This window comes from Chromobacterium subtsugae, assembly GCF_001676875.1.
Taxonomy (GTDB): domain Bacteria; phylum Pseudomonadota; class Gammaproteobacteria; order Burkholderiales; family Chromobacteriaceae; genus Chromobacterium; species Chromobacterium subtsugae.
The window spans coordinates 1-57,671 of record NZ_JYKA01000009.1; the positions used below are offsets into that span (position 1 = coordinate 1).

Genomic DNA, 57,671 nt, shown 5'->3' on the forward strand with positions numbered 1-57,671 from the left:
ATTGGGCGTCTCCGCCGCTTCGGCCAGCGACGAACTGCGCAGCGCCGCTACCCTGGCGGAAATCGCCGCCCTGCTGAGCGGCTACGCCGGCCAAACCGTCACAGCTCCGGCTCCGGCAATCGCGCCGGTTCAGGCTCAAGCGGTTCAAGCTCCAGCGGCTAGCCCGGCCGCCGCCGCCGCCCCGTCCGCCGACATCAGCCAGCTGCTGCTGGCCACCGTCGCCGACAAGACCGGCTACCCGGTGGACATGCTGTCGCTGGACATGCGCCTGGAAGCCGACCTCGGCGTCGACTCCATCAAGCGCGTCGAAATCCTCTCCAGCGTCCGCGACGCGCTGGGCGTCGCCTCCGCTTCGGCCAGCGACGAACTGCGCAGCGCCGCCACCCTGGCGGAAATCGCCGCCCTGCTGAGCGGCTACGCCGGCCAGGCTGCCGCCGCGCCGGCTGTCGCTCCCGCAGCCGCGCCGATTCAAGCCCAAGCGGTTCAGCCTCCGGTGGCTGCCCCGGCTGCGACTGCCGCGCCGTCGGCCGACATCAGCCAGTTGCTGCTGGCCACTGTCGCCGACAAGACCGGCTACCCGGTGGACATGCTGTCGCTGGACATGCGGCTGGAAGCCGACCTAGGCGTCGACTCCATCAAGCGCGTGGAAATCCTCTCCAGCGTCCGCGACGCGCTGGGCGTCTCCGCCGCCTCGGCCAGCGACGAGCTGCGCAGCGCCGCCACCCTGGCGGAAATCGCCGCCCTGCTGGGCAACTACGCCAGCGAAGCCACTGCTCTCGCTCCGGCTCAAGCCCCGGCCGCCGCGACGCAGGCTCCGGCGTCCCCCTGGCAGGCGCTGCCGGTGGTCGCTGTCCCGCTGCCTCCGCCCCAACCGAGCCATGACAGCCCTGCTGGCAAAGTGGTGCTGGTGATCGGCGACGGCGGCGAGCTGGCGGCCGAAACCGTGGACCAGCTGGCGCGCGCCGGCTACCGCCCGGTCGCCCTGCACTGGAGCGGCTGGATGCGCGCCGGCGCGGCCGTGCGCCCCGCCAGCCAAGCGCCGGTGGTGGAAGCCGGCCCGCAACAGCTGGCCGACGCGCTGGAAGCGATTGAAACCGCCAACGGCGCGCCCAGCGCCATCGTGTTGCTGCAGGCGCAGGATCAAAGCCAGGCCAGCCGCCAACGCCTGGGCCAGGCCTTGCTCGCCGCCCGCCAAATGCTGCCCTGGCTGAACCAGCGCAGCGCGCTGCTGGCAGTCGCCCGCCTGGACGGCCGCCTGGGCACCGCGGGCGCCGCCCACGGCGACCCGGTGTCCGGCGGCCTCGCCGGCCTGGTCAAGACGCTGCGCCATGAAGTGCCGGGCGTGGCCGCCCGCTTCGTCGACCTGGCGCCGCAGCTGCCCCCGGCCCTGGCCGCGCAGCGCCTGCTGCAGGAATTGGCCGACGCCGACGGCGCGCCGGCGGAAACCGGCTGGGACGAACAAGGCCGCTGGACGCTGGACTGCGCCGCGCCCGGCGCCGAAGCCGCCTTCGCCGGCGCCGAGCTGGCGCCGCTGCGCGCCGGCGAGCTGGTGCTGGTCACCGGCGGCGCCCGCGGCGTCACCTCGCACTGCGTGCAGGCGCTGGCGCGCCAGGTGCCGGCCCATTTCGTGCTGATCGGCCGCACCGCGCTGCTGGAGAGCGACCCGGCCTGGGCGGCGGGCGTGGATGACAACGCCGCGCTGAAGAGCAAGGCGCTGCAGCATCTGCGCGCCTCCGGGCAAAACCCGACGCCGCGCCAGCTGGAAGACAGCTGCCGCGCGGTGCAGGCCGCCCGCGAAGTCCGCGCCACGCTGCAAACCCTGGCCGCCTCCGGCGCGCAGGCCACGTATCTGCCGCTGGATCTGGGCGACGTCGACGCCACCCGCGCCGCCATCCGCGAGCTGACCGCCCGCCACGGCCGCGTGGCCGCGCTGGTGCACGGCGCCGGCGCCCTGGCCGACCGCCGCATCGCCGACAAAACCGCCGCCGACATCGAAACCGTGTTCCGGCCCAAGCTGGACGGCTTCCTGACGCTGCTGGAGGCGCTGCGCGACGCGCCGCCCGCCCGCATCGCGCTGTTCTCGTCCACCGCCGGCTATTCCGGCAACTTCGGCCAGTCCGATTACGCGATGGCCAACGAGGCGCTCAGCAAGCTGGCCTTCCACCTGCCGCGCCAGACCGGCGGCCGCGTGGTGTCGCTGGCCTGGGGCCCGTGGGAGGGCGGCATGGTCACCCCGGCGCTGCGCCAGATGTTCGCCGAGCGCGGCGTCGGCCTGCTGCCCATCGCCGACGGCGCCGCGGTGTTCAGCGCCGCGCTGACCGGCAAACGCGCCGGCGGCTTCCAGTTCGTGGTGGGCGATGTGATGCCGGCCGACGACTCGACCACAGATCAACAGGCCGGCCACGGCCGCCGCGCCCCGGCCTACCCGGCTTGAGCGGACGCGAAAGGAGAGTATGAAAATGATGTTCCCACTGGATATCACCGGCATCGCCTGCCTGGTGCCGGACGCCGACACCCTGGATGGATTCTGGCAAAACCTGCTGGCCGGCAAGCGCTCGATCCGCGACGCCGACACTGAAGACTGGGGCGTGGACCCCACCCGCTTCCTCGGCCCCGGCCGCGGCGTGGCCGACCAAAGCTCCAGCATCGAACTGGCCAAGCCGCGCGGCCATGACTTCGACGCCAGCGGCTTCCTGCTGCCGGCCGCGCTGCTGGGCGCGCAAGACCGCTGCATCCAATGGCCGCTGCAGGTCGGCCGCAACGCGCTGCGCGACGCCGGCCTATGGGGCGGCGACCTCAGCCGCGTCGGCATGGTGCTGGGCAGCTATGCCTGGGCCGCCAGCGCCGCCAGCGACGCCATCACCCGCCCGCTGTACGACGAGGCGCTGGCCAGCGCCTTCGCCGAGGCCGCGCCCGGCCATCCGCTGCGCCTGACCGCCGGCCGCCTCCAGAGCGGCACCCATCCGGAATCGGCGCGGGTGTCCGGCGGCATCACCACCCTCACCGCCCGCGCGCTGGGTTTGGGCGGCCCGCGCTACGCGATAGACGCCGCCTGCGCCACCTCGCTGTACGCCATCCACCTGGCGGCGATGCACATCGCCTCCGGCGAGGCGGACGCGATGCTGGTGGTGGCCGCCAACGGCTTCGACACCCTGTTCGCCAACTTCGGCTTCGCCGCCACCCAGGCGCTGCCCGACCGCACCTCCAACCGCCCGTTCGACGCCGATTCCGACGGCGTGGCCCCGGCGGACGGCGCGATGGCGCTGGTGCTGCGCCGCCCGGACAGCCACCGCTCCACGGTGTACGGCACGCTGCGCGGCATGGGCCTGTCCAGCGACGGCCGCGGCCAAACCCTGACCGCGCCCAACCCCAAAGGCCAGAAACTGGCGTGCGACCGCGCCTACGAACAAACCGGCATTTCGCCGGACACCATCGCCTATGTCGAATGCCACGCCACCGGCACCAAGCTGGGCGACCGGGTGGAGCTGGAAACCGTGGCCCGGGTGTTCGGCGACAACCAGCCGGTGGGTTCGGTGAAGTCCAACGTCGGCCACCTGTTGACCGCCGCCGGCATCGCCGGCCTGGTCAAAACCCTGCTGGCGATGCGCCACGGCGTGATCCCGGCCACCGTCGGCATCGAAAAACCGCTGTCGCGCGACATCGCCGGCACGCCGGACATCATCACCCAGGCCACGCCCTGGCCGGCCGGGCACAAGCGGGCCGCGATCAACGCCTTCGGCTTCGGCGGCGTCAACGCCCACCTGATCGTGGACGGCCCCGGCCAGGCCGCGCCGGAAACCGCGCCTTCGCGCCGCCGCGGCGACGCCGCGCTGCTCACCGGCCTGGGCGCGGCGATAGGCGACTGCCCCGACCTCAACGCGGTGGCGCGGGCGCTGGCCGCCGGCCAGCCGCGCCTGCGGCCGCTGCCGGAAGGCCGCCACGCCGGCATGCCTTTCCCGGCGCCGCAGGGCGCCTACCTCGACCGCGTCGCCATCGACGCGCTCAAGCTGCGGGTGCCGCCCAACGACATCTCGCGCATGTACCCGCAACAGCTGCTGATGCTGTCGGTGGGCGACGCCGCGTTGCGCGACGCTGGCATCGCGCCGGGCAGCCGCACCGCCGTCATCATCGCCAGCGCCATGGACCACAGCGGCCACCGGCTGATGGCGCGCTGGGAATCCAGCTGGCGGCTGGAGGACAGCCTGGACGCCGCCGGCTTCGAACTGAGCGATGAAGAGCGCCGCAACCTGACCCAGGCGGTGCGCGAATCGCTGCACAACCCGGTGGACGCGGTGGTGATGCTCAGCTACGTCGGCAGCCTGCTGGCCAGCCGCATCGCCGCCACCTGGGACTTCTCCGGCCCGGCCTTCATGCTGACCGGCGACGAAACCGGCGCGCTGCGGGCGCTGGAGCTGGGCCAGCGCCTGTTGGCCGAAGGCGAGGCAGACGCGGTGCTGGTCGGCGCCATCGACCTGGCCGGCGCGATTGAAAACCTGATGGTGCGCCAGGCCTGCGGCGCCGACATCTCCGCCCCGGTGGGCGAAGGCGCGTGCGCGCTGGTGCTGGAGCCGGCCGACGCGGTGCGCGCGCAAGGCCGCGCCGCCTACGCCGAATGGCGCGGCGCCGGCTTCGGCGAATCGGCACAGGCCGCTGCCGCATCCATCCGCGCCGGCATCGGCCAGGACGCCGCCAGCGCCGGGCTGGTGGAAAGCGCCGGCCCTCTGCCCGCCGCCGACCTGCTCGGCGGCCGCCCGGCGCTGTCCAGCGCCGCCGCCGTGTTCGGCCACACCCGGATGACCGCCCCGCTGCTGAGCGTGCTGCACGCCGCGCTCAGCCTGAGCGGCCGCAGCCTGCCGGCCTGGGCCGGCTGGAACGGCGCGCAGATACCCGCCGGCCTGGAAGAGGCGCACGCCTATGTGCCGACCGACGCCCGCCCCTGGTTCCGCCCGGCCGACGGCCGCCGCGTCGCCGCCGTGCTAGCGCGCGACGACGACGGCAGCTCGGCGCAGGCGCTGCTGGCGGAAACGCCGGCCGGCATCGCCAACAAGGCGGTGGCGCCGGCCCTGCCGCTGCTGCTGCCACTGGCCGCCGCCGACCGCGATGCGCTGCTGGCCCAGCTGGCAGCCCACATCGCCGAGCTGGAAAAACCGGCCGCCGACGCCGCCGCGCTGTGCCGCGCCGCGGTGCTGGCCCACAACCCGCAGGCGCCGCTGGCGCTGGCGCTGGTGGCCGACGACGCCGCCGGCCTGCTGGAAGAGGCCCGCGCCGCGCTGGCGCAGCTGCCCAAGGCTCAGGCCGACTGGCAATCGCCGCGCGGCAGCCGCTTCAGCCCCGCGCCGCTGGGCCGCGACGGCAAGGTGGCTTTCGTGTATTCCGCGCTGAACACCGCCTTCACCGGCCTCGCCAGCCGCGTCGCCCAACTAGAGCCGCTGGCCGGCGAGCGCCTGTCCGCCGCCCACCGCGACGCCGCCGCCACCATCCGCAGCGAACAGCTGTACCCGCGCCGGCTGGCGCCGCTGGACGCCGAAGGCCGCATGCAGGCGGAAGAGGCGCTGCTGCAGGACAATCCGGCGCTGATCAATGCCGGCATCCTGTCCGGCTGGCAATACGCCACCTTGCTGACCGAGCGCGTCGGCCTGGAGCCGGCGCTGCAATTCGGCCACAGCCTGGGACAGGCCACGATGATGTTCGCCAGCGGAGCCTGGACGCCGGGCGACGCCTGGCTGGCGCGGCTGCAGGAGCTGGACGGCTCGCTCACCCGCCTGTCCGGCGACAAGCAGGCGGTGCGCGAAGCCTGGCAACTGGCCGACGGCCAGCCGGTGGACTGGGTCAACTACCTGGTGCTGGCGCCCGCCGCCGGCGTGGTGGAAGCCGCCAAACAGGAAACCCGCGCCTACGTCAGCCTGATCAACTCGCCGGACGAAGTGACGCTGGTGGGCGAGCGCGCCGCCTGCGACCGCATCCTGCAGCGCCTGGGCGCGGAAGCGGTGCCGGCGCCGGACAGCCTGGCCATGCACTGCGCGCCGGCCGAGCGCGAGCGCGCCGCCATCGCCGAGCGCTTCACCGCCCAGCTCTCCGCCCAGCCGCAAGGTTTGCTGTTCGCCGGCGGCGCGCCCGCCGCCTGGACCCCGGAAGCGGTGGCCGAACGCGTCGCCGGCGACCTGGTGTCGCCGCTGGACTTCCCGGCGCTGGTGGACCAGGCCTATGCGCAAGGCGCGCGGCTGTTCCTGGAACTGGGGCCCGGCGGCAACTGCAGCCGCTGGATAGGCAAGACGCTGCGCGGCCGCCCGCACGCAACCTTCGCGCTGGCCCGCCGCGACCAGGACGACGCCGCGATGCTGGCCAAGCTGCTGGCGCTGCTGGTGGCCCAGCGCGTGCCGCTGGACCTGGCCGCCGCGCTGCGCGTCCAGCCTGAAGAGAAAAAACCGGCCCTGCTCAAGGACCTGTGCTTCTGCCGCCCGCCCATCGCCGCCACGCTGGTCGAGGCGCTGCGCAAGCAAGGCCTGGACCAGGCGCTGGCCCGTCCTTCCAAAATCCTTACCCTCAAACCCGCAACGCAAGACGCCATGACCGCCACCACCCAAACCACGCAGCACACACTGGCTGAACAAGCCGAGCGCCACCGCGCCGAACTGGCCGCCAGCCACGCCTCGCTCGCCAGCCTGCTGGCCGGCAAGCCCGCCGCCGACCCGGCGGCCGCGCCCAAGCAGCCGCCGCTGTTCAACGAAGCCGACATCATGGAATTCGCCGAAGGCCGCGTCGCCAACGTGCTGGGGCCGAAATTCGCCGAAATCGACCGGCTGCCGCGCCGCGTGCGGGTGCCCGGCGCGCCGTTCATGGCGGTCAGCCGCGTCACCGCGCTGTCCGGCACTTACGGCAAGCTGGAAGACAGCCGCATCCGCACCGAATACGACATCCCGAAGCCGGCCTGGAACGCGGTGGACGGCCAGGTTTCCTACCTGTCGCTGGACGCCCAGGGCGTGCTGTTCCTGGTGGGCTGGCTGGGCATAGACTTTGAAAACCGCGGCAACCGCGCCTACCGCTGGCTGGACGCGCAGCTGACCTATCTGGACGTGATGCCGCAGGCCGGCCAGTGCGTGGAGTACGACATCCACATCACCCAGTCCTTCCGCAACGGCGACGCCACCCTGTTCAAGACCGACTTCCTGGCCAGCGTGGACGGCCGCCCGGCGCTGAAGATCGACCACTGCACCGCCGGCTTCTTCACCTACGAGGAACTGAGCAAGGGCGCCGGCATCACCGACCAGCACCGCACGCCGCGCAAGGTGGCGCAAACCGCCTTCATCCCGCCGCTGGCGCCGCCGCGCCGCTCGCTGGACGGCGCCGACCTGCTGGCCATCTCGCGCGGCGAGATCGCCCAGGTGCTGTCGCCGGCCCACGCCAGCGGCGGCCGCAACCCGTCGCTGCGCCTGCCGCCCGCCGCCATCCAGTTCATCGACCGCGTCACCAGCATCGAACCGGCCGGCGGCGCCCACGGCCTGGGCGGCTGCGAAGCCGAATTCCAGGTGAACCCGCAGCACTGGGCGATCCGCGCCCACTTCAAGGACGATCCGATTTTCCCCGGCCCGTGCATGATGGAAGGCGCGTTCCAGCTGCTGCAGGCCTACGCGCTGTCGCTGGGCCTGCAAACCGCCGTCACCGGCGCGCGCTTCCAGCCGCTGCCGCACCGCCCGTCGCTGGTGCGCTTCCGCGCTCAGGTGCTGCCGCAGAACCAGACCTTCACCTACCGCGCCGACATCGTCGAGATCGGCCTGACGCCGGAGCCCTACCTGATCGCCGACATCGACTTGGTCGACAACGGCCGCGTGATGGGCCGGGTGGAAGGCCTGGGCATCCGCCTGACCGGCCAGCCGGCGCTGCCGCAAGCCGCGGCCGCCGCGGCGCAAACCCAGGGAGCGGCGCTATGATCCAGGCCACCTCCTCCGCCCTCCGCGGCGCCGAGCAACTGGGCAGCGCCGCCTTCCGCCAACGCCACGGCCTGCGCCTGGCCTATATGGCCGGCGCCATGGCCAACGGCATCGCCGGCGAAGAGCTGGTGATCGCGCTGAGCCGCGCCGGCTGCCTGGCCAGCTTCGGCGCCGCCGGCCTCAGCCTGGAACGGGTCGACGCCGCCATCGCCCGACTGCGCGCCGAGCTGCCCGGCAAGCCGCTGTGCTTCAACCTGATCCACACTCCGGACGATCCCGCGCTGGAGCGCGCGCTGGTGGACCTGTACCTGAGCCGGGGCGTGGAAACCATCGAGGCCTCGGCCTTCATGGCGCTCAGCCCGGCCATCGTACTGTACCGCGCCAAGGGCGCCCGCCTGGATGGCGCCGGCGGCGCGGTGGCGCGCCAACGGGTGATCGCCAAGGTGTCGCGCCGCGAAGTGGCCGAGCCCTTCTTCCGTCCGGCGCCGGACGCCATCCTGGACGCGCTGCAGGCGGCCGGAGAGCTGACGGCGCAGGAAGCTGCGGCGGCGCGGCTGCTGCCGGTGGCCGACGACGTCACCGTGGAAGCCGACTCCGGCGGCCACACCGACCGCCAGTCGCTGGTTTGCGCGCTGCCGGCGCTATCGCTGCTGCGCCGCCGCGTGACCGAAGTCTTTCCCGCCGCGGCGCGGGTCGGCCTGGGCGCGGCCGGCGGCATCAGCACCCCGGCGGCCATCGCCGCCGCCTTCGCCATGGGCGCCGATTACGTCGTCACCGGCTCGGTCAACCAGGCCTGCGTCGAATCCGCCACCTCGCCGGCGGTGCGCAAGCTGCTGGCCGCCGCCGACCTGGCCGACGTGACCATGGCCCCGGCCGCCGACATGTTCGAGCTGGGCGTGCAGGTGCAGGTGCTCAAGCGCGGCACGCTGTTCGCCGTGCGCGGCGCGCAGCTGGCCGAGCTGTACCGCGCCCACCCGTCCTTGCAGGCCATACCGCGGGCCGAGCTGGCGCGGCTGGAGCAGCAGCTGTTCCGCCAGCCGCTGGCGGCGGTGGAGGCCGAAACGCTGGCTTTCTGGCAGCAGCGCAATCCAGCGCTGGCCGAGCAGGCCAGCCGCGACCCCAAGGTGCGGATGGGCCTGGTGTTCCGCTGGTATTTAGGCCAGTCCTCGCGCTGGGCGATACAGGGCGCGCCGGAGCGGACGCTGGACTACCAGGTGTGGTGCGGCCCGGCCATGGGCGCCTTCAACGCCTGGGCCGCCGGCACCCCGTTCGCCGACCCGGCCGCGCGCCGCGCCGCCGCGGTGGCCGACGCGCTGATGCAGGCCGCGGCGCAGCCGCTGCCGCAGCCTGCGACAGGCATGGAAGCCCCGCAAGCCCCGCCGCAGCAGGCTTTGCGGCCGGAACCGGCCCCGGCGGCCATGCCGCCGGCCTCGTTCGCCGCCGAGGACATCCAGGAGTGGCTGATGGAGCAGATCGCCTCCCAGCTGGACCTGTCGCCCGACGACATCGACCCGCGCCGCACCTTCGAAAGCTACACGCTGGACTCCACCCGCGCGCTGCTGATCCTCACCCGGCTGGAAAAGCGGCTGGCGCTGAAGCTGTCGCCGACGCTGATCTGGAACTACCCGACCATAGAGACACTGGCGGCGCAATTATGCAAAATGGCATCAGTAAAGAAAATTGACATGCAAACAGCACAAACTACATAAGGCCGCCGCCCCGGTCGGACTTCGCGCCGCGCCGGGGCGGCTTGAGCACAGATTCAGACCGAACCAGGAATCCGCATCATGATCACAACCCATCAGACCGCGTCATCGCTCCCGCCGGGCCTGCACGACACCGGCAACTGGCTGATCTTCCGCAAACCGCGCCCCAGGGCCGAAGTGCGGCTGCTCTGCTTCCACCACGCCGGCGGCGCGGCGCTGGCCTATCGCAGTTGGACCGATCGCATGCCGGATTTCATCGACGTCTGCCCGGTGCAGCTGCCGGGACGCGGCACGCGCTACGGCGAAGACGCCTATACCCGCGTGGAACGCCTGGTTCCGTCGCTATTGCGGGCGATCCGCCCGCTGCTGGACCGCCCGGTGGCGCTGTTCGGCCACAGCATGGGCGCGGCGCTGGCCTTCGCCACCGCCCAGGCGCTGGAGCGCAGCCAGGCGCAGGTGCTGCACCTGTTCGCCTCCGGCCGCCGGCCGCCGCTGCCGGAATACCGCACCCAGTTGCACCGGATGGGCGACGCCGACCTCACCGCCTACCTGCGCCAGCTGGGCGGCACCCCGGAAATCGTGTTCCAGGAGGAAGAGCTGAAGCACGCGGTGTTTTCGCTGCTGCGCGCCGACCTGGAAATGAACGACCACTTCCAGGCCTCGTCGCCGCTGTTGAACGTGCCCATCACCGCGCTGGGCGGCGACGACGACGACCACGTGCCAGTGGCCGCGCTGGAAGACTGGCGGCGCCTGACCCATTCCCGCTTCTGCCGCCAGCTGTTCAGCGGCGGGCACTTCTTCGTCCGCGACATGGAAACCGCCGTGATCCAGCACGTGGCCTCCACGCTGTCCGCCAGCGTGGCCTGCCCGCTGTGAGCGCGTTGCGGCAAGCGCTGGCCTCGCCCGGCGCGGCGATAGACGTGATCTCCATCCCGCTGGACGGCCCGCCCTGCCCGGACGCGCTGTCGCCGGACGAGCGCCTGCGCGCGGCGCGGTTCATCCGCCCGCGCGACGGCGCCCGCTACGCCGCCGCCCACAACGCGCTGCGCCAGCTGCTGGCCGCCGCGCTGGGCGCCGACCCGGCCGCGCTGGACTTCGCCGCGGAAAGCGCCGGCAAGCCCTGGCTGCCGGCTTATCCTGAGCTGGGCTTCAACCTCAGCCACTCCGGCGACGCCGCGCTGGTGGCGCTGGCGCGCGGCGCGCGGCTGGGCGTGGACCTGGAACAAGCCCAGCGCGACGGCCGCGAGCTGGACTGGCAAGGCATCGCCGAATCCTACTTCAGCGCGGGCGAAAGGCTGGCGCTGGGCGACGCCGACGACGGCGCGCGGCGCTTCCTGCGGATGTGGACCGCCAAGGAAGCGGTGCTCAAGGCGATGGGCAGCGGCCTGTCCGGCCTGGCCGACGTGGAAATCGCGCTGGACGAGGCCGGCCGGCCGCGGCTCGTGTCGGCTCATGGCGACAGCTGGCGGCTGCACGCGCTGGAAACCGAAGACGGCCACGCCGCCGCGCTGGCCCACGATGGCGCGCCGCGCCCGCTGCGCCTATGGCGCGCGCAAGATTTCACCTTATCCTTCCCCACCTGAGAGGACTCGACCCATGTCCAAGCTGCTTGAAGCGTTTCTGGCGTCCAACGCCTCCTATCCGGTGTTGTACAGCCAATTGACCGAACTGATAGGCGAAGCCGCCCACCTGCCGCCGCCGGCGCGCGAAGCCGGCAGCCCGCTGCGGCTGCTGTTCGCCGGCTACGCCGGCGGCGGCAACACCGGCTCCGACGTGCGGGTGGCGGAAATGATCCGCCAGGTGCGCGCCATCCTGGGCCGCGACCGGGTGCAAATCGGCCTGGTCGGCACCGGCGTGGACCTGCCGGAAGACCTGCAAGACGACGTCAAGCTGGAGCTGGTGCAGGACTACTTCCCGGAATTCCTGATCCGCACCATCCGCGAGTACGACGGCGTGATCGCCTGCGACGGCTCCATGTTCAAGTCCAATCTGTGCTGCATGCTGTCGGCGATGCTGGGCGGCGCGCTGGGCATGGCCGTCGCCAGCGGCCGGCTGGCGGTGGGCTACGGCGCCGAGGCCGGCAAGATGGAGCCGGAACTGTCGGCCTTCATTTCCAGCCTGGGCAGCGGCCCGCTGATCCTGTGCCGCAACGAAGAGTCCAAAGCCGTGCTGCAGCCGCTGGGCCTGCGCGCCACCGGCGGCGCCGACACCGCCTGGACCTACCGCGCCGAGCCGGCCGATTCGGTGCGCGAGCGGCTGGTGCGGCTGGGCCTGGCCGACTTCCCGCTGCTGGCGGTATGTCCGATGAACCCCTTCTGGTGGCCGGTGAAGCCCGACCTGGTGAAAGCCCAGGAAATGGCCGAAACCGGCGCGCACAGCGAACTGTTCTTCGGCAGCATCCTGTTCCACCCGGACAACGAATCCATCCGCAGCCGCTATGCCGCCTATCTGGACGCGCTGGCCCACGCCGCCAAACAATGGCAGCAGGACACGGGCGGCGGCGTGCTGATCATCGGCATGGACAAGGTGGACCGCGCCGCCTGCAACGACCTGGCCGCGCGCTTCGAACAAGCGCCGCCCATCGTCGCCAGCGGCGACATGCCGCCGCGCGCCATCGTCGGCCTGCTGCGCGCCGCCGACCTGCTGCTCAGCTCGCGCTTCCACGCCATCGTCACCAGCATGGAAGCCGGCGTGCCGGCGGTGGGCGTGAGCATGGACGAACGCATCGCCAACCTGCTGGGCAAGGACGAAATCGGCCGCCGCCTGCTGAAGGTGGACGCGCCGGACCTGGCGGACAAGCTGGTGGACTCGCTGCGCCACGCCGAGGCCAACCGACTGGACATCTCGCGCCAGACCCGCCAGTCGGTGGCCGGCCACCTGCGTGAAATGGCCGAGATGGGCCGCCGCTTCGCCCAGGAAGTGCGCCGCTTCCATCCCGACATCGACACTCCGGCCGACGGCGCGCACTGGACCGCCTTCCTGCCGGAAATCAGCCCCGAGCTGCAAAGCCTGATCGCCCAGCACAACTAAAGCGGCAAACCAGCGACACCTGTTCCAATTGACAGGGGGCGGCACCCAAGCGCGTCCAGACAATCAACATATTGCTACCGCGGCGCGCAAGCGCCCCCCGTCAACCCCACCCCATCGCCTTCCCACAGGCGATGGAGCCGTTTTCATCCGGAGATTTCCATGGCGCACCCCAGCCCCATACCCGCCATCCGCGCGCCGCGCCGCAGCCGTGCTGCGTTGCCGGCGCTGCTTGTCATCGCCGCCCTCGCCGCCTGCTCCACGCCCAATCCCAACGAAAGGGTGACCGGCGACGGCGGCAGCCGGCTGCTGAAACTCAGCTCCAAACAAGTCACCGTGGATCTGACCCCGGCCGAGCAGCAGACGCTGGCCCAGATCCAGGACAAGACCTACCAGCGCGTGCAGCCTCCCTCCGCCGTCAACGCCAGCAGCTCCGCGCTGCAGGCGATGGGCTTCAAGCCGGTGAAGGCCGACCAGGAAACCATGCTGGTGGAAGGCGAACTCAACCGCGTGATCGGCGTGCGCTGGCGCGAAGCCATCCGCGCCATCTTCAAGGCCAAGGGCATTCCGCTGCAGGCCAAGCCCGACCACGAAAGCGTCAGCGCGCTGGTGACGGTGCGCCCCGACCAGGATGGCGAAACGCTGGTGCGCGCCCGCTTCAAGGTCACCATCTGGGACACCAACGGCGACTCCAAAACCTCCACCGTGACCGACCCCAAGATGTACGACCACTTCTTCTCGCTGGTGCAGGACTCCCTGTCCGGCAAAACCTCCTGACCCGCCGGCGCGGCGAAGCCGGCTTGCAATCCGGTTTCGCCTCCGGTAGCCTCGCACCCTTCGGCCGCAGCCTGCCGCGCGCCGAAGGGCCGTCTTGGCCCGGCCCTCGGGCCCGGGCGCGCATATGCGAAAAAACAACGCCGCCCGTTTCCGGCCAAAGCGCCGCCCGCGCCGGGCCGCCAACCACAAGCTATGCCGCCGCCGGCCGCACACCACCACAAATTTCACTAGATATTGTAGAAATTCACATCTAATACACCAGATATGCTAACCTTGAAGCACTGAGAAAACAGTCTGAACACGGATGGCATGCGCCGCGCAAAGCCTGATTCCACAAGGGTTTGCCGACCATCCCCCCGTGGAATGACGCGCCGCCCGGCCCCATCACCGCGACGAAACCGACCATGAGCCTGGAAGCCTTTTTCAAACAATACCAGCACAGCTATTCGCAGCTGGACACGGCCGGCGTGACCCATCACTTCACCGTGCCGTTCACCGCCATCCACCATGGCGACCTGGCCTGCTGGCCCGACATGGCCGCGCTGGAAGCCACCACCGCCTCGCTGCTGGCGTGGTACCGCAGCCAGGGTTTCCTCAGCGCCAGCCACCGGCTGGAAAGCGTGCAGGCGATGGGCGCCAACGCCGCCAGCGCGGTAGTGGCCTGGACCGTGGAGCGCAGCGGCCAGTCCGCCTGGCATTACCACACCGGCTACCACCTGAAACGGGTGGACGGCCACTGGAAGATCTACGGCGTGGTGCAGTACGACACCGCGCCGGAACAGGAAACGCCAATGATGGCCTAGCCATCGCATCCTCAAGCCGTTTGGCGACAGACGGCTTCGGGATGGACCGCAGGGGCCGCGGCAAGGCGCCCCGCGCACGGCAACTGGCAGCGCCTTGGGAGGACAAGATGCAGACATTTGAAAACATCGGCATTACCGGCTTTTGCGAAGACAAATCCCACAATCCGGACAAGCAGTTCCTGCTGTTCAACCTGTACCTGCAGCTCAACCTGGCGCCGCCCAACGAATGGAAGGACTACTTCCAGGAATCGCGCCGCGTCCCGCGCGCCCAGCGCTGGCGCAAAGCCTGGATAGAAGGCGACACCCTGGTGGTGTACTGCCAGCCCGAAGAGCTGCAGCAGGAAATCGAAACCCTGAAGCACGACATCGCCGCCGCCAACCAGCAATACCGCCAGCTGCGGCAGCTGCGCGCGGCGCGCAACCGGCTGCAGGAGCAGCTGGAGCAGGAGGAAGCGCGCGAACGCGTGCTGATCCGCCAACTGGCCCAGCAACTGCGCTTCTAAGCCGGGAGAGCCCATGAGCACCACCGCCTATTACCTGCTGCGCAAAAGCGTGGCCGGCCGCCGCCCCGCCATGGTGAATGCCGGCGCCCACGCCGCCATCGTGCCGGCGCCGCAGCCGGAGCCCGCCGCGGCGCCGGGCGAGGTCCGCATCATCCAGCATTGTCAGCTGCAGCCGGCGCAAGCCGCGCAACAACGCAGAGAACACGTAGTAAAATCCGCATAGAACCGCCGCCGCGCCCCCGCGCGGCAACCGAAGACGATACAGGAGCACCCATGCTGAACTTTGAAGACACCCTCCCCTCCACGCCGTCCGCAGCCGCCAATGCCGCCAGCCACGGCAGCGGCCGCGTAAACGCGGTGGACAAGAAGGTGATCAATGGCACCACCGACGTCAACCAACTGGTGCCGTTCAAGCACAAATGGGCCTGGGAAAAATACCTGGCGCAGTGCGCCAACCACTGGATGCCGCAAGAAGTGAACATGCAGCGCGACATCGAACAGTGGAAAACCGGCCAGCTGACCGAAGACGAAATGCGCATCGTCAAGCGCAACCTGGGCTTCTTCGTCACCGCCGACTCCCTGGCCGCCAACAACATCGTGCTGGGCACCTACCGCCAGATCACCAGCCCGGAATGCCGCCAGTTCCTGCTGCGCCAGGCCTTCGACGAAGCCATCCACACCCACGCCTACCAGTACATCGTGGAAAGCCTGGGCCTGGACGAAGGCGAAGTGTTCAACGCCTACAACGAAATCAAATCCATCCGCGACAAGGATGAATTCCTGATTCCGTTCATCGACGTGCTGTGCGACCCGGCCTTCAAGACCGGCACCCTGGAAAACGACCAGAAGCTGCTCAAATCGCTGATCGTGTTCGCCTGCATCATGGAAGGCCTGTTCTTCTACGTCGGCTTCGTGCAAATCCTGGCGCTGGGCCGCCAGAACAAGATGACCGGCGCCGCCGAGCAGTACCAGTACATCCTGCGCGACGAGTCCATGCACTGCAACTTCGGCATCGACCTGATCAACACCATCAAGCTGGAACAACCGGAAATCTGGACCGAAAGCTTCAAGGCCGAAGTGACCGAGCTGTTCAAGCACGCGGTGGAGCTGGAATACGCGTACGCCGAAGACACCATGCCGCGCGGCGTGCTGGGCCTGAACGCCAGCATGTTCAAGGAATACCTGCGCTTCATCGCCAACCGCCGCATGCAGCAGATCGGCCTGGATCAGCTGTTCCCGGGCGTGAACAACCCCTTCCCGTGGATGAGCGAGATGATCGACTTGAAGAAGGAGAAGAACTTCTTCGAGACGCGGGTTACCGAGTATCAGACTGGCGGGGCGTTGAGCTGGGATTGATTTGACATAGATTATTGACAGGATTTTATACAAAAGGCACACTTTCGAGTGTGTCTTTTTTTCTGGAGTTAATCATGGGAATATTTAATAACATAAAAAATAATACTGGCAATACTAAACAAACAGCACCCATTAAACATCGTACCACAAAGAATTTTTTCCTTGGCTACCCCGAAGCAGAAGCCGAAGCGCATAATAACTCCCAAATCCCATTCACAACCCTCTATACCAACATAAATCTAATCGAGAATCTAGATGACTCCAGGTTTATACTTGTTGGAAAAAAAGGGACGGGGAAATCTGCCTTTGCAAAATACATTGAATCTAATAATATAGCGAATTTTTTCTGCAAAACATTAAGAAAAAATGATTTAGATATTGATGGAATTGTTTCAGCCTGCGGAAAAGACTTTGACTACGAAAGTGTATCAAGATGGGTGCTGAGTGTTCAAATGTTAAAATTAATAAGCAATAGTCAATCTCTAGACCATAAGGAACAAGAAAATATAAAAAAATTTCTAGAAATAAACTCAGGATATGTTGATTTTGACAAATACAGCATAAAAGCAATAAGCAATCAGAAAGATATTAAGATTGACATCTCTCCCTTAAAAAGCATATTAAAGATTATAGGTGGGGAACAAAAAAAGCTAGACCAAGAAAAGCCATCATTTTTACAAGTACTTCCCTCACTTGAGGAACTTTTAAGTAAAATTTTAACAGAAGAAAAATGTAGAGAATCTCAAAACTCGTATTTAATTATCTTGGATGACCTTGATCATGGTTTCAATGCAAAAAACTCAACACATATAGCAAATGGATATTCATTAATAACCGCGGCGCGAAATTTTAACAATGAGATATGCCGCGAAGGAAATGCCAAAACTATATTACTAATGCGAGATGATATCATAAGAAGAATAGAAAGCCATGAAGCTGGAAGCGCAAAGGCAATATCCTCATATGCATATAAAATAAAATGGCACGATAATAACTTAAAAGGCGAGGCAGAAAAATTCAACAAGCTAAATGAATTCATAGAAAAAAGATTAAAACACAATTTTGTAAAAAATAATATCCAAAAAATAATAAAACCAGCAGTTATCTAGAAGAGTTCTTAAGCATAAGCTTTCCGTTTAAGTACCTCTTGGACCGATCCTTTCACAAACCAAGAGACTTTCTACTTATGTTTTTAGATATTGGAGAGACACCGTTTGCATTACCAATGGACAAATACAGACTAGATAAAATATTGAAAAAGTACAAGTCTGAAATGATAAAAGAAATAAAAAATGAATTAATTGCCCACCTACCCAGAAGCGTGGTAGATGATGCCATAACAATTATCACCAGAAATAACAAAGAGATTGGAATAGAATACTCTGACTTTCAGAATTACATAAGAAAAGTAATCCCTCCCGAATCAGAATTAACTGTTGATATGGTAATTGAAAGACTCTATGACTCATCAATAATTGGGCAAATAAAAGATGGAAGAAACTTCTTTAAATACAGACAAGGGGAGAGAGAGGAAGAAGCCCATCTCCATGATTTCGAAATCGGCCAAAAAATCCTCGCTCATAACATAGCTCGGCTTTAAGTACTGCACCGCGCGACATCGCAAGCTGCTCAATCTTTTTGAAGCTCACGTTTAAGTAACTTTTAACCATCATCCCAGCGGACCTCCTTCGGAGGCTGTTGAACTCTGCTGTTGGACATTAAGCACGGTAGGTTGGGCTGAACTTGTGAAGCCCAACGTTTACCGCGCAACAGGGGTACCCAATTGGGATGGTAAGATCACATTTTTGGAATCCGCTTCGCGGATAATGTTTGATATGCCGGTTCCGCCCGGCAAACGGGCAAGGAGATTGCGCGGCCAATCCGCTTGCAACCCCAGGCCACCCCTACAGCGCTGCGAAACCCCATCTTTCAAACCAGACTCGGGGAGCTGCCGGAACTAGCGGTGTGCTACCGTCGCGCCGAGTCGAACAAGCGGCAGCTTAAAGCCTTGGGACTGGTTATAAAACTGGTCAGTGCTAAAAATAAGTGTATTCTCACTAAAATAAAATCCATAAAAGATGGAGCAGCATAAATGCAATTTCTGCCTGAAGAAAACTATTCAAAAGAAGAAGCCAAAGTCATTTCAAAATCAGATGACAAATTCCTTATTTGCAAAATGCTAACCAGCCTATCCAGCATCGATGACTTCGAGTGGACTCAAACCTTTCTACTGACACATATCGGCGATGAAGATTTAGATATAAATAGATGCGCTATTTATGGACTTGCAGGAGTAGCACGCAATTTTGGCAAGATTGATAAGATGAAATTTCAGCAAGCAATATTAGACATTCCAGCCAAACACGCGGAAGAACTTGCAGGCGTCATTCAAGATGCTCTTGATGACTTCACCATTTACACTCAGCACGGTAGGTTGGGCTGAACTTGTGAAGCCCAACGTTTACTGAAAAGTTGAAGCACCCATTAAGATGACCATTTAGAGAGATGTTACGAAATGCCGTGGGAAAAAATCTTACCAGCATTCTTCATCGCACCATTATTAATTTACGGCATATCACTCGAAAACAAGCGTCGTGAAAACATCGCTCGAGACATGGCAAAGGATTGGTTACAGAAAAATTACACTGGCTGCTATATCCGATCTATGCAATCCTCAAAAAACCGTTGGCCTGTCGTAATCATCATGAAGGTTTATACATCAAAAGATGAGGATTTTGAAATCAAGCTGAAAATTGGATCATTCTTTGGTGGAGTATTTAATGACAAAATTCGCATTATTTACATTAGAAAAATCAAAAAATCTCCAAGTGACAAATCTTCAGCGTAGCAAAGCAATAGCGTAGCACGGTGGGGGTGGTGGGATTTTCAAAGCCAAGCGCTTACCACGCGATAGAATAAAATGGTCAAACCCCGCCAGAAATTACCGAATTCACGCCGCGCTAACCTCGTGGCACTCAAACAAGTAGAAGCTTAAACCCGAGCGCATTATTTTGAACAAATCGCGACACAGGACATTTATTCGTCACTGAAGTTCTAAATTTCGAAATAGCTCTGTTAAAACATGACAGACAATGGCACAATTGACATATACAAAAATGATCTCGCTCGGCCATGACTTCAGAACATAACCTCCTCCACGCCTGCGCTCATTGCAAAGGGTCAGGCACCTGCAACAGCGGGCCGGATGGCTCCAGCTGCAAAGTCTGCGAAACCAAAAATGAACTTAAAAAAGGCCCTTACTACGGTCTTGCCTGTGGCACATGCGGAGGACTCGGTAAAACAGACACGATGACTTATCGGCTTAACCACAGAACAAAACCTGTTCTTTCATTAATATTGGTATTGATTTCTACTGTTCTAATACTGCTATTTGGCATATTCCGTAACGAATACTTTCACGAAGTGCTAACCTTCTGCACTACCATTTTAGGCAGTGTTGTCGGCTATTATTTCTCAACAAAGGGAAATGAAGAAGGAGCATAGCCCATAAGGAACAGCGCAAACAGGATATATTTTGCTTCACCTCGCGCTGACATTTCCATATCGTTCTCGATTAGAATCAATCGCATTACCATGGCATCCTCACTTCTATCAAATTTTATGCTGTCCAAGCTACCTGCCCCGTACTTGGCGGATTGACCCCAAGCAGCGTCACTGTTAAATTGACCGCTGGTGCTCAACACACCACTCCGTCAGCGGTTTAGCCCGCGCCCGTAAGTCGTGGCTTTTTTGCGTCCATAGGTTTCCTGTCGTGCCGCTCACTCGGCGCGTCCAAAGCTTATGGCCGGGTAGCGTGCAGCCATACAATACCCCGGCAACGGGGGAAATCTGCGGGCCGTCTGACGGCGGTGTTGAAGTACCCGGCCGCCCCTCTCAACAGGGGGCGCTTTAGACAAAACCGTCAGGAGTCCATGATCATGGATGCTCGTCTTGTATTTGTCGTTTCTCTTTCCCCTCCCCTTATTCGCCCTCCCCGCCACGTATCGCGTGCATCGTTACGCCTACGCGCCGCATATCGCCTTGCGTTTTTGGCGGCGCAGTTTGCGCGTTGGATTGGGGAGGCCCGGCCATGAATGCGGCTATCGATCAACAGGTGAACACGCCGTTGCGGCTGGATTTCGCCAAGGGCTTGGCCATGCGGGTGGTGCGGCGGCCGGAGGGGTTTTGGCTGGTGGCGGCGGAGGTGGCCGCGTGCATGAAGCTGGAGGTAAAGGATTTGCTGAAGGCGCTGGGCGAGCCGCTGGGCCGGCCCTTGCGGCTGGTGGATGAGGCGGAGCCGGTGTTGTGCCTGTCCGAAGGCGAGCTGGACGAAGTGTTTCGCCGCATCAAGAAACCGGGCGCGCGGCGGCTGCGGCGCTGGTGGCTGGAGGCCACCCGCCCGTCCTTGCTGCAGGAGGCCGGCGCGGCCCATACGGCGGAAACCCTGCACCTGGCGCTGGCCCTCGCCGCGGAGGCGGCGCAGCAGGTTAGCCGCGCGGTGATGGAGGCGGTGCTAAGCGAACCCGGCACCTGGCAGCATTCGCGCTGGGTGGTGGCGCTGGATTACGCGCCCAACAACAAGCAGCGCTGGCCGCACGGCAGGCTGATCGGCCTGAGCAGCAGCGTCTCCACGCTCAGCGGCATGGCGGAGTTGATCGCCCCGCCCGGCCAAATGCCGGCCACCAGCGCGGAGCTGCTCAAGCTGGCCACCGCTTGCCAGCTGCGGCTGGCGCAGCGGCTGGATAAGTTCGCCAGCTGACCGCGCAGCACAATAAAAAAACACCGCTTCAGCGTGGCGAAGCGGTGTTTTCATTTCAACGGCCGCACTCCAGCTGGAATCCGCCTGTTGTCAAACCATGCCTAGTAGTTCAAAGGAATCTTGCCGCTCGGCTTCTTTCTCAAGGTATTCACCTGAATATGGGGCCAGCGCGTCACCTGGCCATTTGAGCCGAACATGAATTCAAAGAACAGCACTTGCTCGTATTGCAGCTGCAATACCTCGCAACCATCGCTGTCTATCACGGTTTGTATCCATAAATTCAGGCTCATTTCCGTCACATTGGCGAAGGTGCTGACAAACGGGGTATTCAAAATCCCGCCTTGCGGGCCGCCGTTGTGTTTGCTGGTGAGCTGAATCAACGTGTATTTTTCCATGCGCTGATCCTTGATCGCGTCACGCAATCGCAAATTCGGGCGAACGGAATACGGATAGTTGGGATGCGCGACAATGCGTTGGAAATAAGTCAGATTGCTGTCGGGCTGGGTGGTAGGCAAGGACTTATCAAACGCCCATGCCAGCGCGGGCGCGTCGAGATTGAGCGGCGCCGGCGGCGAGCCATCCCCTACCGACAACAAGGCGGCTGCGCCCATGCTGGGTGAAATGGCGAGCGGCGAACCCGCCAAGGGCACGGGATTGGCCGCAATGGCTGCCGGCACGATGGTATCGTCTTCCGGCGGCGGCGTAGTCGGCCACGATTGGGTGAAAGGCTGGGTCCAGCAATCGGCGCCGGCAGGATAGTCCGGTTTGCCGGGGATATCCGCCTGAAAGCCGCCGGTAATCATGATCGCGCTGCCATGGGGTATCGTCCCGCTGCGCGCAATGGAATACGGCGGCACATAGTTTGGCCCGCTGGCGCCGGCGCCGATGGCAATGCCGGGGAAGCCGTTGTCTGAAATAACGGATTCTTCCGTAGCCGCATGGTTGTACATAGGATTCATCCAAAGATACATCCCATCTTCTTCGTGAATCCCAACGCCGTCGCTGACACGCTGTATGCTTTGGTTGTATTTCACCGCGCCGGCAAACTGTTCGTTTGTGCCGCCGCGATTACGCACGCCGCCATCCACCAGGGAAAACGTCAGTTCCTCGGTATAGTTTTCACAGAGGAAATGGAATATGCCAAAAATGGTTTCTGAATTGGTCCCCGGCGACGGCATACAGGTGGTATGCAGCCCCCACCCAACATCTTTCTTGTCCGGATTGTAATTCACCCATGTGCCTTCCAGCTGCTTCAGCACGCCATAGTCAGCCGGCTGACTCAATAGCTCATCCGAATATTCCGGATAGGGAGGGATTGGGGTTTGAGCAATTTTCTTTTCAGACATGGAAACCTCGCGTGGTTATTCATTTGTAGAAAAGCGACACGGCGGGAAAGCAATGCAAAAAACAGTCTGAATCAGATAATGACGGCCCTTCAACAAGGCTGAATTTGCGATGCGGCAGTCTGCTGCAAATCACCAACTTATAAACGAAATGAATTTCGCCTATACAAAAAACATAGCACCGAAAATGACATTATCAAGGCGAATTATTTGATAACCATTATTATTATGATGGAGGAAGGCCTTGATTATTCCAAACTTCCTGAGATTCACCCTCTTGAAAGAATGCGTCTCCAGAAAATGGTTAAAGGCAAAACTAAAGAAAAGGGAAATTGCAGCCGAACTTATCCCTGAAAATCCATGACATAAGGGTATCTGACAGGGTCAGAATTGGAATGGACTGCCATCCATTTGAATTCATCCGCTGGATCCAACCAAGATCACATCCGACTTTCATTTTGCTACACGATGATCTTCATTTCATTCTGCAGCCCCCACCCCGGCATTGCTAAGCGGTGCTTTCTTTACAAATCCAGCGCCAATCTCAGCGATTGCCTTGGTAAGCTTTCAGAGCCTCAAGCCCGCTGCGTTCGGCGCGCACCTGAGCCAAAGTGCCAAATGCCTTGCTGCTTTCCATCAGGCTTTGCGTGTCGGCCAGCAAGTCAAACCGCTCTGCTTGCGGCGGGCCCTGCTGCTCATTGAGCAGCCGGATATAAATCGTCGGCATCAGGTTCTGGAACTCTTCCGAACTCAATTTTCCGGTATTGGCCAAACCCGACAGCACATCATAAGCCTCCTCCGTGGTGACGCTTTTCAGATTGAGCTGCGCCGGGGGATTGGCTTGAGCGGGTAAGAAGCGAGTAGACTTTGCCGCATCCAGCTGTTGAGAAAAGCTGGCCGCCTGCCCAACCTCAAGCGAAGCTCGCATCACAGTGCTTCGGTGCCCTGATGTCGCAAATATCAGCATTTTTCCCTCCGTCACGAGTGCGGGTTAATAGTGTTTCTAATCTCGTCTGCAAACATGGCACAGCGCGCAACTGGGCGGAGCTGCATGACTCCCCGAGTCGTCAGCTGGAAACTCCCCGGCAACGTTGCCACGGCCCCGCCAACCTGGCCCGGCGACGGGCCAGGCAAAGCCACGGATGCTTCAATGATGCCCGCTGGTCGGATTGCCCTTTTCGTCCGGCAGCGCGATGCGCACGTTCTGCATCATGCCCTGGTCCTCATGGTCCAGGATGTGGCAGTGCAGGACGAAATCGCCGATGTAGCGCTCGTAGCGGGTGCGCACGATGAAGGTGTACTTGCCCGTATCCTTGTTCAGACTGGAATTAGGATCGCCGGAGTAGAGGTTCTTGATCCACAAGGTATCCTTCCACATCCCCTTCATGCCGCGGTACTGCTCATCGTCCTCATCGGCGCCCGGCACCCCTTGGGGATCGCTGACATCCCGGCCTTTGTTATCCAGAATTTTGACTATCTGGAACGGATTGACGTGGATATGAAAAGGGTGGCTGACAAAGTCCGATGTCAGCGTCCATTCATCCACGCCTCCAAGCGGCAATACGCGATCCATCCGCGATCCATCGTAAGGTTTGCCGTCTACTTGATAAAACGACGCCCCCGGCACCGAAGTGGTATCGATATTGAACGCCAGCCTCTGGCGACCGGTCACCTCATTCGCCAGGATATCCGCGTGGGGCACGAAGCGGGTCAGCTTTATGTCCCGCTCCAGATCCGCCACAACCAGCTTAGCTACCGCGCTCGGATAGTTTCTGCGCGCCGCCTTGATCAACTGCGCTTTCACATGGCGCTCAATCGCGGCGGGCGAGCCATCCATATTGCCTGCGGCAGCCGGCTTGACATGAACGATGCCCAGCAAACGCGTATAGGGCGTCACCCGGTCCACGTTGGAACTTTGCACTCGGTTGATCAGACAGTAATCCCCCGACTTCGGGAAAACCATCAACGCATCCCAACGATAGCCTGGCTGGAAAACCACCCGCGTTTTCTGCATCGCCTGCCCTAAAGTGAGGCCATCCGCCGCCACCAGGGTGAGCGGCAGCGGATCGCCCGTGCACTCTTGCGCGACATAGTCCTGGCTCTTCTCCGCCGTCAGGCCGGCAAGCGTCCTGGCCGGATGCGGCCGGCGCAGGCGGAGCTCCAGCGCGATGGTATCGCGCACTCCGCCATGGATCATGCGCCAGCGCTGCACCTGGCCCACGGTGGCATCCGGCAGTTTTCCCATGACCATGCCATTGATGCTGGTATAACGACCGGACTTTTCCCACTGGCCGGGACCGAATAAATCATAGCCGTCGATTTTGCCGACATCGCCCGCATCGCATCGATAACGCTTGTCCGGATAGGTTTTGACCTTGCCGTCTTGATCGCGGCACGCGTACTGGATTTGCTGGAACACCAGCGTGCGTTCCTGGAACGCCCCACCCTTGACAGGCTTCAACAGGGTATCCAGATCGCCGTGGCCATTTTCGCCCCCGCCGGCCTGAGGCTGCCTATCGCCGCGGATGATCAAGGCGCCGGCCATGCCGCTGGAGACCTGCAGCGCGGTAGAGCCATGCACATGCGTGTGATACCAGTAAGTGCCCGCCGGGTGCTCCTGCGGGATGTTGTATTCGTACTGGAAGGCAACGCCAGGTTGAATGTTAATCATCACGTTGTCGCTGTTGCCTGCCGGGTTCACCCACAAGCCGTGCGTGTGCAGATTGCTGCCGTTGAAGCAGTGCGGCGTGTTGGCGCTGCCGCCTTGCGATACGCAGCTGGGATCGTCAGGCAGATTGTTATGCAACGTGACCCGCACCGTCTGGCCCGGTCTGGCTTCAATCCTGGGCGCGACAAACTGCGGCGTCTCGGCTGCGTCGTTGCGCTGCGGGCAGCTTTTCTTATCCGGATCGCACCACTGGCGATAGCCGCGCAATCGCACATGGTCCTCGCCTTGCTCCGCCGACGGATTGCGCATGACGCCGTCCAGATAGCGGATTTCCAAGTCCATATTGACCGTTTGCCGCGGCCGGGACGGCCGATCGGGCTGAACTGGCAGCGCCATGAAGTTTTGCAACTGCAAAGGCCCATGCTTGGGCTTGGCCGCCGCCTCACTGGAGGGCGACAACAAGGGCGGCTGCGAGGGTATCGCCGGCAATTCCTCCGCCGCCGCGCATACTCCCCAGCTTAACAACGCCGCGCCTTGCGCCGCGGCAAACAGCCGGGCGAAGGCCGGCTTGAACCCTTGATATCGCATTCACATCTCCTTGGCTGATATCGGCGAAACCTTGCATAGCGCTATCCGTCGTTCATCGATTGACTCGCCATGAAGTTCGCCGCCATTCGTAATGAGCAGCAAATTCACTCATAACAATGCGCCAAAAGAAATGCCAAAAGCATTACACCCCTGTCCCTTAGGACAGGTCATCAGCGGCGAGAACACGCGCATTGCCCAGGAAAAGTGCCCGTCAAGCAAGGCTGGCGGGAGGGATAGCTCAATTGCAACACTGAAAAGTATTTAAATTACATATTGCATATTCAATGCCAAAACCCTACAACGCATCTGCAATATTTGTTTTCCATAACTTAAACAAAACAAAGGAAATGAGATGACGTATGAGCGCAAGAGCGTGATGCAATTGGACGGCGTCTGGAACGACACCATGCTGTGGTATGCCAAAGCCGTCCGCGAGATGATGCGCCGCCCGATCACGGATCCGACCAGCTGGCGCTTTCAAGCCGCCATGCATGGCTTCGACCGCGCCTTATGGGAGGATGCCGGCTATCTGGAGCCCGACGAAAAGCTTCCGCACCAAACCCATTGGAACCAGTGCCAACATCAAAGCTGGTATTTCCTGCCCTGGCATCGCGGCTACATCGCGGCCTTTGAAGCCATCGTCCGCGATGCCATCGTCAAGCTAGGTGGGCCGGCCGACTGGGCGCTGCCGTACTGGAACTACAGCGACGACGACAACGATTTCACCCGGATGCTGCCGCAGTGTTTCAGCCAGCGCACGCTGCCGGATGGGGCGCCCAATCCGCTTTGGGTAGAGCGCCGGTACGGAGAATATACCGTTGAGGGACGCATCGTTCTGCGCCGCGACCTGGTGAATCTGCAAGCCTTGGATGACGCGATGTTCACCAGCCCCAGCGGAAAAGAGTCTGTGCTCAGCGGATTCGGCGGACCGTGCTCCAAATTCCGCCATAGCCGGCGCGGCTGGAGCGGCGGGCTGGAAAACAAGCCTCACAACGGAGTGCACAACGCCATCGGCGGCACCAACCCCGCCAATAACCATATCGCCGGTTTGATGAGTTCCCCCATCACCGCGGCCCTGGACCCCGTATTCTGGATCCACCATGCGAACATCGACCGCTTATGGCAAGTCTGGCTGGACATGAAAGACCGCGGCCACCATAACCCCGAAGACGACAACTGGCTGTATGGCCCGCCGCAAAAATCCGATCATAAAACCTTCGTGATGTACCAGCCGGATGGCAGCCACTATCTGTTCGCCCCCCATGACATGGTCGACCTGGCATCGCCCCGCCTGGACTACACCTACCAGAAATCCCACGATCCCATTCCCCCGGACAGGCTGCAGCGGCGCAGCAAGCAGTTGCGCGTCCGCGCAAGCCAGCTTGAATCGACCCAAGCAAACGCAGCGGCGTCGGTCGAATTGCTGGGCGCCAGCCAAACGGAACTGCAGTTGTCCGGGCAATCGCACCAGGCTACCGTCCGGATCGACCCGCCAAGCCATGCCAAAATGGCGCAATCCTACTTGGCTTTGGAGCAAGTTTCTGGACAAGCGTTGACGCAAGACGAGCCTGACCGCGCCTTCCTGCGACTGGATGGCATCCGCACCCGGCGCAGCGATGTATTGCTGCGTGTCTTCCTCGAGCATCCGGTCGACGGCAGCCATCTGCAAGTCGGCGTGTTCTCGTTGTTCGGCGCCAATGCCGCGGCTCACGACGCGGCTGACCACGGCGATGACGGGGTCAGCGAAGTTTTCGAAATCACCGACGCCATCGATCAATGGCATCTGGACGGCCATGCCGACCTGGCAGAGCTGCGCGTGCATATCGAAAGCAACCGCCCGCTGTCCGCCGCGGAAGATGTCCGCATCGAACACATCCGGCTCTACCGGCTGGGCGGCAATTGATGGCAAGAATGCTGCCGGACTCTCTGTTCCGCCTGCCCTGGCCGGCTCGGCTGGCCATGGCGGCCGGCTGGCTGGGCTTGCTGTGGCGGCCGCGCGGCATGGCGGACCCCGGCTTGTGCTTTTCCAGCCCAAGCCCCGGCGCGGGCTGGCTCAGCCTGCGCGCCGCCTGGGAATTCAACTCCGCCACCGCGCTGGCGGCATCCTGGCTTTGCATGCTGTTGGCCATGATGCCGCCCTTGCTCGGCGATGCCATGGATTGGCTGAAAAGCCGGACGCTGTCCCGCCACCTCCAGCCAGCCCGCGCCGTTTTTCTATCCGCCTATCTCGCCGCATGGATGGCGGCCGGCGCGGCGATCTGCGCATTGGCGATGTTGTTGCAAGCCTTTTCTCCCGCCGGTGGCCCGCTTTTCCTTGCAGCTGCGGCGACACTGGCATGGCAGGCGTCGCCAGCCAAACGTCTCAGTCTGGCCCAATGCCACCGCCCGCCGCCACTCGCCACTTTCGGCATCCGCGCGTATGCCAGTTGGACGCACTATGGCTTCCGCCATGGATTTTGGTGCGTGGCTTCGTGTTGGACGTGGATGCTGTTGCCCATGACCCACGCCTACCTCCACTGGCCGTTGATGCTGTTCGCCGCGCTTTTTGTCTGGCGCGAAAGGCTGGCTCCGCTCCCCGCGCCGGGCTGGCGCTGGCCACTGGCGTTAAGGCCGCGCCGCGCCGCCGCCATTCCGCGCCTGAGTCAGCTGCAGCCGCCCGATCCGAAACCCTTTCCTCGGGAAGATCAGCGGATGTCGCCTCCGCGCCCCGCCCTGCGTTAGTATGCCGAGGTATCGCCGCGCGGCGGGCGTCCGCCGCGCGCATCCATCCAGGAGGAGCAAACGATGAGCCTCTTCTCCGCTTCGCGCGAAATCGCCGCCGGCGTGGACCAGGTATTCGCCGCCATCAGCGCGCCGGAACGGCTGGCGCGCTGGTGGGGCCCGGACGGGTTCAGCAACCGTTTCGAGACATGCGACTTCCGGCCCGGCGGCCGCTGGGTTTTCACCATGCACGGCCCGGACGGCAAGCATTACCCCAATGAAAACGTGTTCGTGGAAATCGATGCGCCGCGCAAAGTGGTGGTGGAGCACGTCGGCCAGCCGAAATACCGGCTGACGCTGACCCTGACGCCCACGCCGGCCGGCACGCGGGTGAACTGGGCGCAGCAGTTTGAAAGCGCGGAGCTGGCCGAACGCATGGCGCCCATAGTCATCCCCGCCAACGAGCAAAACCTGGACCGGCTCCAGGCCGAAGTTCTGCGTTCCTGATCCCCCTCACCCCCGCCATAGGAAACCGATATGAAGCTCATCGCCCGCGCCCTTGTTCCTTCCCTGCTCCTGGCCGCCCTTGCCGGCTCCGCCCAGGCCGCGCCATTGCAGGCCATAGACGGCACCGCCAGCGGCAAGGTGCAAAAAGTGGGCTTTCGCGCGATGATCCTCAAGCAGGCCATCCAAGACAATCTGGCCGGCAGCGCGAAAAACACCGATGCCGGCACCGTCCTGTTCAGCCTGCAAGGCAAGGACAGCCGGCTGCAGGACGCGCTGAAACGCATAGCGCAAGGCACGGCCAAATCGGCGGACGTGAAGATTGCCACCACGGACGGCAAGCCGGTTCCCGGCCTGCGCTCCTTCACGGTGGTGGGCTGGACCTCCACCAGCCGCGGCATCAGCAAGCCCTACAACCTGGTGTTCACGCTGCGCGACGACGACAAGAAAGTGTCGAAAAAAGAAGCGAAGCGCGAGTTCTACCATATTCTGCAAACCACGCTGGACCCGCAGGACTGGCAAAAAGCCGAAGCCGGCTGCCAGGGCAACTAAGCGGATGCGGCTCCGCTATCTGAACACTTCGGTCCCCGGCCTTCGGGCAAACGGAACGCCTCGGCGCACGAAAGCCGCGCCATGAAAGCGCCGTATCGCAAGGGTATCCGCATCGCCGCGCTGCTGGCCTTGCTTTGGCTGGGATGGCAGGTGGCGCAGCGGCTGGTGATCCTACAGCCCTCGCGACAGGTAAGCGTCACCCCGCGCGACTACGGCGTGCCGTTCAGCGAAAGCTGGCTGGATGCGCCAGCCGGCGGCGCCACCCGCGCCGGCCGGGTGCATGTCTGGTGGCTGCCCGCTCCCAGCGCCGCGGCGCCGGCGGTGCTGTATCTGCACGGCAATGAAAGCACGCTGTCCACCGACATCGGGCTGATCCTCAGCCTGCGCCAGGCCGGCTTCGCGGTGATGGCGATAGACTACCGCGGCTACGGCCAGGGCGCGCTGCGCCTGCCCAGCGAAACCTCGGTCTATATCGACGCCCGGCTGGCCTGGGCCCACTTCCTGTCGCAAACGCCGCAGGCCTCGCGCCGCCTGCTGTACGGCCATTCTATGGGCAGCGCCATCGCGATAGAACTGGCGCGCGAAGCGCCGCGCCTGGATGCGCTGGTGGTGGACGGCGCCTTCACCTCCGCCGCCGACGTCGCCCGCTACATGACTTCGGACTGGCTGCCGTTCTCCCGCCTGCTGCGCCAGCAGTTTCTGTCCCAAGACAAGATAGAAGAACTGAAAATGCCGCAGTTGTTCATCCACTGCACGGCGGACGAGGTCATTCCGGTGGCGCTGGGCATGCGCCTGTACGGCCTGAGCACCGCGCCCAAGCGGCAGCTGCTGATCGAGGGCGGCGACCACGACCATTGCTACCGCGCCGCGCCCGAACGCTGGCGCAAGGCGCTGCGGCAAATCGGCGGGCTGGAGGCGGGCTGAACTCGCTCTCCAGCAGCCGGCGGCAAGCCACCGCGCACCTTGGCCTGCGACCCGCCGAACGTGACCATCCACTGGCAGGAATTGACAGCTTAATGTCATTCCTGTCTGATCCTCCGGCATCGATAATGCAAATGTTATCGATCCGGAGAATCCGACATGTCCACTCCCGCCCCCCGTTCCGGCCTCGGCGCATGGGTTGCCGCCCTTGCCCTGCTAGGCGGCTGCGCGTCCGCGCCGCAGGCTTCAAACGGTTTCGCCGACGCGGACGGCAAGCTGCCGTCCTATCAGCCCCGCCCTGGACATGAGCGGCCGCTGATCGCGGTTTTCGGCGAAAACAGCGGCACGGAACTCAGCGATTTCACGGTGCCTTACGGCGTGCTGTCCGAATCCGGCGCCGCCGACGTGGTGGCGGTATCCACGCGGCCGGGGCCGATCGCCACCTTCACCGACATGGGCAAGCCCGGTTTCCGCATCTTGGGGCAGGCGACGCTGGCGGCATTCGACGCCAGCCACCCGGACGGCGCCGACTACGTCATCGTCCCGGCCCTGCGCGAAACGCCGGAAGCGCTCAGTTGGCTGGCGCTTCAGGCCGGCAAGGGCGCAACCCTGGTCAGCATCTGCAACGGCGGCATGGTCGTGGCCGATACCGGCCTGATGGCCGGCAGGCGCGCCACCGCGCATTGGTCCACCGAGGCGCACCGGCTGGAGCATCACGCCGCCGTGCGCTGGGTGAGAAACGCGCGCTATGTGGCCGACGGCAACTGGATTTCGACCGCCGGCGTCAGCGCCGCCCTGCCCGCCTCGCTGGCGCTGGTGGAAGCCATCGCCGGAACGGAGCGCGCGCAGGCCCTGGCGCGCCAGCTGGGAAGCGGCGGCTGGAGCGCCAGGCACGACAGCGACGCATTCCATCCCCAGCCCGGCGTGAATCTGCTGCCGCTGGCCCAGGTGGCCTATCTCAATCGCTGGCTGCACGCGGGCGATGCCTACGCGCTGCCCGCCGCCGACGGCGCGGACGAAACCACCCTGGCGCTGACGCTGGACGCGTATTCGTCCACCGGCCGCAGCCGCGCCTACCTGACGGCGGCGGCCGACACCCCGCTGCGCACGCGGCATGGCCTCTTCGTTTTGCCCGACCGCGTCCAGGGCGCGGCCGACGCTCCCGCCAGCGCCCTGCCCGCCATCGACGGACTACCGCCGGGCCAGGCGCTGGACCGGGCGCTGGACGGCATCGCCGCGCGCTATGGCCGCGCCACCGCGCGCGGCGTCGCGCTGGTATTCGAGTACCCCGACTTTCAGGAGTGAGCTGCCAACCATGATCCATCCGCCCACCTCTTTGCGCGTTGTCGTGCTGGCGCACGACGATATGAATCTGCTCGATCTGACCGGGCCGGTGCAAACGCTGTTCACCGCCAGCCGGCGCCGCGGCGACGGCCCGCCCTTGTACGAGGTGATAACCGCTTCCGAGCACGGCGGCCTGATCGCCACCAGCTCCGGCCTCCAGGTGATGACGACGGCGCTGGCCGCGCTGGACGACATGCCTATCGACACCTTGATCGCGCCCGGCGGCTGCAAGGGCCGGGAATACCGGGCGTCTCCCGGGCTGGTCGAATGGGTGCGCCTGCGCGCCGGCTCGGCGCGGCGGCTGTGCTCGGTGTGCACCGGCGCCTTTTTGCTCGCCGAAGCGGGCTTGCTGGACGGGCGGCGGGTGGCCACGCATTGGGAATGGGCCGGACGCCTGCAGGAGCGGCATCCGGCGCTGCGCGTCGATCCGGACAAGATCTTCATCCGCGACGGCTCGGTCTGGACCTCGGCCGGGGTGACGGCCGGCATCGACCTGACGCTGGCCTTGATAGAAGAGGACTACGGCCACCAGGCGGCGATAGAGACCGCGCGCCAGCTGGTGATGTTCATCAAGCGTTCCGGCGGCCAGTCGCAGTTCAGCGCGCCCTTCGCGGCCCAGGCGGCCGCCTGCGGCCGTTTCGCCGAACTGCACGCCTGGGTGGCGGCCAATCTTGCCGCGGACTTGCGGGTGGAACGCCTGGCCGCGGCCGCCGGCATGTCGCCGCGCACCTTCGCCCGCGTCTACGCCGCCCAAACCGGGCAGACGCCGGCCAAGATGGTGGAGGCCATCCGCCTGGAAGCCGCCTGCCGCTCCCTGGAGGAAACCGCCTTGCCGCTCAAACGCGTCGCCGCGCTGAGCGGCCATGTGGACGAACAGAACCTGCGGCGAGTGCTGTTGCGGCGGCTGGGCATCACGCCCAGCCAGTACCGCAGCCGCTTTTCCGCCCACGGCGCCCCCGCCCCGGCCGGCGACGCGCCCTGAGTCGCCAACCGGGGCGCCGCGCGCTCAGTAGGTGTAAAAGCCCTTGCCCGACTTGCGGCCCAGATGGCCGGCATCCACCATGCTCCGCATCAACGGGCATACCCGGTATTTCGAATCCTGGAATACCTGGTAGAGCACGTCCAGCGAGTTCACCACCGTGTCGACGCCGATCAGATCGGCGGTTTCCAGCGGACCCATCTTGTGGCCGAAGCACTCCCTGAAAATGGCGTCCACATCGGCCGGACGGGCGATGCCGTCCTGGATGGAAAACGCCGCCTCGTTCATGAACAGATGGGAAATCCGGTTGGAGACGAAACCGGGGCCGTCCTTCACCACCACTGATTTCTTGCCCAGCAGCGCCAGCATTTCCAGGCAGCGGTCCCGGGTTTGCTCGGTGGTGTTGAGGCCGACGATGACCTCGACGGTGTGCTTCATGTAAACCGGGTTCATGAAGTGCACGCCTATCACCTGCTCCGGCGTCTTGTGGAAGGAGCCCAGCTTGGTGATGGGAATGCAGGAGGTGTTGGCGGCCAGCACCGCGTGGGGCGCGATGAAATCGGCCATGCGCTGGTACAGCGCCTGCTTCAGCTCGATGTTCTCCGGGATGTTTTCCACCACGAAGTCGCAGCCGGACAACGCCTCCAGTTCCGTCGACCAGGTGATGGCGGCCAGGATGTCATCCGGCTTCCGGCCCTTGGCCAGCGGGCTGAACAGGGGCGCGTAGCCGGCGGTTTCCCGCACCCGGGCCTGGCTCTGCTCGCAAGATGGCAAGTCTTTCTCTATCACCACCACGTCCTGGCCGCGCAGCGCGCAATCGAAAGCCAGGCTGGAGCCGATGTTGCCGCCGCCGACCACGGCCACTTTAAGCTTTGTCATAATCATGTCCTTATTGCTGTGTTTGAGAAGCGTGCGCAACGGCCGCTCATTCGGCGGCATCGGGGGAAATCACTTCCCACTTGCCGAACAGGCGCAAACCGGCCGCCTTGGCCAGCGCGACGGAAGCCTGGTTGTCCAGCTGGCAACGGTACTGCGGCTCATGGCCCTGCTCGCAAGCGTGCCGGCTGATGGCGCGCACCACTGCGCGGGCATGGCCGCGCGAGCGGAACGGCGGCAGCGTCAGCACGCCCAGATCGGCGACGCGGGCATTGCTCCACGGATACATGCTGGCGGCGCAGGTCAGCCGGCCTTGTTCGATGGCGCCGAACACCGCCCAGTGATCCAGCTCCACATAGGCGTCGTCCAGATCCTGCTCCGACGCGGACGCCTGGAACTCGGCGAACGCCGCTTCGTCCCGCTCCGTCAGCCGGCGCACCTCAAGCGCCGGGGCGTCATCGGCCAGCGCGGCCTTGTCCGCTTGCGGAAAATAGAAGATGTAATCCGCGCCGTGCAAAGCCAGGCCGGCATCGCGCAAGATGCGGCGCAGCTGCGGCTCGGACAACTGGGGCTGGCTGCGCAAGGCCAGCCTGTCGGCCAGCGCCGGCGTCATGACCGCCATCACGCGGCCTTCGGCGGTTTCCAGCACCATCAGCCGGCGATCCTCGCTCAGGCCCGGCTGGATCGCGACCGTGAAGTCGCCGTTGCGGCACAGCACTTCGCCGCCCAGAAAGGTTGTCAGCCAAAAATCGGCAATCGCTGGTGAAAATTCAGACATGTTTCTTTACTCGACTGGGTTATAGCCTGCGAGCGCGGGGGAATGCCGCTCGGCCGAATCGCCCGCCGGCGGATATTCCGCCAGTTCCCGGGCCCGTTCTTCAATCCACGGAATCACTTCCTCGCTGGCGAACAGGTAAAAGTGTCCGCCAGCGAAAATCTTTTGCCGCGCCGGCGCCGCAAACGCCCCGCGCCATCCGGCCAGGCGGGCCAGCGGCACGCGGCTGTCGGCGTCGCCGCCGGCCAGGTGAGCGTCGACATCCAGCGCCGGCTTGGGCAGGCGGGACAGGCTCGCCAGCAGCGCCAGGTCGTTGCGCATCACGCCTATCACATACTTTCTCATTTCGGGGTCGGCCAATACCTCCGGCGGCGTACCTTCGTATTGCTCCAGCAGTTGCAGAATGTCGGCGTCCGACAGCGCCTCGCCCGGCTGCGCGGCCATACTGTCCGGATCGACAAAGCCGCGGGCGGAAAGAACCAGCCCAAGCTTCAGCCGCGGCGCGCGCCGCCGCAGCCGGTGCGCCAGCTGATAGGCAAGCTCGCCGCCCAGGCTGTGGCCGAACAGCAGCAGCGGCTTGCGCCGTCCCAGCTGCAGCCGCTCGATCGCGGCGAGCGCCTCCTCCAGCGTCCGCTCGGCATCCGCCTGGAACGGTTCCATGAAGCGCCCGCCTCTGCCCGCCAATTCCAGGCAGAACGCCTCTATCGATCCGGACAACTGCTGCGCCAGTTGCAAGTAGGGATAGCTGGAGCCGCCGGCGTGATGCAGGAACAGCAATTGCACCGCCGCGTCGGGCCGGCTCCGGGCCAAGGACAATATGGCGTCAGACAAGATGAGGCTCCCTGCTGGCGGCGCGCGGCGTGGCGCCGCGATACACGCGCTCGAACGCCGGCGCCGCGGAGATGGGCGCGCCGGCGATCCAGCCCGGGCCGCGTTCGCTCTTGAAGCGCAGGTAGTCCGGATATTCCGCATCGGTGACGAAGTTGTACGTCAGCGAAATGCTGGGCGACAGCGTATGCACCTCATGCGTCAGCCCCTTGGGAATCAGCATGATCTCGCCCGGCCCCAGGTCGAAGCGCCAGATGCGGTCCGCCTGGCCGCCCAGGCCGCGCCCGGCGGCGGACGGCGCGCGAGTGGCGCGGCCCTCGGCCGCGCTGCGGGCCGCGTCCTCCAGCGATGCGGAAAAAATCCAGCCGGCCTTATGGCCCGCCGCCTGGCACAACACCGCGTTGCTGCGCATGCCGTCCACATGCAGCCGGGTGCACGCGCCCGGCGCGGAGAAATACAGCCCCCAGTCCTGGCACATCCGCAGATTGGGCCGCAGCTCCCCCGCCTGCACCCAGGGAATCCGGTAGCCGCCGGCCGGCAGGAAATAAGGCCTGCGCCAATGGTCGCGGATGCGCTGGAACGCCAGAAAGCTGAACGAGCGGGTGCGCACCAGGTGGCCGAAGCCCCAGGTGAACAGCAGGTGCTTGAAAAACGAATCATAGGTGTAGCGCAGGTAATCCAGGTCGCGCCCCGCCTCGCCCAATTCCACGGCCGGCAGCGAGGCGATGCCGCGCAGATAGGCGTGCAGTTCCACCTCGCTCCTGGGCTTGAAGCCGGCGTCCTGCAGCCGCACCGGCATATCGCCGAACTCGCGGCAGAAGTAGTCGAAGCCCCAGATATCCCGCGCCGGCCAATCGCGCAAACCGTCGCTGACGATGACCGGCTCGTTGCGCATCAGGTAGCGCTCGGCGAAGTCGGCGGCGGAAATATCCGCCACCCGCGCCACATCGCGGTAGTCGGCCGCCCGCAAGCGCTCCGCCGCGTCGCCGTGCGCCGGCTGCGCCGGCCACTTGCGGCGGTAGATGCTCGCCTCTTCGTAGGCCCATTGCCCGACATCGCCCAGCGCATTCCATGCATTGCCGAAAAAACCCATTTTCCGCCCCTTCTCAAAAATCGAATTCCAGATCCACGTCGCGCTGATCCGCCTGGCTGGACGCCCCCGCGACCGCTGGCGCGTCCAGGCCCGGCAGCAGGCTGCCCACTTCCGCCTCGGGATCCGCCAGCACTGCGTCTATCAAGCCGAAGTAGTAATCGAACAAAGCGGCGATGGTGGACTCAGCGAACAGGCGCTCGCGGTACTGGATCGTGCAATCGAAAGCCTCGCCGGTTTCGGACACCTCTACCGCCAGATCGAATTTGGCGGTGTCCGACGCCAGCTCCAGCCGGACGAAATCGCCGCCGCTCTCTTCGGCGCCGTTCAGGCTGAAAGGCAGATAGCCGAACACCACGTCGAACAGCGGATGCCTGCCCTGGCGCCCCTGGCAGTAGTCTTCGCCGCTCAAATCATCCAGCAGCGCGCTCATCGGATAGCCTTGGTGCGGCGCGCTCTCCAACCATTGGGCATTCAGATCCAGCAGGTATTCCGCCACCGGGAAATCCGGTTCCGGCTCGATCTTCATCGCCCGCATATTGACCAGATACCCCACCAGCGCCAGCTCCTGCGCCTGCGCCCGCCCGGTCACAGGCACGCCCAGCAGGAAGGATTCGGCATGGGCGATCTTGCTCATCAGCACGCCGAAAGCGCCGAGGAAGAAGCTGAACGTGGAGACGCCCAGCTCGCCGCACAGGCGCTTTACCGCCTCGCTGGCCGGCGCAGACAGACTGCGGACCCGCGTCGCCCCCTGATGGCCGTCGCGGCTGTCATGCCCATCCAGCGTCGGCAGCGCCAGCGGCGCCGGCAAGGGCAGCAGATTGCCCAGCCAGTAGGCCTTGTCCTTGCGCGTCTGCTCCGCGTTTTCCGCGCTCTGCCGCTGGCGGCGGTAGGCAGCGAAACTGTATTCCGGCGCCGGCAGATCGCGCCCGGCGAGCAGGTTTTGGAAATCGTCGGCCAGGATGCCCAGCGACACCGCGTCGCATACGATGTGATGCACCACGATCAGCACCTGGTGCGGCTGCCCGGCCCCCTTGGCCGCCACCATCATGGCGCGCATCGGCAGTTCCGCGTGCAGATCGAAGGGCTGGCCGGCGAACGCTTCCAGCCGGGCGCGGTCCTCGTCCGTTTCCGCCGCGGCCTCGAACGTCCGCAGCCCCACGCGGGCGTCGAGCTGCGGCAGCATCAGCAGATCGGCGCCCCGCCGCTCGAACAGGCACTTCAGCACCGGGTGCCTGTCGGCCACCCGCTCGATGGCGTCGGCGATGGCGTCCGCGCCGTATGCGCCCGGACACTGGAACGCCACCGGCATGTTGTAGCTGGCGTCGCGGAACGTGGTCTGGTGGATGTACAGCAGCTCCTGGTCGGCGCTGGCGACAATCGGCGCCGCCGGGTCGACCGCCGGCAGCCCGGCATCTTCGGCCGCCGACTCCAGCAGGCATTGGCGTTCGATCTCGCGAATGGTGGGCTGGGCGAAGAAGTCCTGTATCGCGATCCGCTTGCCAAGCTTCTTGTACACTTTCTCCGCCATCACGATGGTCTTCAGGCTATCGCCGCCCAATTCCATGAAACGGTCGTCCGCGCCCACGCCTTCCACGCCGAGAATCCCGCTCCAGATGGCGGCGATGTCGCGCTGCATCGCGGTTTCCGGCGCCAGGTAAGCCGTGGCCAGCGCCTCCGGCCTTGGCTTCAGCCTGACGCCGACGACGGCCGCCTGCTCGCGGCCGCCGGCCGCCGCGCGCCGCCCGCCCCAGGCATACAAGCGCTCAACGAAACGTCCGGCGGAGAAGATCTTCTGGTTTTCGCGGTCGTATTCGCGCAGGCTGCGCTCGAACCAGGCGGGAAATTCGGCGCCGGACAGCGCCTCTTCATTGGCCCCCCAAGCCTGCGCGTCGCCGCGGCCATCCGCGTCGAAATGCACGGTCTCCCAGTTCACCACCACCCAGCGCGGCGCGCCGGGACGGCGGTTCTGCACTTGTCCCCAGCCATCCAGGAACAGATTGGCGGCCGCGTACGGCGCATGGGCGATGCCGCCGAAGAACGCCGACATCGAAGACGTCGCGAAGCAGTAGCGCACCGGCACGATTTCGAACACCCGCGCCAGCGTCTGCGCCGCCCGGGCCTTGGGGCCCAGCTGCGCCAAGTAGGCGCCGGCGTCCAGTTGCGCCAGCGCGCGGAAGGAATCGCCGTCGGTGACGCCCGCCGCGTGGATCATCGCGAAGATATCGCCCAGGCGGCCGCGGATGGACTGGAACAGGGACAAGGCCTCGGCTTCGGATTCCAGCGCGTACGGGAATACCTCCACCGCCGCCGCGCCGGCCGCTTCCAATTCCCGGCGCAGACTCAGCATGGCCGGCGAATCGGCCGCTTGCCGGCTGATCAGCGCCAGCTTGCCGCGGAAGCGCCGGGCGATGGCCAGCGCCATCTCCCGGGCCATCCGGCCGCCGGCGCCGCTGATCGCATAGGTCTTGCCGGCGAAGTCGGCCTCGTCCAGCGTTTCGTTCTCTTCCGCATCCGGGCAGCGGAAGTCCTCAGCGAACAGGCCGTCCCCGGTCAAGCGCAGCGGGCCGGACATGGGCGCGCGCAACAGGGCGGCGAGCGCGGCCGGCTCGGGGTCGCGGATGCTCAAAAACGCGCAATCGATGCCGGGGATTTCCTGCGGCGCCACCAGCGCCAGCGACTTCAGCGCCGCGGCGGTCAAGACGTGCTCGGCGGCGGCCTCTCTCGCCTCGGGAACCAGCAGGTAGATATGCGCCGAGGCGAAAGCGGAGAAATCGGCCTCGGCCAGCGCCCTGCCCAGTCCGGCCAGCGCCTGGAGCGACGCCTCCGCGAAGGAGAAGCCGGCGGCGGGAAACGCCAATGTCAGGGACAGCGCCTGCGCCGGGTCCGCCGCGGCCGACAGCCGCGCCAGCGCCGCGCCGAGCTGTTCCGGGCACAGCAGGTTCAAGCTGACGGTTTCCACGCCGCCAGCCGCCGCCTGCGCGGCCAGGCCGTCCAGCGCGGAATCGGCCAGCAGCACCGCGCGGACGGCGGCGCCAGCCGCCGGCACTCTCACCGGTTTCCAGAACGGGGTCAGCATCCCCGGCGCGTTTCTCGACGCGTTGCGTCCCTCCGGCGCGGCGATGATGCCGGCGATCTGCGCCCAGGTACGGTCGGCGATGTGCCCGGCGCCATGTTCGTCGCGCGCGAAAACGTAGCCGGGCACGTCCAGCAAGGCGGGGCCGTCGAAACTGCCCAGCAATCCGGCCCCGGCCTCCTTGGTTTTGCCGGACAGCCAGTCGGCGATGGCCTCCCGCTTGCCGGACCAGCCGTCTTCCCGCTCAAACAGCGCCAATGGATCGGCATCGTCGTCCAGGGCCAGGTAGCGCTCGATCGCGCGCATCAGCGCGAAGCGGGAGTCCGCCGCCAGCATCGCCCGGCAAGGCAAGCCGCGGCGCTGCCCCAGCGTGTGGGACAAGGCCCGCAGGTCCAGGCCGGACTGCGACACCAGCCACTGCGACATCGCCTCCAGCTGCCGCCGCAAGGCCGGCCGGTTTCTGGCGGAAAACGGCAACAGGCAAACCTGCTCCGCGCCGTCGCCGCCCGGCGCCGGATGCGCAGGCAGATATTGCTGCAGCACCGCGTGCGCATTGGTGCCGCCGATGCCGAAGCTGCTGACGCCGCCGGTGCGCGGCCGGCCCGCGCGCGCCGGCCAGGGCTGCGCGCGGGTATTGACGTAAAAAGGCGAGCCGTCGAAGTCCAGCTGCGGATTGGGCCGCTGGAAATGCAGGGTCGGCGGGATCACGCCATGGCGGAGCGCCAGCACCATCTTGATGAAGCCGGCGACGCCGGCGGCCGAATCCAGATGGCCGATATTGCTTTTCACCGCGCCCAGCGCGCACTGGTTCGGCGCGCCGCCGCCGCCGAACGCTTGCTGCAGCGCCATGAATTCGATGCTGTCGCCCAGCGCCGTCGCCGTGCCATGGCATTCGATGAAGTCCAGATCGGCGGCCTCGACCTCAGCCACCTCCCAGGCGGCGCGGATCGCCTGCGCCTGCCCCTTGACGCTGGGCGCGGTGTAGCCGACCTTGCGGGCGCCGTCGTTGTTGATCGCCGACCCCTTCAGAATGGCCCAGATCGGGTCGTTGTCGGCGATGGCGTCGCCGGCCCGCCGCAGCACCACCGCGCCGAGGCCGCTGCCGAACACGCTGCCGCTGGCGTCGGCGTCGAAGGCGCGGGTTTTGCCGTCGCGGGAAAACAGCATGCCTTCCTGATAGGTATGGCCGTTCTGCTGCGGCAGGAGCAGGCTGGCGCCGCCAGCGACGGCGAAGTCGCACTCGCCGCACAGCAGGCTCTGCGCCGCCTGATGAATGCTCACCAGGCTGGTGGAACACGCCGTCTGCAAGGTGAAGCTCGGGCCTTCCAGCCCCAGCTTCCACGAAATCAAGGTGCTCATCGCATCCTTGTTGGACAACTGCGACGCCAGAAAGCCGCCGACATTCTCCACCTGGCCGGACAGCATCGCCTGCATGGTCCATTGCACCGTGCTGCGCGCCCCCAGGAACAGGCCGATATTGCGGCCGCGCCGCTCCGGGTCGACGCCGGCGTTTTCCAGCGCGTGCCAAACGCACTGCAGCATCAGGCGGGTTTGCGGGTCCATCAGCGCCGCTTCCGCCTGGCTGTAGCCGAAGAATTCCGCGTCGAAGCACTGCGCGTCGGGCAGCGCGCCGTTGACCGGCACGAAATCGCGGTTGCGGATCTTGGCCGGGTCGTGCCCGGCTTGCAGCAGCGCCTCCTCGCTGAAGCGGGTGGTGCAATCGATGCCCATCAGCAGATTGCGCCAGTACGCGTCGCAATTTTCCGCGCCGGGAAACCGGCCCGACAAGCCGATGACGGCGATATCCAGATCTTCTCTTATTTCTGCGCTCATGATTTTTTACCTTGTTAAGCTTTCAGGCAATGCCTTCGCGGATAGGGGTTCCGGCGCCGCGCGCCTCGGCCGCGCCGGCGTCCAGGCCGGGGAAGTCCGCGGCGGCCAGTCTGGCGAAAAAGCCGGCGTGGCCGCCGCGGACGCGGCGGATGGCGGCGCGCCCGTCCAGCGCCCCCTCCAGCGCGGCCACTTCCCGGCCATCGGCGTCGTCGGAGAAAAACAGCGTCGCGGCCAGGCCGCCGTCAAGCAGCGCAAGCGCCCGCGCCGTGAAGGTTCTGCCGCTCAGGAAACGGTGCTGCAGCCGGTAATGCAGCCACTCCCGGTGCAAGGCCGGAGACGCGGCGCGCAAGGCTTCCTCATCCGCCGCCGGGCCGGACAGCTGCCCCAGCTCGCTGAAGAAATCGCGGAAACCGGCGTACAGCGCCGGCCCGTCGAACACGCGGGTTTGCAGATTGGGGTCGAGGAACACCAGTCTGGCGACGCCCTGCGCGGCTTGCGGCTGTCTTTCCAGCAGCGCCGCCAGCATCTCCGCGCCCAGCGAGTAGCCGCCCAGCCACAGCGGACGGGCGAGATCGCCGGCATGCGGCCGCAATGCTTCCAGCAAAGCGCGCTCCAGTTCGGCCGGAGACAGCGCGTCGAGCGATGCATGCTCCAGCGTCAGCGCCGAAACCGTCACCCGTCCCGCCAGCCGGCCGGCCAGGGCCTGCAGCTCCACCAGCCCGCCCAGCGCCGGCGGCAGCAACAGCAGCCTGGGCGTCCCCGGCACGTCGGCGTTCAACCGGCGCTCGCGCACGATGGCGCCGGCGCCGCCGCCGGCGCGGCGCGCCTCGATCAACGCCCATTGCGCGCCTACCGTGGCGTTGCGGAACACGTCGACCGGACTGAAGTCGACGCCGAAGCGCGCCTCCAGCTGGCTGGCCAGCCGCACGGCGCTCAGCGACGAGCCCGACACCAGGAAGAAATCGGAATCCGCCGCCAGCGCGCCCTGGTATGCCAGGCAGTCTCGCCAGCAAGCGACCAGTTGGCGCATACCATCGTCCAGTGCCGCGTCCTGCCCCGCCGCCGCCGGCAGGCTTTCGCGCCAGGCATGGAACAGCGCCACGATCCTGGCCCGGTCCAGCTTGCCGATATCGGTGCGCGGCAGGCCGGCCACCGGAAAAATGGCGGATGGCAGGTGCGAGCGCGCGTAATGGCCCGCCAGGTGCCCGCGCAGGCCGGACAGACTGCTCGGCTCGCCCTCCACCGCCAGCACCAGGCACGCTTCCGGCGTGCCGGCGAACGCCACCGCGGCCCCCGCGGCGGCCACGCCCGGATATTGCCCGGCCCGGCTCTCCAGCTCGCCCAGCCCGATGAAGTTGCCGCGCACCTTGCAGCTGTCGTCCATGCGCCCCTTCAAATAGAACAGGCCGTCTCTGTCCGCCATCGCGCAATCGCCGGTGCGGAAGAAGCTGCCCTGCTCGTCGCGGCCGAACTTGGCCGCGCTCAGCGCCGGGTCGTCCAGATAGCCATGCCGTTCGAAATCGCCATAGATCGCCAGCTCGCCCCATTGGCCGGGGCGCAGCCGCCGGCCATCGGCGTCCAGCACCGCGAAGGCGACGTGCGCGAACGGCCTGCCTATCGGCAGCGTCGGCCCCGACGCCGCCGCCGCGCAATCCACCATGGCGGCGGCGATGCAGGTTTCCGTCGGACCGTAGCTGTTCCAGATCCGCATGCGGCCCAGCAGGCGGCCGATGTCGCCGGGCGCGAGGAAGTCCCCGCCGCTGATGCACACTTCCGGCAGCGGCTGCAGCCCCTCCATCCGGTTCCAGGCGGCCAGCAAGGCCGGCGCGGCGGAGATCACGTCGGGACGCCGGCTTGCCAGGAACGCCTGCGCCCGGCGCTCGTCCAGCAGGCTGTAGCGGTCCGCCACCACGCTGGCGCCGCCCAGCGCCCAGGCCAGCAGCACTTCCTCGAGGTAGCCGTCGAAACTGGGGGAAAACTGCTGCGTCACCCGCATGCCCGGCCGCAGCTTCAAGGTGTCGACCAGGGAGTCCAGATACTGGGCCGCAGTCGCGGCCGCGACGCAGATGCCCTTGGGCCGGCCGGTGGTGCCGGAGCTGTACAGTATCCAGGCGATGGGATTGTCGGCCCGGGCCTTCTCGCTGCGGAAAGCGCGCCAGTCGGCATCGGCCGGCGCCGGGGCATCGTCGGCGTCAAGCGCCAGATCCGGGGCCGCGTGGCGGATCACTTCGTCGATGCGCGCCTGCGGCGTGCCGCGCTCCAGCGCCAGATAGGTGGTGCGCGTCAGGAAGCAGGCCGCCAGGAACGCCTGCATCCGCCGCCCCGGCAAGCCGACCATCAGCGCGCGCCTGACCTCGCGGCGGTTCAGCCGCTGCGCGTAGGTGGCGACAAGGGCGGAGAAGCCGTCCCAAGAGAGCTCGCCCTCGTCGTCTATCACCGCCGGACGGCCGCCCAGCTCGGCGAAGCCGCGCAGCAGCAGATCATCGATCTGCGCGTAGGCGGCGCGCCGCCGCGCCGGCCGGAACGCCCGCGCGGCCGCGGCGGCGTCGGCCAGCATCTCGTCCAGCGGCAGTTCGGCGGGCGCGCGGCCCAAGGCCAGCGCCAGTGCCGCCCGATAGCTGGAGGCGATGGCGGCGACCCTTTCGCCGGCGAATACGGCAGGCTGGTACTCCAGCGCGAAGCCGCAGCCTTGCCCGCCATCGCTGACCGCCAGGCTGAGCGGCCCATGCGCCTCGATGGCCAAACCGGCCTCACCGGCGCCGTCCTCCTCATCCTCCGCATAGGCATAGGCGACGTTCAGCAGCGGATTGCTGCCGAAACGGCGCGGGTCCTCGTTCAACAAGGGGAACACTTCCTCCACCGGGAAAAACAGCTGCTCGGCCGCCCGCCATTGCTGGTCCGCCAGCGCCTTGACGTAGTCGGCGAAGGTTCCGCGCGGCTGCCCCAGGCGGAACGCGCAGGGCGCCAGCGACACGAACATGCCGACGGTGGCCTGGACCTGCCGCGGGCGCAGCGCGTTCGCCACCGAAATGGAAAAATCGCCGCTTCGCCCTTCGCGCGCCACCGCCAGGCCCCACAAGGCCAGGAAGAACACCGCCGGCGTCACGCTCAGCTGCGCGCACAGGCGCTTGACTTGCGCTTGCTCGGCCGCCGGCAGGCGCCAGCGGAGCGCGTCGCCGCGGTCGTCGCCCAGCGCCGCGCCATGGCCGAAAGGATCGAAATCCAGCCCGTTCAGGCAATCTTGCCAATAGTCTTGCGCCCGGCTCCACAGCGGATGCCGGCGCGCGCCGGCCAGCGCCGCCGCATAGCCGCGATAGCTCAGCTCCGCCGCCGGCGGCGCCTCTCCGCGGGACAGTTGCGCGAACTCGCGCTGCAGCTGCTCCAACGCCGGCTTGTCGACCAGAATGTGGTGGATTTGCAGGCGCAGCCGGGCCCGTTCCGTGCCCATCTCCAGCAGGCAGCCGCGCAGCAGCGGCCCCTGGTCCAGCGCGAAGGCCCGCGCGCTCGCCCGCTCCCAATCCTCGCCGGCGTCCAGCAATACCCGCTCTACCGGCAAGGCCGGCAAGATGTCGGCGCAGGGCTCGCCCCGGGCATCAAGCCGGTAGCGGGTGCGCAGGATGTCGTGCCGCGCCAGCAAGGCTTGCAGCGCCTGCCGCGCCGCGCTGGCGGACACTTCGCGGGCCAGCGGCATCTCCATCGCCAGCACATAGGCCATCGAATCCGGATGCAGCCGGTATTGCGCATACAGGCGGGCTTCCTGCGCGGACAGCGGCCCCGGCCCATCCGCCGCTGACGCCTCGGCGAGCAGGATGGAAAACGCGTCCGCGCCCGCGCCGCCGGCTTGCGCCGACTTGGCGTCGACCAGCTCCGCCAGCGCGGCTATCGTTTCGTGCTGGAAGAATTCGAGCAGGGACACCTCCAGGCCGAAGCGCTGCCTCAGCTCCGCCAGCACGCGCGCCGCCCGCAGCGAATGGCCGCCCAGCGCGAAAAAGCTCTTGTCCGCCGGCACCGCGTCCGCGTCCAGCTCCAGGTGGCGCGCCCAGCACGCTGCCAGCCACGTTTGGGTGGCGCCGAGCGGCCGCGCGGCGGCGCCGTTGCCGGCTTCGCTCAGCAGCCGCTTCAACTGCAGCCGGTCCAGCTTGCCGTTGCGGGTCTGCGGCAGCCGCGCGGCCAGCGCGATCTGCCCAGGCACCATATAGGCCGGCAAGCGGGCCAGCAAAGCCTCGCGGATGGCCCGCTCGTCCAGCCCGTCGTCCGCCGCCGCGACCAGCGCCGCCAGCCGCGCGTGCCCCAACCGGTCTTCCACGCCGATCACCGCGGCCTGGGCGACGCCCGGCAGCGCCAACAGGCTTTTCTCCACGGCGTCCAGCTCGACGCGGAAGCCGTTGACCTTCAGCTGGCGGTCGCGCCGCCCCAGCACTTCGATATCGCCGCCGGCGTCCCAGCAGCCCAGGTCGCCGCTGCGGTAAAAGCGGCCGCTCAGCCGCTCCGTCTCCAGTTCGATGAACGCCTTGGCGGTCAGGTCCGGACGGTTGAGATAGCCGGCGCCCACGCACACCCCGCCGATCAGCAACTCGCCCGCCACGCCGATGGGGCAAGGCTCCAGGGTGCCGGGAAACGCCACCACGCACCGGCAGCCGCGAATGGGCTTGCCGACGGTGATCTGCCGGATGCCGACCGCCATGCGCAGGCAGGTCGCGAATACGCCGGTTTCGCTGGGGCCGTACACATTGAACAGCTCGTAATTGTTTTGCCTATGGCTGCGCAGGCTTTCGCCGCCGAAGTACAGCTGGCTCAAGCCGGGGATGTCGCCCAGCGCCATCAACTCCTCCGCCAGCACCGTCGTGGCGAACGCCACATCGATGCGGTTTGCCGCGAGGAAGGCCGCGTATTTCTCCGCGTCGACGCGGACATCGTCCGGCACCAGCACCAGCACGACGTCTTGCGTCAGCGCCTCCACGCAATCCAGCAGGAAATAATCGAAAGTGTGGTTCGCCGCGGAGGCGACCCTGAGCCGGCCAGCCGGACTGAGCGCGCGCTTTTCCCGGCTCAGGTTGAGCAGCGCCCGATGCGTGTTGACGCTGCCCTTGGGCTTGCCCTCGCTGCCGGAGGTCATCACCACGCACAAGGCATCGTCGGGACTGGCGGCCTCGCCCATGTGCAGCCATTGCGCCAGCTGGGGCGCCGGCGCCGCGGCGGAGGCGTCCCAGCGCGGCAAGACCACCGTCTGGCAGCCGCGGGCATGGAAAAACGGCTCCCAATGGCGGCAATCGTCCGGCAGCAAGGCCACCTTGCTGCCATGCAAGGCGACGATGTCGGCCATCTGCTCGGCCGGCAATTCGTGCGACTGCAGGCAAAACGGCTTGCCTATGCGCATGCATGCCATCGCCGCCAACGCGAGCTCCAGGCTTTTCGGCCCGACGATCAGCACGCAATCGCCCATTTCCTGCCACTGCGGCCAAGCGGGGTCGCTCAGCAGCGCGGCGGAATAACGCTCCAGCTGGGCGAAGCTGACGCTGTCGCCGCCGCGCTCCAGAAACGTCGCGTCCGGCCTGTCGCGCAGCGCCGCGGCGATGGCCTGGGCCAGGTTGGGCCAGGCCAGCGGCCAGGCCGGCGCCTGGGCGGACAGCGCGTCGATGCGCTCCCTTTCCGCCTGCGGGATCCACGGCATCGCCGCAAGCGGCGCGCCCGGATCGAAGGCCATCGCCCCCAGCAGCAAGCTCAGGCGCTCCAGCAACAGCGACGCCAGCTCGGCATCCACGCGGCCGGCGTCGAAGCGCATGTGCAGCCGGGTCTGCGCCGGACTGGCCTGGACCCAGATGCCCAGCGCGCAAGCCGACAAATCCGCGCCCTCGAACGGCGAGCGCGTCTCCGAATAACCGATCAGCACCTGGGGCGGCGCGCCGCCCATTTCCGTCTGCGGCGGCAATCCGGCCGTCAGCGCGGCGGTCTGCTTCCACAGCGCCAACTCGGCGCCGAACAGGCTCTTGACCGGCTGCGCCAGCGTTTCCGCCGTCACCCGCCAGGCCGCCGGCAACTGGTGGGCGCCGGCCGCATCCGCGTCCAGCGACCAGGCCAGCACGCCTTCCTCCTCGCGGCAATGCAAATAGGCGAGCAGCTTGAGGCAGGCTGAGAACAGCGCTTGCCGATGCAGCGCCGACGCCGACGCCATGGCGAAAATCCGCTCGTTGAGCGCCGGCGCCAGCTCGACAGCCGCCGCCGACATCGCGCCGGATGCCGGCCGGGAGACCGCGAAGAACGGGCAGCCCCGGTATTCCGCGGCCGCCTGCCGCTGCGCATAGTCCTTGAGCGCCTGCTTCCGGGCGTTCAAGGCGATGGGATCATTAATCAGCATTTCCAGAGTTTCCTGCTTCAGTTTGACTGGCGGCCGGCGTCGAGCGCGCCTTGCACGATAGAGTGGAACAGCGCGTCCCAAGGCTGCCCGCGGTCATCCGCCGGATGCGACGAGGCTTCCAGCCGCACGTCGAAGCCCGCGTCGTGTTCGGCGATTTCGCAGCTCAGGCTCCAGTGCGCCTGTCCGCCGGCGATGACCGGCGTCTCCCGTTGCCGGCACGGCATCCCGGCGATCCGCCCCGCAAAGCCGTCGCGCGTGAAGTAGCCGAAAAAGGCGGATGGAGACAGCGCCTGCCGCGGCAACTCCGGATGGCGCGCGGCCATCTCGTCGGCATCGAACAGGTAATGGCGGCAAGCCTGGCGCACCGCGGCGCTGACGCCGCGCAGCGTTTCCGCGTCCGCCCCGCCCTCCGGCCAGTCGAAACGCACCGGCAGAACCGCCATCAGCGGCGCGATCACCGCTTGCTGCTCCAGCTGGTCGCGGCCGTGGAAAATCATCGACGCCAGTTGATCGCGCCGTTGCTCCAGCCGCGCCTTGAAGCCCAGGAAAACCGCCATGAAGAATTCGGGCATGCTGATCTTCAGCCGCGCCGACAAGGCGGCGATCCGCGCCTTGCTGTCGGCGTCCAGCGCCAGCTCGCATGTTCGGCTCTGCGGCTGGATCCCGGCTTGCGGCGCCGGCGCCCACCCTTGCAGGCGCTCGCGCCAGAACGCCGCGTGCGCTTGCCGCATGGCGGCGAAACCGTCGCCGTGGAACAGGTCCGAGTACGCCGCCAGGCTCGCGCCCGCCGCCAGCTCCGGCGCTTCGCCCGCCAGTTCCTCCAATATCCGCATCAGACCCGAGCCATCGATGCAGGCATGGGAGAAGTCCAGCAGCAGAACGGGCCGCTCGCCATCGGCCAGCCAGCGGCCGCGCACATTCATGCCGTCTTCCAGCGAGAACGGCCGGATGAAATCGCGCAGGTCCTCCTCCAGCGATCCCAGGCTCTGGCGTTTTTCCAGCCGGAACAGGAAGCGCGGCGCCGGCTGCAGGAACAGCTCGCCGCCATCCAGCGCGAACCTCGCGCCCAAGCCCTCGTGCCGCGCCAGCGTGGCCTGCAACAAGTTGCGCAGCTGTTTCAGATCGGGTTCGGCATCAAACTCCAGCGCCACGAAACTGTTGTTGCTCAAGTCGGCAGGATTGAGCCGGATCGCCTTGTAGATGGCTTTCTGCGCGGGCAGCGCCCGGATGCGTCCGGTTTGCGCCGCGGCCTGCGCCGGCGCTTGGGACGGCGCGGCCGCGGCAGCCTTTTCCCGCTCCGCGTCGATCAAGGCCGCCTGCGACATCAGATCGAGATGGGCGACCAGCGCGCTCAGCGGCAGCGACAGGTCGAACGCCTGCCGTATCCGCCCTATCAGCGCCACCGCCAGCAGCGAATGGCCGCCGGCCTCGAAAAAGTGGGTTTGCCGGCCGATGGCGCCGGTATTGAGCAACTCGCTCCAGATAGCCGCCAGCCTCGCCTCGGTGCCCTCTCGGGGCGGCTGCGCCGGCTGTCCGGCCGCGACGCCGGACGGCGCCGGCAAGGCCTTGCGGTCCAGCTTGCCGTTGCCGCTCAGGGGCAAGGCATCCAGCGTCACGATGCTGGACGGGATCATCAAAGCCGGCAGCCGCGCTTGCAGATGCTGCCGCAGCGCCGGCTCCAGCGCCTCTGCGCCGGCAGCCGGCACCACGTAGGCGGTCAGCCGCGCATCGCCGGCCACGTCCTCGCGCACCAGCGCCACGCATTCCTTCACGTCGGCATGGGACAGCAGCGCCGACTCCACCTCGCCCAGCTCGATGCGCACGCCGCGCAGCTTCACCTGGAAATCATTGCGCCCCAGATATTCGATATCGCCGTCTGGCAGGTAGCGGGCCAGGTCGCCGGTTCGGTACATCCGGCCAGGCCGGAAAGGATCGGCGACGAACTTCTGCGCGCTCAGCTCCGGCTGGTTCAGATAGCCGCGCGCCACGCCCGTTCCGCAGATGTGCAGCTCCCCCGCCACGTCTACCGGACAAGGCTGGCCGTACGCGTCGAGGATATGCAGGCGGATGTTGTCGATGGGCTTGCCGATCGGAATCACGTCGTCGTCGCCGACCTGCCGGCAATCCCAGGCGCAGACATCGATCGCCGCCTCGGTCGGGCCGTACTGATTGTGCAATTCCACGCCGGGGAAGCGTTCGAGGAAACGCCGCACGCTATGCGCCGGCAAGGCCTCGCCGCTGCAGAACACCCGGCGCAGGCTGCCGCCGGCGTCCGGCGCCTGGTCCAGGAAAACCGACAGCATCGACGGCACGAAATGCAGGGTGGTGATGCCGCGCTTGCGTATCGTTTCGCTCAGGTAGCCGGGGTCCTTGTGCCCCTCCGGCTCCGCCATCACCAGGCGGGCGCCGTTCATCAGCGGCCAGAAAAACTCCCACACCGACACATCGAAACTGTAAGGCGTCTTCTGCAGCACCGCGTCCGTCGCATCCAGCGGATACCTCTTCTGCATCCATGTCAGGCGGTTGACGATGCCGCGATGCTCGTTCATCACGCCTTTCGGCCGTCCGGTGGAGCCGGAGGTGTAGATCACATAGGCCAGATGGGAGGCGGTCAGGCCGATCTGCGCCGCGGGCAAATCGGCGGCGTCCTGTCCGGCCCAATCCGCCGCGTCCTCGCTCAGATCGATCAGCGCGGCGCCGGCGCCGGCGGCGTATTCGGCCAGCCACGCCCGCGCCGCCGCCGGAATGCCGCCATGGCACAGCACCGCCGCCGGCGCCGCGTCGCGCAGCATGTAATCCAGCCGGTCGGCGGGATGGCTCGGATCCAGCGGCGCGTAGGCTCCGCCCGCCTTCAACGCCGCCAGCAAGGCCACCACCATGTCCAGGCTGCGCGCCATGCACACGCCCACCAGCGCATCCGGGGCGATGTTCGCCTTCGCCCTCAGGTGGCGCGCCAGCCGGTTCGCCGCGCCGTTCAGCTGCGCATAGCTGAGCGATTGCGCGCCGAATTCGACCGCGACGGCGTCCGGCGTCCGGCGCGCCTGCGCCTCGATCAGCGTGTGCAGGCAGGCCTCGGCTGGAAAGTCGGCGTCGGTCTGGTTCCATTGCCGCAGGATGCGGTCCTTCTCCGGCGCCGGCAGCGCGTCGATGCGGCTGATCCGCTCCTCGGGGTCGCGCGCCAAGGCGGCGGCCAGCTCGCGCAGGGCCGTCTCGAAGAAGTCGCACACCCGCTCCGGGTCTAGCGCCTGGCCAACCTGGGCATTGATGACGAAGTCGTCGCCGAAGTCATCGACATTCACCGCCACCGGATAGGTGGTGCGCTCCATGATTCCGGAATAGGACACGCCGGCCACCGCGGCGGGATTGACGGCGCCGAACGGGTCGGACGACGGCACATTGCGCACTTCGCTGTGGCGGTAGTTCAGCAAGGTGGTGAACAAGGGCGCCGCGCCGGCCGCTCTTTGCGCCTGCGCCAGCGACGCCTGCTCATGCCTGAGCAGGCCCGTCAGCGCGTCCTGGACATGCGACAGGCAAGCCGCCACCGGCAGATCGTCCAGCCGCAGGCGGATGGGCAGCGTATTGATGAACTGCCCCATCGCGCTGTCTGCGCCGCCGCCGGCGCTCATGCGCCCCAGCAGCACCGTGCCGAAGGCCACGTCGGCCTGGCCGCCCAGACTGGCCAGCACCTTGGCCCAAGCCAGGTGGACAATGGCGGCGACGCTGACGCCGCGGGCTCTTGCCTGCTGGCGTATCAGCCGGGATGACAATGCGGGCAAGGTCCGCCAGGCTTCGGCCACGGCGGCGTCGCCGGCCAGCGGCTCGGCAGCGCCGAAGGGCGCCGGCCCCGGTTCGAACCCGCGCAGCATCTCGTCGAAAAAGGCCTTGCGCTCGCCGGCGTCGTCGGCGGCGAACATCCCCGCCCGCACCTGCTCGAAGGCGGCGGCCGCCAGCGGAGCCGGCGTTTCGCCGCGCAGCCTGGCCTCGATCTCGCGCAGCATCGCCTCCACCGTGGCATGGTCCACCGCCAGGTGGTGCAGCTGGTGCAGCAGCACCCATTGTCCGCGCCCCGCATCGTAGCAATAGCTGCAACGCTGCAGCGGCGCCTGGGCGATGTCGAAACGCTGCCGGGCCGGTTCGCAGCGCCGGCGCAGCGCCGCCAGCGCGTCCACCCCCTCCAGCTCCGCCCGCACCTCCTCCACCGGCAACTCGGCCTCGCGCCACACCAGTTGCAACGGCTGCGGCAGCCCCTCGTGCAGCACGGCGACGCGGAAGGCGTCATGGCGGGCGATGACGGCGCGCAGCGCGTCCAGATAGGCGCGCAACAGGTCTTCGCTGTCGAAGCGGACCACCTGCCACAAGACATACGGATCGCCGGCCTGATGGGCCAGCGCGTGATACAGCATGCCCTGCTGCAGCGGCCCCAGCGGGCAGGCCGCCTGGATATTGGCCAGCCCGCCGGGCACGGCGGCGGCGACGAGGTCCCGCTCAGCCGCGCTCAACCCCGCCAGAAAGGCAGCGCCGCCATCCTGCCGCGCCGGAGCGGCGTCCTCCGCCAGCGGATCGAACACCCGCAGCTCGGCCGCCAGGCCGGACAAGACCGGCTGCTGGTAAACAGTGTGCGCATCCACAATGAAGCCGCGCCGGCGCAGCGCCAGCATCATTTTCACCACCAACAGCGAGTGGCCGCCCAGATTGAAGAAGTGGGCATGCCGGCCGACGCGGCTTTCACCCAGCAGCTCCCCCCATACCTCGGCAAGCGCCTGCTCCCGCGCGTCCCGCGGCGGCGCGAAGGCCTCCGCCGCCGGCGCCTGGCCGCAAACCAGGGGGAAAGCCTTGCGGTCGATCTTGCCGCTGGCGGACAAGGGAAAAGCGTCGACGATAGCCAGCGCCGCCGGGCGCATGTATTCCGGCGCGGCGTCCCGCATATGGCGCGCGACGCTTTCCCGCAGGCCGTCCTCATCCGGCGTGGCGGCGATGATGAAGGCCACCAGCCGCTTGTCGGCCGCGCTGTCGCCCTGCGCCAGCACGACGGCGTCGCGCACCGCCGGATGCCTCATCAGCAACGCCTCCACTTCGCCCGGCTCCACCCGGTGGCCGCGTATCTTGATCTGGAAATCGATGCGGCCGAGGATGTCGAGCAGGCCATCCGGCCGCCACCGCGCCAGGTCGCCGGTCCGGTACAGGCGCCGGACGCCCGCGCCGTCCGGATCCCGCTCGACGAAGCTGGCCGCGGTCTCCTCCGGGCGCCGCTGATAGCCGCAGGCCAGTTGCGGGCCGGCGATGCACAACTCGCCCGGCTCGCCAGGCGCCGACTCGCGGCCTTCAGCGTCCAGCAGATGGATCGTTACATTGTCGATCGGGGCGCCGACCGGCGGCAGCGTCGGCCAATCCTCGGCCTGTCCCGGCAGGGTGTAGGCCGTCACCACATGGCTTTCGGAAGGGCCGTAGTGATTGTGCAGCCGGCAGCCCTGCAGCACGCCGAAGAACTGCCGGATGGCGGCGGTGACCACCAGTTGCTCGCCCGCCGTCACCACGTCCAGCAAGCTGGCGGGGTAGCATTCCTGCTCGGTCGCGGCGGTGGCCAGGCTGTTCAGCGCCACGTAAGGCAGGAAGATGCGCGCCACCTGCCGCTCTTCGATGAAGGACAGCAGCGCCAGCGGGTCCAGGCGCAAGCGGTTGGAAATCAGCACCAGCTCGCCGCCGCTGGCCAGCGTGGAGAAAATCTCCTGGAAAGAAACATCGAAGCTCAACGGGGAAAACTGCAGCGTCCTTCGTCCCGCGTAGTCGCCTTGGTCCCGCAGCTGCCAGGCCACTAGATTGGCCAGCGCCCGGTGCGGCATGCGCACGCCCTTGGGCGCGCCGGTCGAGCCGGAGGTGTAGATCAGATAGGCGAGACTCTGCGGATCGCAAACCGCCGCGTCATCCTCTGCGCCGTCGCCGCGGGAGAGGTCGCGCTGGTCCATGTCGATGAAGGCGTGGCCGGCCGGCAGCGAGCGGATGATTTCCGTGCTGGAGATCACCAGCGACACTTCGGCGTCGCGCAGGATGTAAGCCTGGCGCTCGGCCGGATAGGAAAGGTCGATCGCGGCATAAGCCGAGCCGGCCTTCAGCACCGCTATCACCGCGACGATGGCGTCGATGCCGCGCTCCAGGCAGATGCCCACCACTTCCGCCTCGCCATGGGCGCGGATCAGGCGCGCCAGCCGGTTCGCCCTGCGGTTCAGCTCGGCATACGACAGCGACCGGCCGTCGAAGCTCAGCGCCGCGGCGTCCGGCGTCAGCGCCGCCTGGCGCTCGAACAGCCGGTGGACGCCGTCATCGGCCATCGGCCCGATCGGCGCCAGATGGCCACCGCTCTTTTCCAGCAAGGACTCAGCAAACATAGCTCTCTTCTTTCAACTCGATCAGTTGACCGTTTTTCATGATGATCAGCGCATCCGCTTCGGCGAAATACTCATCGTCATGGGTCACGACAAAAACAATGCGGCCCTGGGCTTTCAGCATGGGTAGCCACTCCTGGTAAAACCGGGCCTTGGCGCGGGGGTCCTGGTCGGCGGCCCACTCATCCAGCACCACCAGCGGGCTCGGGTCGGCCAGCAGCATCGCCAGCGACAGCCGTTTGCGCTGCCCGGTCGACAGCTTGATGCTGTCGAAGGCGCCGTCATCGCGCAGTTCGGTCTTGCCGGCCAGCCCCAGCAGCGCGATGTTGCGGTTGATCGCCTCGCGCGACTGCGCCAGCGCCGGGTCGTAGAGGCGTTTGAACAGCCAGTTGTCGCTGAAGATGGCTCGGGTCAGCTCCAGCAGCCGGCGGTGCGGAACCTCCGCGCCGTTCACCTTCACCGTGCCTTGCGACGGCGCGTACAGCCCGGCCAGAATCATCGCCAGCGTGCTCTTGCCCGAGCCGTTGCCGCCGGTCAGGAAGTAGGCCTTGCCGCTTTGCGCCGTCAGCGACAGCGGGCCCACGCCGAAGCGCTCGCCTTCGGCGCCGGAAGCCGGGTAATGGAAGCTCACCGCCGACAATTCCAGGGTGTGCACCGCGGAGGGAGGCGACGCGTCCGCCGCCCGCGCGTCGGAGCGGATGGACTGGCAAAACGCCACCATATTGCGCATCAGGCTTTGCAGCCGGATCAGCTCGGGCATCGCCGACATCACCGCGTTCAGCGGGCCGATCAGGTACAGCAGGATGATCAGGTATTCCTTCGACGTGTCGGCGTCGAAGCGCGGTATCAGCAGCGGGAACAGCAGCGCCACCGCCACCAACAGCACCGTGAGCAGCGATTCGCCGATGAAGAACGCGCCCAGGAAGCCGCGGTCGTACTGGATCCGCAAGGCTTTGAATCGGTCGGAAACCGCTTGCGCGTGGCGGTGGAAGCCTTGCTTCACCGCCTCGCGGCGCAATCCCTTGTAGCCTTTTTGCAAGTCCTCGACCGCGTCCATGAACTCGCTGCGGGTATCCAGCGCCTGGGGCATCAAGCGGTTGGCGCGCTGGGAGACGTAGTAATACAGCCCGACCATGGGCAGCACGCACGCCAGCAGCACCGAGGTGGCCGCCGCGGATTTGAATGCCATCAGGTAGGCGAACAGGAACACGATGGTCAGCAGGTTGGCGAAAAACGGCACGAAGGCCAGCACGCTCTTCGCCAACTCCTGGGAGTCTTCCCCCACCACCGACTGTATCTTCCCCGGCGACAGCCGCTCGACGCTCTGGTAGTCCGACGCCAGCAGCCTGCGGATGATCTCCATCCGCCAGCCCTGCACGAAGGCGTGGCCGAAACGCATGATCTGCTGCTCGGCGGCCTTGCGCGACGAGATATAGAAATAAATGCAGTTGAACAGCAGCGCGGCGCTGAACGCCAGGTGCGAGGCCGGGCTGCCTATGGTCTGGATGATGCACAGCACCAGCGCCGAGTTGAGCAGGCCGGAAATCACGGTCAGCCCCACCACTCTGGCGATCATCAGCGCGGAAAACGCCTTGCCGGAAAAATCGTCGCCGCGCCGCGCCGCCAGGAAGAAGAACAGGCTGACGGCATTGGCGAAGAAGACCAGCCCCGCGGCCGCCGCCGGCAAGCTGGCGGGGCCCCATACCAGCAGGCTAGTCCACCCCAGCCCGGCCAACAGCGGCGGCGCCGCCGCCAGCGCGGCCAACAACGCCGCGTTCTGCACCGCCAGCCGCGCCAGGAAGGCCCGCCAGCTGGCCGGTTCGGCCGACTGCGCCAGGCTGTCGCGGATGATCGCGCCCTCCAGGCTGCGCGCGGGGGCGCCGGCGGCGGCGGCTCGCTTGCTCCAGCGCGCCCAGGCCGGCCAAAGCAGCAGGCCGCCCAGCCAGAACAGCGCCGCCGCCGCGGTGGACACCCAATCGCCGCTATCGGCGGCGAAGCTGGCCGGCAGGGTTTGCGGATCCGCGCCGCGCAGATGCTGGAAGACCGAGCGGCCCAGCTGGATCACCTGCGGGCTGTTGCTGTTGCCCAGCATGACCACGCCGACGCCGGCCGCCGGATCGAACGCCACATAAGCGCCCGCATTCGGGTTCTGTCCCGGATGGCTCCAGCTGGAGGTTTTGCCGGCCTCCACATCCCAGCCGTAGGCGTAGCCGGCGTCGCCGCCCCCGCCATACGGCCGCTTCGCCTGCTGCAGCGCCGCGTACAGCGCGGCCTGGCTGGCGTCCGCGCCCGGCTTGGCTTCGCGCTGCAGCAAGAAGCGCAGCCAGGCGGCCATGTCCTCCGGCGTGCTCAGCACGTAACCGGCCGGCGCGTTTTGCAGATAACGCGGCGCCTGGTACGGCCGGGCAGCGGTGAAGCCCACCTTATAGCCGGGGATGCGCGCCAAGCCGGCGGGCGCCGCCGGATCGCCTTCGACGAAGGTGTGCCGCATGCCCAGCGGCAGGAAGATCTTCTCCCGCAGCAACACCGCGAACGGCTTGCCGCTTGCCCGTTCCGCCACCAGCCCCAGCAGGCTGTAGTTCAGCGTCGCGTATTCCTCCTTGCTGCCCACCGGATAGGCGAGCGGCACATCCTGCAGCAGCGCCGGCAGCCGCTCCAGCGCCTGGGGCCCGCCGTCGGGCCGCAGCAGGTCCAGCGTGTCTTCGGCTATGCCGCTGGTGTGGAACAGCAGGTTCTTGAGGCGGACGGCGGCATACCCCGACGAGGGCCTCCGCGCCAGCTCCGGCACCCAGCGGGTGAGCGCATCGTCCCGGCTCAGCGCGCCCTCGCGCTCCAATTCGGCGATCAGCAGCCCGGTAAAGGCCTTGGAGCACGAGGCCAGCTCGAACACGCCGGCCTCCTGCTTGCCCAGACGCATGGTCCGGGTCTGCCCGCCCGCCACCACGCTCAAGGCGCCGGTGGGAACCTGGCCGGCGTCCCAGCGCGCGCTCAGCTCGCCGAGCGCGCGTTGCAGATCCCCGCCGGGCGCCGCCGCATGCGCGCCGCCTCTCAGCGCCAGGCACAAGCAGGCCAGGGACAGCGCCAGGCGGAACCATCCGGACTTAGCCATTGATTTCGCCCTCCTGCTTGGCGCCGCGCAGCTTGCGCTGCGCCAGCAAGGCCCGCCGCTTGTCTCCCGCGCCGGATGGGGGCGTCTGCGCGGACTCCGCCGCCGCCGCCGCGGGCGCCAGCTCCCGGCTCAGTTCGCGCAAGGAAGCCGCCTTGAACAGCAAAGCCACCGGCACTTCGCGTTCCAGCCTTTGCTCCAGCCGCTTGGCGAACTGGATCAGATCCAGCGAGGTGGCGCCCAGCGCGAAGAAGCTGGCGTCCACGTCCAGGCCATCGGCGCCCAGGAACCCTTCCAGCATCTCGCGCATCGCCGGCAGCAACGCGTCCGCGTCCGCGCCTTTCAGCGAGTCGCCGCCGGCCGCCTCCGCTCCCCCGGTTTTTGAACCCGCGCCAAACAACATCTGCTGCGTGCTCGACTGTTTCTCAAGCACCGCGCCGATCGGCAGCTTGGACACCGCCAGATACGCTGTCGGGCTCTGGCGAACCAAGGCCGCCATCGCCATGGCGATTTGCGTGCCCTCCGCGTCGCTCAGCCCTTCTTCGCGCAATTTGGCGGCGAAGCCGCGCGCCTCGCCGCGCTCTTCCATCGCGACGACGATCTTGCCGATATGCCGCCCCTGCGCCATGAACTGGAACGCGTCGGCGATATCCCTGGCCGGATAGGCCTTGGTCGGCAGAGGCCGCAGCGCCTCTTGCTCCAGCAACTGCACAACCTCGGCCCACGCCTCGCGATAGGCCGGATGCTCCGCGCCGGCCTGCACCGCGTGGAAACTGCCGCCTTCGGCGAACAAGGCCAAGCCCAGCCGCCAGTTCTGCAAGATGTCCCGCAGCCCCAGCTCCAGGAAACGGCCTTGCGGCGCCAGCAAGGACAGGCTTTCCTCCAGCAGCTCTC

The 57,671-nt window shown here is 66.1% G+C and carries 36 protein-coding genes (1 of these 36 running past the window's edge); 23 read left to right on the plus strand and 13 right to left on the minus strand.

Annotated features, from left to right (window positions below):
- From MY55_RS12865 to MY55_RS23505, 15 genes are all read left to right on the plus strand, one after another.
- The coding region (locus MY55_RS12865) for an SDR family NAD(P)-dependent oxidoreductase (protein ID WP_157889296.1) at positions 1–2,434 on the plus strand (2,434 nt) is incomplete at its 5' end.
- Positions 2,435–2,459: 25 nt separating this feature from the next.
- Positions 2,460–7,928 carry a beta-ketoacyl synthase N-terminal-like domain-containing protein gene (locus MY55_RS12870; RefSeq protein WP_167595297.1) on the plus strand — a complete coding sequence of 1,823 codons (5,469 nt, stop codon included), beginning with the start codon at positions 2,460–2,462 and terminating at the stop codon, positions 7,926–7,928.
- Positions 7,925–9,637 (plus strand): PfaD family polyunsaturated fatty acid/polyketide biosynthesis protein, encoded by a 1,713-nt coding sequence (locus tag MY55_RS12875; RefSeq protein ID WP_065202461.1) that lies wholly within the window; start codon positions 7,925–7,927, stop codon positions 9,635–9,637. The genes MY55_RS12870 and MY55_RS12875 overlap by 4 nt, the downstream gene beginning before the upstream one ends.
- 78 nt (positions 9,638–9,715) lie before the next feature.
- A complete protein-coding gene (locus MY55_RS12880) occupies positions 9,716–10,510 on the plus strand; it encodes a thioesterase II family protein (RefSeq protein WP_052878051.1) in 795 nt (264 codons plus the stop codon).
- A complete protein-coding gene (locus MY55_RS12885) occupies positions 10,507–11,217 on the plus strand; it encodes a 4'-phosphopantetheinyl transferase superfamily protein (RefSeq protein ID WP_065202462.1) in 711 nt (236 codons plus the stop codon). Before MY55_RS12880 ends, MY55_RS12885 begins: the two co-directional genes overlap by 4 nt.
- A 13-nt stretch (positions 11,218–11,230) precedes the next feature.
- Positions 11,231–12,664, plus strand: a complete 1,434-nt coding sequence (locus tag MY55_RS12890; RefSeq protein WP_065202463.1) for a polysaccharide pyruvyl transferase family protein — start codon at positions 11,231–11,233, stop codon at positions 12,662–12,664.
- A 159-nt stretch (positions 12,665–12,823) separates the two neighbouring features.
- Positions 12,824–13,438, plus strand: coding sequence for a hypothetical protein (locus tag MY55_RS12895; protein WP_052257949.1), 615 nt, complete (start codon positions 12,824–12,826; stop codon positions 13,436–13,438).
- Between the two features lie 404 nt (positions 13,439–13,842).
- Complete coding sequence (locus MY55_RS12900) at positions 13,843–14,241, plus strand: nuclear transport factor 2 family protein (RefSeq protein WP_043573370.1); 399 nt, start codon at positions 13,843–13,845, stop codon at positions 14,239–14,241.
- A gap of 107 nt (positions 14,242–14,348) precedes the next feature.
- Entirely contained in the window at positions 14,349–14,744 is a 396-nt protein-coding gene (locus tag MY55_RS12905) for a hypothetical protein (protein ID WP_043573366.1), read from the plus strand.
- Positions 14,745–14,757: 13 nt separating this feature from the next.
- Positions 14,758–14,967, plus strand: coding sequence for a hypothetical protein (locus MY55_RS12910; RefSeq protein WP_043573363.1), 210 nt, complete (start codon positions 14,758–14,760; stop codon positions 14,965–14,967).
- Positions 14,968–15,017: 50 nt separating this feature from the next.
- On the plus strand, positions 15,018–16,100 hold the full coding sequence (locus MY55_RS12915) for a ribonucleotide-diphosphate reductase subunit beta (RefSeq protein WP_043573358.1): 1,083 nt from the start codon (positions 15,018–15,020) through the stop codon (positions 16,098–16,100).
- 74 nt (positions 16,101–16,174) lie between these two features.
- Positions 16,175–17,209 (plus strand): P-loop ATPase, Sll1717 family, encoded by a 1,035-nt coding sequence (locus tag MY55_RS23490; RefSeq protein WP_157889297.1) that lies wholly within the window; start codon positions 16,175–16,177, stop codon positions 17,207–17,209.
- A gap of 77 nt (positions 17,210–17,286) precedes the next feature.
- On the plus strand, positions 17,287–17,700 hold the full coding sequence (locus MY55_RS23495; protein ID WP_157889298.1) for a hypothetical protein: 414 nt from the start codon (positions 17,287–17,289) through the stop codon (positions 17,698–17,700).
- Between the two features lie 492 nt (positions 17,701–18,192).
- Positions 18,193–18,543 (plus strand): hypothetical protein, encoded by a 351-nt coding sequence (locus MY55_RS23500; RefSeq protein WP_157889299.1) that lies wholly within the window; start codon positions 18,193–18,195, stop codon positions 18,541–18,543.
- A 72-nt stretch (positions 18,544–18,615) separates the two neighbouring features.
- On the plus strand, positions 18,616–18,948 hold the full coding sequence (locus MY55_RS23505; RefSeq protein WP_157889300.1) for a hypothetical protein: 333 nt from the start codon (positions 18,616–18,618) through the stop codon (positions 18,946–18,948).
- Positions 18,949–19,567: 619 nt separating this feature from the next.
- Here MY55_RS23505 and MY55_RS23510 read toward each other — a convergent pair.
- A complete protein-coding gene (locus MY55_RS23510) occupies positions 19,568–19,801 on the minus strand; it encodes a hypothetical protein (protein ID WP_157889301.1) in 234 nt (77 codons plus the stop codon).
- Between the two features lie 389 nt (positions 19,802–20,190).
- On the opposite strand from MY55_RS23510, the gene MY55_RS12920 reads away from it, so the two are divergent.
- Positions 20,191–20,859 carry a BRO-N domain-containing protein gene (locus MY55_RS12920; protein WP_065202464.1) on the plus strand — a complete coding sequence of 223 codons (669 nt, stop codon included), beginning with the start codon at positions 20,191–20,193 and terminating at the stop codon, positions 20,857–20,859.
- 101 nt (positions 20,860–20,960) lie between these two features.
- Here the strand turns inward: MY55_RS12920 and MY55_RS12925 are convergent, their stop codons facing one another.
- The 3 genes from MY55_RS12925 to MY55_RS12935 all read right to left on the minus strand — a co-directional run bounded on the left by MY55_RS12925 (position 20,961) and on the right by MY55_RS12935 (position 25,458).
- Positions 20,961–22,205 (minus strand): peroxidase, FMP-type, encoded by a 1,245-nt coding sequence (locus MY55_RS12925; RefSeq protein ID WP_157889302.1) that lies wholly within the window; start codon positions 22,203–22,205, stop codon positions 20,961–20,963.
- 541 nt (positions 22,206–22,746) lie between these two features.
- Positions 22,747–23,169, minus strand: coding sequence for a hypothetical protein (locus MY55_RS23515; RefSeq protein WP_157889303.1), 423 nt, complete (start codon positions 23,167–23,169; stop codon positions 22,747–22,749).
- A gap of 180 nt (positions 23,170–23,349) precedes the next feature.
- The gene (locus MY55_RS12935) at positions 23,350–25,458 is read right to left on the minus strand and encodes a multicopper oxidase family protein (RefSeq protein ID WP_065202467.1); all 2,109 of its coding nucleotides are present in this window, start codon (positions 25,456–25,458) and stop codon (positions 23,350–23,352) included.
- A gap of 439 nt (positions 25,459–25,897) precedes the next feature.
- Between MY55_RS12935 and MY55_RS12940 the strand changes: the two genes are divergently transcribed.
- From MY55_RS12940 to MY55_RS12970, 7 genes are all read left to right on the plus strand, one after another.
- Positions 25,898–27,361, plus strand: coding sequence for a tyrosinase family protein (locus MY55_RS12940; RefSeq protein WP_157889304.1), 1,464 nt, complete (start codon positions 25,898–25,900; stop codon positions 27,359–27,361).
- The gene (locus MY55_RS12945; protein WP_157889305.1) at positions 27,361–28,179 is read left to right on the plus strand and encodes a copper chaperone; all 819 of its coding nucleotides are present in this window, start codon (positions 27,361–27,363) and stop codon (positions 28,177–28,179) included. The genes MY55_RS12940 and MY55_RS12945 overlap by 1 nt, the downstream gene beginning before the upstream one ends.
- Before the next feature lie 63 nt (positions 28,180–28,242).
- The gene (locus MY55_RS12950; protein ID WP_065202470.1) at positions 28,243–28,665 is read left to right on the plus strand and encodes an SRPBCC family protein; all 423 of its coding nucleotides are present in this window, start codon (positions 28,243–28,245) and stop codon (positions 28,663–28,665) included.
- Positions 28,666–28,695: 30 nt separating this feature from the next.
- Complete coding sequence (locus tag MY55_RS12955) at positions 28,696–29,214, plus strand: acylphosphatase (protein WP_065202471.1); 519 nt, start codon at positions 28,696–28,698, stop codon at positions 29,212–29,214.
- A gap of 81 nt (positions 29,215–29,295) precedes the next feature.
- The gene (locus tag MY55_RS12960; protein ID WP_065202472.1) at positions 29,296–30,138 is read left to right on the plus strand and encodes an alpha/beta hydrolase; all 843 of its coding nucleotides are present in this window, start codon (positions 29,296–29,298) and stop codon (positions 30,136–30,138) included.
- Positions 30,139–30,294: 156 nt separating this feature from the next.
- Positions 30,295–31,440 carry a DJ-1/PfpI family protein gene (locus MY55_RS12965; RefSeq protein ID WP_076098126.1) on the plus strand — a complete coding sequence of 382 codons (1,146 nt, stop codon included), beginning with the start codon at positions 30,295–30,297 and terminating at the stop codon, positions 31,438–31,440.
- A 10-nt stretch (positions 31,441–31,450) separates the two neighbouring features.
- Positions 31,451–32,461, plus strand: a complete 1,011-nt coding sequence (locus tag MY55_RS12970) for a GlxA family transcriptional regulator (RefSeq protein ID WP_065202473.1) — start codon at positions 31,451–31,453, stop codon at positions 32,459–32,461.
- Positions 32,462–32,485: 24 nt separating this feature from the next.
- On the opposite strand, the gene MY55_RS12975 is transcribed toward MY55_RS12970, so the two are convergent.
- The 9 genes in view from MY55_RS12975 to MY55_RS13015 are tightly spaced (at most 46 nt apart) and all read right to left on the minus strand, a layout consistent with a single transcriptional unit that may run on beyond the window.
- Positions 32,486–33,337 (minus strand): 3-hydroxyacyl-CoA dehydrogenase family protein, encoded by an 852-nt coding sequence (locus tag MY55_RS12975; RefSeq protein ID WP_065202503.1) that lies wholly within the window; start codon positions 33,335–33,337, stop codon positions 32,486–32,488.
- Positions 33,338–33,383: 46 nt separating this feature from the next.
- The gene (locus MY55_RS12980) at positions 33,384–34,112 is read right to left on the minus strand and encodes a GNAT family N-acetyltransferase (protein WP_047243946.1); all 729 of its coding nucleotides are present in this window, start codon (positions 34,110–34,112) and stop codon (positions 33,384–33,386) included.
- A 6-nt stretch (positions 34,113–34,118) separates the two neighbouring features.
- Positions 34,119–34,940 (minus strand): thioesterase II family protein, encoded by an 822-nt coding sequence (locus tag MY55_RS12985; protein ID WP_053006684.1) that lies wholly within the window; start codon positions 34,938–34,940, stop codon positions 34,119–34,121.
- Positions 34,933–36,030: a cupin domain-containing protein gene (locus tag MY55_RS12990; RefSeq protein WP_047236863.1), complete on the minus strand. Its 1,098-nt coding sequence runs from the start codon at positions 36,028–36,030 to the stop codon at positions 34,933–34,935. Before MY55_RS12990 ends, MY55_RS12985 begins: the two co-directional genes overlap by 8 nt.
- A gap of 13 nt (positions 36,031–36,043) precedes the next feature.
- Positions 36,044–40,936, minus strand: a complete 4,893-nt coding sequence (locus MY55_RS12995; RefSeq protein WP_065202474.1) for a beta-ketoacyl synthase N-terminal-like domain-containing protein — start codon at positions 40,934–40,936, stop codon at positions 36,044–36,046.
- 22 nt (positions 40,937–40,958) lie between these two features.
- Positions 40,959–47,291, minus strand: a complete 6,333-nt coding sequence (locus MY55_RS13000) for an AMP-binding protein (RefSeq protein WP_065202475.1) — start codon at positions 47,289–47,291, stop codon at positions 40,959–40,961.
- A 17-nt stretch (positions 47,292–47,308) separates the two neighbouring features.
- Positions 47,309–53,674 (minus strand): non-ribosomal peptide synthetase, encoded by a 6,366-nt coding sequence (locus MY55_RS13005; protein ID WP_065202476.1) that lies wholly within the window; start codon positions 53,672–53,674, stop codon positions 47,309–47,311.
- Positions 53,664–56,780 carry a serine hydrolase gene (locus MY55_RS13010; RefSeq protein WP_065202477.1) on the minus strand — a complete coding sequence of 1,039 codons (3,117 nt, stop codon included), beginning with the start codon at positions 56,778–56,780 and terminating at the stop codon, positions 53,664–53,666. The genes MY55_RS13005 and MY55_RS13010 overlap by 11 nt, the downstream gene beginning before the upstream one ends.
- Positions 56,773–57,671 carry the 3' end of a type I polyketide synthase gene (locus MY55_RS13015; RefSeq protein ID WP_065202478.1) on the minus strand. 5,488 nt of this gene lie beyond the right edge of the window, so 899 of the gene's 6,387 nt are visible here — the last part of the coding sequence; the start codon falls outside the window, past its right edge — the gene reads right to left on this strand; it ends in the stop codon at positions 56,773–56,775. Before MY55_RS13015 ends, MY55_RS13010 begins: the two co-directional genes overlap by 8 nt.

Coding starts and splice junctions, on each gene's coding strand:
- MY55_RS12870 (WP_167595297.1), top strand. CDS start 2,460: ATGATGTTCCCACTGGATATCACCGGCATCGCCTGCCTGGTGCCGGAC.
- MY55_RS12875 (WP_065202461.1), top strand. CDS start 7,925: ATGATCCAGGCCACCTCCTCCGCCCTCCGCGGCGCCGAGCAACTGGGC.
- MY55_RS12880 (WP_052878051.1), top strand. CDS start 9,716: ATGATCACAACCCATCAGACCGCGTCATCGCTCCCGCCGGGCCTGCAC.
- MY55_RS12890 (WP_065202463.1), top strand. CDS start 11,231: ATGTCCAAGCTGCTTGAAGCGTTTCTGGCGTCCAACGCCTCCTATCCG.
- MY55_RS12895 (WP_052257949.1), top strand. CDS start 12,824: ATGGCGCACCCCAGCCCCATACCCGCCATCCGCGCGCCGCGCCGCAGC.
- MY55_RS12900 (WP_043573370.1), top strand. CDS start 13,843: ATGAGCCTGGAAGCCTTTTTCAAACAATACCAGCACAGCTATTCGCAG.
- MY55_RS12905 (WP_043573366.1), top strand. CDS start 14,349: ATGCAGACATTTGAAAACATCGGCATTACCGGCTTTTGCGAAGACAAA.
- MY55_RS12910 (WP_043573363.1), top strand. CDS start 14,758: ATGAGCACCACCGCCTATTACCTGCTGCGCAAAAGCGTGGCCGGCCGC.
- MY55_RS12915 (WP_043573358.1), top strand. CDS start 15,018: ATGCTGAACTTTGAAGACACCCTCCCCTCCACGCCGTCCGCAGCCGCC.
- MY55_RS23490 (WP_157889297.1), top strand. CDS start 16,175: ATGGGAATATTTAATAACATAAAAAATAATACTGGCAATACTAAACAA.
- MY55_RS23495 (WP_157889298.1), top strand. CDS start 17,287: ATGTTTTTAGATATTGGAGAGACACCGTTTGCATTACCAATGGACAAA.
- MY55_RS23500 (WP_157889299.1), top strand. CDS start 18,193: ATGCAATTTCTGCCTGAAGAAAACTATTCAAAAGAAGAAGCCAAAGTC.
- MY55_RS23505 (WP_157889300.1), top strand. CDS start 18,616: ATGCCGTGGGAAAAAATCTTACCAGCATTCTTCATCGCACCATTATTA.
- MY55_RS12920 (WP_065202464.1), top strand. CDS start 20,191: ATGAATGCGGCTATCGATCAACAGGTGAACACGCCGTTGCGGCTGGAT.
- MY55_RS12925 (WP_157889302.1), bottom strand. CDS start 22,205: ATGTCTGAAAAGAAAATTGCTCAAACCCCAATCCCTCCCTATCCGGAA.
- MY55_RS23515 (WP_157889303.1), bottom strand. CDS start 23,169: ATGCTGATATTTGCGACATCAGGGCACCGAAGCACTGTGATGCGAGCT.
- MY55_RS12935 (WP_065202467.1), bottom strand. CDS start 25,458: ATGCGATATCAAGGGTTCAAGCCGGCCTTCGCCCGGCTGTTTGCCGCG.
- MY55_RS12940 (WP_157889304.1), top strand. CDS start 25,898: ATGCGCCGCCCGATCACGGATCCGACCAGCTGGCGCTTTCAAGCCGCC.
- MY55_RS12945 (WP_157889305.1), top strand. CDS start 27,361: ATGGCAAGAATGCTGCCGGACTCTCTGTTCCGCCTGCCCTGGCCGGCT.
- MY55_RS12950 (WP_065202470.1), top strand. CDS start 28,243: ATGAGCCTCTTCTCCGCTTCGCGCGAAATCGCCGCCGGCGTGGACCAG.
- MY55_RS12955 (WP_065202471.1), top strand. CDS start 28,696: ATGAAGCTCATCGCCCGCGCCCTTGTTCCTTCCCTGCTCCTGGCCGCC.
- MY55_RS12960 (WP_065202472.1), top strand. CDS start 29,296: ATGAAAGCGCCGTATCGCAAGGGTATCCGCATCGCCGCGCTGCTGGCC.
- MY55_RS12965 (WP_076098126.1), top strand. CDS start 30,295: ATGTCCACTCCCGCCCCCCGTTCCGGCCTCGGCGCATGGGTTGCCGCC.
- MY55_RS12970 (WP_065202473.1), top strand. CDS start 31,451: ATGATCCATCCGCCCACCTCTTTGCGCGTTGTCGTGCTGGCGCACGAC.
- MY55_RS12975 (WP_065202503.1), bottom strand. CDS start 33,337: ATGACAAAGCTTAAAGTGGCCGTGGTCGGCGGCGGCAACATCGGCTCC.
- MY55_RS12980 (WP_047243946.1), bottom strand. CDS start 34,112: ATGTCTGAATTTTCACCAGCGATTGCCGATTTTTGGCTGACAACCTTT.
- MY55_RS12990 (WP_047236863.1), bottom strand. CDS start 36,030: ATGGGTTTTTTCGGCAATGCATGGAATGCGCTGGGCGATGTCGGGCAA.
- MY55_RS12995 (WP_065202474.1), bottom strand. CDS start 40,936: ATGAGCGCAGAAATAAGAGAAGATCTGGATATCGCCGTCATCGGCTTG.
- MY55_RS13000 (WP_065202475.1), bottom strand. CDS start 47,291: ATGCTGATTAATGATCCCATCGCCTTGAACGCCCGGAAGCAGGCGCTC.
- MY55_RS13005 (WP_065202476.1), bottom strand. CDS start 53,674: ATGTTTGCTGAGTCCTTGCTGGAAAAGAGCGGTGGCCATCTGGCGCCG.
- MY55_RS13010 (WP_065202477.1), bottom strand. CDS start 56,780: ATGGCTAAGTCCGGATGGTTCCGCCTGGCGCTGTCCCTGGCCTGCTTG.